The sequence below is a fragment of the Microcoleus sp. FACHB-831 genome, from assembly GCF_014695585.1.
Taxonomy (GTDB): Bacteria; Cyanobacteriota; Cyanobacteriia; order Cyanobacteriales; family FACHB-T130; genus FACHB-831.
Genome location: NZ_JACJON010000079.1, coordinates 115,343 through 163,269, shown reverse-complemented (window position 1 = coordinate 163,269; position 47,927 = coordinate 115,343). Strand labels below are relative to the sequence as shown.

Below are 47,927 nucleotides of genomic sequence, written 5' to 3'. Positions count from 1 at the left end.
GTTGCTGTGGAAGAAATTCTTGCCCAACTTAGCCAAACAGTAATTGCTTCGGTGACGGGATGGGATTTTATTCTGGAAGCTTTATCTGTATCAGGAATTTAGTGAAATGGTATAAGCCACGAAAATTGGCAATGTGGAATTTACTCTCAACTTATCTGTAGTTTTCACATAAGAGCGATCGCTCCCTTACGCACTTTAGCCAAATAGCAAATTAGCCGCCAATAGTTGGCAGCTAATATTAGCGCGATCGCTTTTTACCAAACCTGCACGCTTAACGAGAGATAAAACCGGAATTAGGGGCTGATTTCGCTGCCCAATCTCGGCCAAGTTGAATTGTGACATCCGATGCCACGTTTCCAGTACTTTCAACTCTAACTTCCCCAAATCCTAGAGCGCGATAGATGGCTTTTGCACTATCATCATCTCCTTGTTGAGCCACAATGCGAGTCACCTTCAAAGGTTCGCGCCAGGGTGAGTCAACCGAAACATTTTGGTAGCCAGCGCCAGTGAGTGTCTTAACCAGATCTTTGACAGCTTGCGGGTTTCCCGTACTATCTTGAATAGCCACCCTCATACGGGCTGGATTAACAGGCGTGCGCGTGCTATACCCTTGGTCAAAATACTGAGCCATCAGCCTCTGGATGCCGCGCCGAGAGGGCAACCAATAACTAACATCACGGTGTCCGTCTCCATTAAAATCTCCCGGCAGCACCAACATTTGGGTTTGCGATCGCTCTGTCTTAACACCGAACCCAACCAGCGCCAGCAGCTCTTCCACACTCAAATTGGTATCAATGTGCGACTGAATCACAGAGAGAATATTGGGCATTTTGGCCAAAGTAGTGGGATTCAGCGATTGTTCCATCAGCGCCCTCATAACCAATTGTTGTCGCTGAATTCGACCGATATCCCCTAACTTGTCATGGCGAAAGCGCAACAATTGCAGCGCCTGATCGCCATTTAGATGTTGTTTTCCCTCTTTGAGATCGATGTACAGGTGCTGAGTATCGTCGCGATACTTCATGTCCTTTGGAACGTACACAGTGACACCCCCCAAGGCGTCTATTAGCTTTTCCACGCCTTGGACGTTCACTCTGACATAGCGATCTATCGCAACGCCTTCCACTAGCTCGCTGACCACCTTAGCCGTCTTAGCTGGCCCCCCGGAAATATTCGCTTCATTAATCTTGACAGCGCCTCGCCCATCCACGACAACCCGAGTATCTCGCGGAATAGATAAAACGCTAATCTTCTGCGTCTCTGGATTAAACCGCATCAGCAACATCACATCCGTCAGACCCTCAAACGAGTTAACTAGGGGGTCGTAACTCAGATTTTTGGTTTCAGGCGGGGGATTATCCAGATCTGAAGCAATCACCTTGATTCCCATAACCAAAATATTAACCGGGCGCGTTAATTCTGGCAGCCGTAGACTGCTGCGGGAGATGCTATCGCTATCAAAAACCGCTGCATCCTCCGCACTCAGCTTGTGTTGCAGTAAAGGCGTGCTAGCAAGAGAGACGGCTAAAAGTGCCCCCGCAGTAGCAGACACCATCGCCACCCCGCTCAAACCCAACCAAAGCCAAAGCCAACGGCCATAATGAGTTTTGACAGGCTTTTTCGCAGCCGGGTTAGCAGTTTTTGGCCTCCGAGGGCTAGTTTGGGGATTTTTTCGAGCTGGCACTGGCTTCCTCACACACAAAAAAATGATGGCTATTGCTCAAATCAATTAGTAAACCACATAGAGCATTCACTCATCCTCGCATCTGTTATTAGGCGGATGAGTTTGCAACAAGAACACTCATAGCAGTTTTTCTGACCCTTAGCACCAATATCAGGGAAATTGGCTATTAGCTTTTAGCAACAAGTACAGCGAAGCGTAGTAGCACGAGCAGCAAATAGAGGATGAATGAGCTAGTAGATTTTTAGAATCTACTCGTAGCTCCCATTTTCTAGCCAATGCTCGTTAGCTTACAATAAGCGTCTCCTGGCTACGCGATCGGCCAAACGGCTAATTCCAGGCAGCCGCACTTGCTTGCGTTGCGATAAGCGAACCATCAACCACACACACACCAAAAAATAACTAGAAGTAAGCATACTATTCATAAATAATAGGCGCAGTGTCAATTCCTGTGAAATTTCGGAAATTTGCGCTCCAGCACCTAATAAAACGTATGCAGACACCCAAGCGAGAGCTAGTGTCACAGACAGCCGACTCACAGATTGTTGTTCCCGGTTGCCCTGCCTTCGATACAGCGTCCAGAGTGAGGGGAAAACTCCGACTACTGGGACAAGATAGAAAAACATCTGCAAGCGGTTAATGTCTTTATTTTCTAAGGGGTCTATGTCTTTCATCTTTTAATCGTTTGTTAGTTGTTAGTTGTTAGTTTTATTGCGATCGCTGTTATTGCCATTATCTATTAATCCCCAATAACCCACACTTAACCATTACCGGCTAACCGACAACCGCGAGCAATGACTGCTAAAAATTAATTGCGAACTTGCTAACTGCTACCAATGCCTCTTTGCTGCCAGCAACCCTGAAGCTGCCTGACTATCTAAAGGTTTAGAGAAAAAATATCCCTGTCCCTGTTCGCACTGTAGCGCCCTGAGCCGATTTAGCTGTTGCTCTGTCTCAATCCCCTCTGCCGTAACATCTATCCCCAAATTATGGGCAAGGGTGATGATGGTTTGGACAATTTCTAGGGTCATATCGTCGTTCTTGGCTTCGCCATTAACACTCATACGACTGATAAAAGAGCGATCTATCTTTAAGGTATTAATTGGGAAGTGGTGTAGATAACTTAACGAAGAATAGCCCGTACCAAAGTCATCGATAGACAGTTCAATATTACGCTCTCTGAGCTGCCGAGTTAGTTCGATTGCGGCGGTGACATTTTCCATAATGACACTTTCGGTAATTTCCAGCTTCAAACTGCGTCCATCTAAGCCTGTTTCCTGAAGAATTTGGTCAACCTGCTCAATTAAATTCGGTTGCATGAACTGTTTGCTGGAGAGATTAACGCTAATGGTTAAAAGCTCCTTTTGCGGACAGGTCATCTGCCACGCACGCATTTGGCGACAGGCTTCCCGTAGAACCCACGTTCCTAGAGGGACGATCAGGCCAGTTTCTTCGGCCACAGGGATGAACTCGGCTGGGGGAACTAAACCTCTAACGGGATGATTTAAACGGGCAAGAGCCTCAAAACCTCGTATTTCGCCGCTATGCAAGCACACAATTGGCTGGTAGTGCAGCAATAGTTTTGAGGTCTTAGTTTTGTTTATTGACCCTTGGCTGAGTTTATCTTCGAGCTTTAGCGCCTCAACTCCCAAAGAAGTAGCGAAGAACTCAGGTGCATGGGTAGTTTGTGTTAATTGATCTAATCGGCAATTGAAAATTAATAATTCAGAATTTTCTTGGAGGGTGCGGCGCAGATCGGTTTCCAGTTCCAATCTTGCCACCGCCCTTGCGTGCATTGATTTGTCAAACACTGTGTAGCGATCGGTTCCCATTGCCTTGGCGCGATACATTGCTATTGAACCGTCGCGCAGGACATATCCCGGCCAGTGATAATCAGGGTTGGGGGTGTTTTCTCCATCCTCTAACCCCAAACCGTTTGCGCCCGTAAAGCTCAGGGTAATTCCAATGCTGGCTGTTGTATAGACCTCATGACCGTCGAGGTGGAAGGGTAAGGCTAGTTGTTTGTGGATCTGCTGGGCAACTTCCGTCGCGTCATCTACAGTGTGGATATCCTCAAGCAGAATTGTGAATTCATCTCCTCCCAAGCGGGCTAGGGTATGTTCGGGGCGTAAAGATTGCTTCAGGCGTTGGGCGATCGCGTTCAACAGTCTATCTCCGCTGCTGTGTCCCAAGCTCTCGTTAACCACCTTGAACCGATCTAGATCCAAAAATAAAACGGCAAATCGATAATCATGACGCCGTTTGGTTCGCGCGATCGCCTGCCCTAGTCTGTCCATAAATAAAGCTCGGTTGGGCAGCCCCGTCAAGGTATCGTGAAACGCATCATAAATTAATTGCTCCTCTGCCACTTTCCGATCCGTTATATCGGCTTGCGAACCAGCCATCCGATACGCCCGCTTATTTTCATCCCGAACGGCTAATCCCCGGCTCAACATCCATCGGTAAGTGCCATCAGCATGCCGCATCCGGTGTTCGCTTTCAAAGTGGGGGCTGTTACCTTCCAGATGAGCTGCTATTTCTGCTTTTACCCTGACTAAATCTTCGCTATGTACTCTGTTGAACCATCCATCTGGGGTGTTTAATACTTCGTTCTCTTCGTCTCCGAGCATGGCTTTCCAGCGACAGGAAAAATAAACCTCATTGGTTTTAAGATTCCAATCCCACAACCCATCATTAGCACCGCGAACGGCAAGTTCGTATCGCTCTTGGCTATCTCGCAGCAATGCTTCAGCCTGTTTGCGGCTCGTTATATCTCGCTGCACCGATACCCAATGAGTAAAGCATCCCCTCTGATTTGCAATAGGCACAATATTCATTTCCACCCAGAATTCAGAGCCGTCTTTGCGGTAGTTAATTAACTCAACTTGAACCGATTGCCATTCCTTGAGTGCAGCTCGAATTTTATCTAGTTGCTGGCGATCTGTTTTAGCACCATATAATCGGCGCGGTGTCTGACCGATAATTTCGGCAGCACTGTAGCCTGTCATGCGAGTAAAAGCCTCGTTGACATATACAATATTCGACCCCTGCTGTTGGTCAATCGCTTCTGCTTCGGTAATCAAAATTGCATCGTTGGCGCTGACTACGCACGACTCCATCAAGCGCAGTCGCTCCTGCGTGCTATAAAGCTCGGTGATATCGTTTTGAACGCCTACAAAGTGGGTAATTTGCCCGTGCAAATCACTGACAGGTGAAATATGCAGTTCATTCCAAAACCCGCTGCCGTCTTTGCGATAATTGCGGAGAATGATATGAGATTCTCTTCCTTCTCTAATAGCTGCACGCAATTCGTTTAGTTGTGGCTGGTCTTTACTATCTCCTTGCAAGAAGCGGCAGTTGCAACCGATAACTTCGGCTGCTTTGTAGCCTGTCATTTTCTCAAAACTGGGATTGGCATAAATTAATGGGTTGTCTGGCTGTTGAGCGTCGGTGATGACAATGCCGTTGCTGCTAGCGGCGATCGCTCGTTCTAAAAGGTGCAGGTGGGCTTCTGTTTGCTGGCGCTCGGTGATATCGTACAAGGCGGCTACGGTAGCTGGTTCGCCGTTAAACATTAAAAACCTTAAACACACTGCCATCCACAACGGCTTGCCTTCTGCGTTTCTGACCTTAACCTCATGGTTGAAGAGATAGCCATCTCGTTTCAGTATTTCCAGTATTACTTCCCGATCTTTTGGCTCGTCATAAAAATCCAGTGCCTTGCAACCAATTAATTGTTCTAGCGGCATGCCGAAGGTCGCGCTAATTTGCTCGTTGGCATACAAAATTACGCCATCGCTAACGCGGCTAATTACAAGGGGAACGGGGATGGCTTGCGCGATCGCTCTCCAACGATCTTCGCTCTCTCTTAGTGCTTTCTCTATTTGCTTGCGCTTAGTAATGTCTCTAATAATAATTTGTGTCGCCGATTCCCCCCCGTCTGTAACCCCAATTCCGGCTACTTCTACATTGATGACCTTCCCATCTAGGCGCATCAATTCTTGTTCCATTAACTCGGCTTGGTTCCCTTCCTCCTGAATTTTTCGGTGTCGGTCTTTTATCTTTTCTTGATAGTCGAAAGGGATAAAATCCCAAATTGATTTGCCAATTATTTGTTCTGGGCTATTTGCTCCCAATAATTTGGCTCCAGCGGTGTTGATAAAGACAAATTTTTCTTGTTTGTGAACGGCGATCGCTAATGGAGACAACTCCACCAAGTTTTGGTAGCGGTTTTCACTTTCCAAAAGTGCTGCTTCGAGCGATCGCTGTGCCTCTTTTCCTCGGCGAATTTGTCTTTTTAGTTTTACAATCCTGGCTGCTTTATCTTCCAACAGCTTTGGCCCTTCTGCGCGATCGCTCTTTGAAACTATTTTTGGCTTGCTTAACATACGCCCCCTCCCCGTTTCACCACCCTATCTCAATGAAAGTCCTTACCCGAACAAATCCCAGTGAATTTTCTGTGAAGCTTGTAAAAACTTTCCTGCATTTATCACAAAACGGTTATAAGTCAATGAAACTTTTACTTAAGTTTCTGCCCCAGCCAGCGATACTTTACTGTCTAGAGCGCTATCTTGGGTTTTTTTGGCCATAGACGACGCATAGCAGGGCGCGATCGCCTGGGAAGGCAAAAAATCGCACCCGCTCAAACTGCGTTCCAGATCCTTTGTTCTGGACGCACTGAATATTAAAATTTTCTTAAAAAGAAAATATTTTCTTTTTATATGCTTACTTATAACGGTACATTAATCTATTTATTGTCAAAAATTGTATAATATCTACAAATAAATATACACTCTCCTAAGAGAGTTGATACGGTAAAAACTAGATGTTAAAAAGCTTCATTTTGGTTCTACGATTGACCCAATAAACAGAAGCGTTCCAGTTTGATTATCTCGAATTGCACAGTAAAATGGGCGGTCAACAATCATGCGGAAAGGTTCCTCTGGAATCTGTGCAGATGTTGTCACGATGCCAATAGCAGTAACCGCTGCGGCTTCTGTGCCTTCTTCGTTAACTTCCACAAAAGTTTTGTGCTTGACTTGATTAATGTTAAGCGGGATGCGGCTCATTTGAGTAAAATTGGCGCTTGAGTTAAAAGCAACTCCCATACCCAATGTTTTGAGCGCGTTGGTGAGTTCAATTTCATAATCCATCTTAAAGCGAGGCATTTGAATATAACCCTCTCGCATTTTAAAATTTGTCATCCATTCTTGCCAGTTTTCAGCGTTAAACTCTTGTGATAAATTACCCTTAGTAGAGTTTTGTTTGGGAAGGAAGATATAAAAACTGAGGCGTCCTTTACTGTAAGGAATGCTAATAGCCTGAAAATTATTATTTTCGTAGTATCTGTATTTACCATTTTGGGACATCATGGGTACTTTTGTTGATGTGCCGTCTAACTGGTAGAAGGTCTGGTTTGAGGTTTGACTCTTGTTAAAGGGTGTCTCCCATTTTCCTTTGAAGTAAATGGCGTTAATCAAAAATAAGACTTGATCGGCTTGAATAGTGTCAACAATTTGGTTAATTTTGCCCTGCGTACTTTGCTTAACCCAGTTATTAATAACGGCTGGAGCATTGGGAGAAGTAAAGTCTAAATTTGTTATTTTGGCTTTATAGAATTGACGATTTCTCTGGAGAAATTCCGGCTCGAAAGGAACGCCCTGTTTAGCCCACAAGGAGTTGGCAATGGTTAGCTGGGGACGCGATGAATCGACGCCTTTACCGGAAGCGGGATTTTCTAGGCTTGCTTGGAGTGCGGCATTAGCTTCGTTAATGGCTTGCAAACTCATACCTTGTAGTTCCAAGGTTTTAGCCATTGCTTGTTGGGTTTCGCCATTAGCACCGTTGTAGGTCATTGCAAGAGCGATCGCCACGCTAGAAGGCGATACAAAAACATTCTTGCTACTATCTTGCTTGAGAACTTCAGAAAACAGCTTGAAGCCAAATTTTGTGTTAGCAGCAACCAACTTTTGATTTACAGGAATATTGGAAGCTGCTTGTTGAGGTTTGGTACGCGAAAAGGCAGTATTAGGGGTTTTGATGATACACCATCCAAGCGAACCTAGTAATATAAGAGTTGTAGAAGCGATCGCTGCCGCTCGACTGAAAATTTGCCGATTCATGTTTTGCTGCTTCCCTTGCTCGTGAAGTTCCTTTTTAAGAATGACGGGTTTGGGTAACAAGCGTTCCAGCGGTTACAGTTTTCGCAACACAAAAAGATTAAGGTGGGCAATGCCCACCCTAGATACATTATTTCTTTTAGTTTTTACTTGGCAGGGGCAGTCCACCAAGCAAGGGCATAAGGTTGGACGTCCTCATTCGCCTGCTGACGAAACTGAACGCGAATTTTATAGCGTCCAGTTGTGGGAACCTGTTGAAAGATGTGTTCTACACTATCTACTTCACTTTCACTAGACCAGATGCTCTTGCTGGTGTCGTTGTCTTCTGCTCGCATTAGGTAGATATCGAGGTTATTTAAGCCGCGATCGCGAAAACTTTCTCCTACGTTGAACTGCCCGTTCTTGTTAGTATCTTGCAACTCCACCAGGCGATCCCAAGCTAGCGTAATGGAGACAAAACTTTCTTTTTGTAAGGGTTTATCCAACACATAATCTTGAATGGAGGAAGCCTTTATTGTTCGATAATCCCATGCGGTTGGTGGAACTGGCGCTGCTGGACTCTGCTGACCGGGGCTGAATTGCTGATATGCTCGGAAAACATTAAGCTGCCCCGTACCCATTTGTAAATGCAGTGGGATTTTCCGGTCTTTGTAGGCATCGGATTCTAACCAATCGGTGTTATCTTTTGCCAACATAGTGCGAGTCATTCCCAAGCGCAGACCATCGCCGGAGTCTTTGATTTTTTCGGCTGAGTTGAGCAGCACGGCTTTCATAACTTCGTGGCGGCGAGAATCTGTAGTCCACTGGGGTTGTTTTGTTCGCAACTGGCGATCGCCATACTCTTGAAGCAAAGCCACAGATGCTGTAACTTGAGGAGCCGCAAAACTCGTGCCTGTGACGCGATTTACCTTACCCTCTAAGTCTATTAATTCGACATTACTACCGGGCGCGACGATACTAATGGCGCGACGAGGCCCGACGTTAATTTCGCGGTCGAGGAGGCGCTTGCCAACGCCAACAGGGGCAGCGCTCAAGTTAGCAAAGTCTACTTTGGTAAAAACTCCCTGGCGGCGGGTTGTATAGGCAACGCTGACGCCATTGAAGTTGTCTGTGGGTATGGGAATGCCTCCGCTGCCTTGATTGCCAGCGATCGCATAAAAAACGTCGTGAACCCGCGCCGACCAATCTACACACTGCGTCAGCAAGGCATTGCCATCTAAAACCGCATTAGGTCGAGCGTCTCGATCTAAAGATTCCCCAAAACTAAAGTTAATCGCTCGCACATCGCCGCCGTTTTGCTGCGCCACGTACTGCGTCGCTAAACACTCCTCCGGTTGACCGCTGGTTTTGGGTGAGCCAACCGCAGAAGAGTACAGCCGTGCTTGCGGTGCTACGCCCGGTCTTGCCTTATCAGAGCTAATCATCATCCCCGCCACCATGGTTGCATGGGGATCTAGATTGGCATTGGCTTTGGCTGGAGTATCGCGATAGAACACTCCTGATAGGGATAGCACCTGATGTAGGGATACAGCTTTGTCCAACCCGAAATATCCCGGTCGGCCAATTTCCACCTGACCGATGGCAATCTTACGACCCAGTAAGTTATAGGGGGGTGCTTGTAGCTTGATGGCATCAATTCCTACTTCTGAGAGTGTTGAGGGTTCTTTAGCCAATACGGGACTGGTTAAGCCTGAAATACCCAGCCCCCAAACAATCCATACTAATTTTTTGATAGTCTGCCGTTTTGCCAAGGAAGTTTCTCCAAAAAAAATGTTTAAATTGGGGGATGCCTGGGATCGGAGGCGCTAGGAAATTCTAAATATTTTGTTAAAATGTATACTTCCGAGGAAGCAGAAGAGTATCACTAGCCATGACCAAAAGCCAATCCCAGAAGCCTATTGTTGTTGCTCCATCTATACTATCAGCCGATTTCAGCCGATTGGGGGAAGAAATTCGGGCGGTAGACGAAGCTGGCGCTGATTGGATTCACGTCGATGTAATGGATGGCCGCTTTGTGCCCAACATTACGATTGGCCCGCTGATCGTGCAAGCAATTCGCCCCGTTACTAAAAAGCCTCTGGATGTCCACTTGATGATTGTGGAACCAGAAAAGTATGTGGAAGATTTTGCTAAGGCAGGGGCAGATATTATCTCCGTTCATGCTGAACACAACGCTTCTCCTCACTTGCACCGCACTCTGGGCCAAATTAAGGAATTGGGCAAACAGGCAGGCGTGGTACTCAATCCTTCGACTCCTTTGGAACTAATTGAGTACGTGCTAGAGCTTTGCGACCTAGTGCTAATTATGAGCGTTAACCCAGGCTTCGGGGGTCAGAGTTTTATCCCTGGTGTTCTGCCGAAGATTCGCAAGTTGCGCCAGATGTGCGATGAACGCGGTTTAGATCCTTGGATTGAGGTTGATGGGGGTCTGAAGGGTAACAATAGTTGGCAGGTTTTGGAAGCTGGTGCGAATGCGATTGTGGCTGGTTCTGCGGTGTTCAACGCGCCAGATTATGCAAGTGCGATCGCTGGTGTTCGTAATAGCAAGCGCCCCACACCTGAATTAGCTACTGTTTAACAAGTAAAAATTTAAACAATCCAGAGTCTAAAGTCTCTGGATGGCGCAGGAAGCCTGCCTGAGTTTTCCCTATGGGGAAGCTAAGGCAGGCTTTCAAACTTTTTTGGCGGCGTCAGTTATCCTGATTCTCAAGTGGTTACGAGCGTAAAAAATATAGCTTTTCATGCTAGCAAGAAGGCTATATTTTTTAGCCAAGTAGTCATTGTGAGCCTGGTGGCTTACCATCCTGTTTAAGAGGGTGTGGGAAATGTAAAACGCTAAGAACCTTATTTTGCGGGGATATATGAATAATTATAATTTTTTAGGGTGTAAAATTTTACAAAAGTGAGATAAACCCATCCACATGTGACTTAACAAATGAAAGACTATGCTTGGCGCGATCGCCTGGGTAAATTTTTTCGATTGCACTATTTGTAGTTAATAGTTAGTCATTAGCAGATAAGTTTTCTACGCGCCTAGTATTTTCTAACAGTTTATGCCTGCGTGCAGTATATAAACAAAGCGATTAAAAGGACTTGATATGAATGGAATTGAACAGGTTTTGGAGGAAGATCGCTCAAATCCGGCAAGGTTAGGCGATCGCCGTTACATGACAGTGGGATTGACACTCTGCACAGGAGTTTGCTTGTCTATTTTAGCCTCCGCAATAGTGTGGAATTGGGAAAATAAACAATTGCAAATAGAATTTCAAGAGCGGGCTAACTCCCTTAGTACTGCCTTGCAGCGGAGTGTCAACGAAAATTTGGAAGTTGTGCGATCTATTCAAGCCTTATATACTGCCTCTGACCAGGTTACTCGGAAAGATTTTCAGAAATTTGTTCAACCCAGTTTCTCTCGCTATTCTGCTATCTATGGGCTAACTTGGTTGGAGCGTGTTTCTGCAAAAGATAGACAAGCCTACGAAAAAGCTGTGGAAGCAGAGGGTTTTTCAAATTTTCAAATTTATCAGATAGGTGCTGATGGAAAACCTATAAGAGCCGCACAAGAGCAGGAATATTTCCCAATTATCTATGTAGAGCCATTAGCAGACCGTAGGAAAGTTGTAGGCTTCGATGTAGCTTCCGATCCTCCTCGTAAGCTAGCTTTAGATAAGGGGCGAGATACAAACGCAGCGGTTGCTTCTGGGCGAATCACGTTAGTAAATAACAATCAGCCTGGGTTCCAACTGTTCTTGCCAGTTTACCGCAACGATACTGCTACTAATACATTGCTAAGTCGTCGCGCAAATTTGCAAGGTTTTGTTAGTGGTGCTTTTCAGATTACTGATATTGTTAAGTCTTCTCTAAAAGATCTAAGTTTAGACAAGATTAACTTTTATCTTTACGACAATTCAGCCACTGGCCAAGAAAGCTTTCTAGTTCGTTATGACTCCAGCACGAAACAATTAATAGATGACCCAAGTCGCGAAGATGCACCTTTAGATGATGTAGGGGGAAAATGCCAAGAGCGAACTGCTTGTACCCGCATCTTCAACGTAGCAGATCGTAAGTGGATGCTTTTAATTTTGCCAACGTCAGATTATGGAGGTATTGCCGCCCACCAGGGAGCATTGGCTATCCTCGCCATCGGGTTACTTATGACTGGCAGCATGGTCCTCTATCTGTTTATGTCTGTGGGACGTACAGCCGAAATTCAAAAGCAAGTACAAGAACGCACGAGCGAGCTAAAAGAGCGTACAACTGAACTAGAGATTGCGCTAGAGAGAGAACGTCACCAGCATCAGCGGATACAGTTAGCATTGCGACAAATGGATGAGCTGAGGGCTTCTTCGCGGGCTACGGCGCTTCAAGCCTCTGCCGCCGCTGGGGGAGCTGATGCAGCGTTGAACATGGCTTCAGGGGGAACGAAGGCGGTTGAGCAAACTATCGAAGGCATGACAACGCTGAAGGAGAAGGTGGAGGCGATCGCGCGGGAGATTGTGCTTCTGAAAGGACAAACCCATCAAATTGGCAATATTTCCACCCTCGTGAGCGATTTAGCTAACCAGACTAATATGCTGGCGCTGAATGCAGCAGTTGAAGCTGCCCGTGCGGGTGAGAAAGGTAAAGGTTTTGGCGTCGTAGCAGCAGAAATTCGCAAACTAGCAGATAGAAGTAAAAACTCAGCTGGTCAAATTCGTGTGCTTGTTTCTGATATTCAAATGGCTATAAATTCGACAGCGAAGGCGACGAAGGAAGGAACTATGACTGTAGAGACTGGGATGAAAATCTCGGAAGAGACGGCTGGCGCTTTTAGTGGGGTGAAGGATGCTGTCAATAATGTGGTTTTGAATAATCAGCAGATTTTGTTGACTGCTGAGGAGCAAGCGAATGCCATTCAACAGGTGGTCGATACGATTAACGCTATCAAAACAGATGGCCACTTTACTGGTGTTGGTAGTGACAAATTTTAATAAACAACCCCGCCTAATATTAAGCGGGGTTGTTCGTTAAGCTATTAAGAGCTATTAACAAGAAGCGTTAAGCGTTGTTTCTACGGCGCCCGACGACCGCTCAACCATTTGGCAGCCATAATGCCAAATACAGCGGCGACGACTGGATTGCCTAGAAACTTCATGATCGCGGGTTTGTCAGCTAATACTTCTTGGAAAATGTCGGGATGAGAGTGATAGGCGAAGCCAGCCAATTTGCTAACATCGTCTGCACTCATATGATTGGGATGATGGCTAGACAAGCTCAGTTGTTGTTCCAACTGGCGATCGCTCAGTCCTCTTTCTTTTAAACGCTTGAAGAATTCGCGAGCGACATCATCGCGATCTTGGGGCTGAATCTGCGCGATCGCTTTTTGCAATTCCGGCTCCATTTGGCTTACCGGAATTGTTTCTGGATGTAGAGAACGACCAAACAATTGACGGCGCTCATCTCGCGTGGAGCGCTGGGCAAAATCATCAAAATTTTGGTATTCTGTCGCGGGGTCTGCTGGCACGTCATCGAAAGATTCGACGTTGCCGCTAGCCAAATCGTTCATAATTTGGCGTTTATATTGTTCGCTGCTGCTCATTTTTTTATTTCCTAATTTCAAACAAAAGTTTCAAACAAAAGTGGTGTCAAAATTCTGCTTAAGCACCTTGATATTGAATCTGTTTTGACTGCTCGTCATATTTTGCTGTCAAAATCAGTTTTTTATCCGGCGCGTATACCAAAACTGTTAAATCTTGGCTGGGAAAGTTTTTGTGAAACCCTTGGGCTAAAGATTTAGCCAATGTTTTCACATCGCTTGGTTTAACTTGAGGCGTAATCACAACCCCTAGTTTGTTGTTATCGCGCACGTATGCATCCTGAACTAATCCTTTAGCCGTCTGCATTACCCAAGTGCCAAACTCTTGACCCGATTGGGTGCTACCACGTTCTAACTGTGCGTAGCTATTACCGCTGAGTGCAGGTAGTGAGTTGGGCTTTGTGGCTTGTGCGGTTCCACCACAGGCTGTAGTAATGGTGAGGACTAATACCAGTACTAACGCGGTCAAAATTTTCCGAGTCTGCTGAAATAAACTCAATTTTTCCTCCTCTAAAAAGCACGGTTGGTTGATAGAAGTATGGGGTTTTGGTAAGGGCAAATCTCTATAATTTTTAGGTAACGAGGCCACTTACCTAAACCCCTATTAAAAAGGCTTAAACCTAGTCAATGGCCTTTTTAACCTTATCTTTCACATCTTCGACACCGTGACGAACTGCGGACTCGCCTTGCTTCGCTTTGCCTTCAGCTTGATCTTCTGGATCGCCAGTTACGTTCCCTAAAGCTTCTTGACCTTTACCTTCAAGGTTTTTTGCAGTTGCTTTTGCTTTATCTTCAAGGCTCATTTTCCTTCTTCCTCTTATTAAACAGATTAAAATAAAAGATACGGTTCAATCTTTTCCGTTATCTTCTTCCAACTGTATCCAATTTAGCCGAAATATTTTACAAAGCCGTCTGTCCGGGGATATATTAGACTAAAGCCATTTTTGTTCTTTTTTATATATGCCGAAAGACTGAGTAGAGGGCGTAAAAAGTATTATTGCAGTAGTTAACGATTGTAAGGAAGGCTAAAGTCTAGGCGTTACTATAAGAAAAAGAATGTATCGAGCCGCTTTGCCTCTTCGAGCATTTCCTTGATAGTAACAATTTTAAGACGGGGGTAGTTGCAACGAGAAGCTTGGTGATTGTATATTCCGCAAGCGATCGCTTGTTGGAACATTTCTGAGTTGGGTGTTTTCAAGGTTATGAAGATAGCGATCGCTGCTTGTTCGCGCTTCCTCTTGTCATCCAATTCTTTAATATCATCCGAGTTAAGATCACCTGCCTTAACTTGCAAGATGATCTTCTCTTGTTCTCCGCTTTCTCCTAAAAAGTAGACAATCCCATCTACGCTTTTATTTTTGTCTTTTTTGCGCTCGATGATAGCATGGTTATTTGAATAGGTAAGAATAGCCCATTTTTCAAATTCTTTACCTTGAAGTTTAGAAAGCGCTATCGCTTCTTTCAGATTAATGGGTATGCCGTTAAGATTGACTTGAGGAACTACATTTTTATCAAAAGAATCTTCAAAGCGTTTCAAGCACAGACTGATACTTTGATAAGTGATATCCATACCTATCCAATGGCGTTTTAGGCGTTGAGCAACCACTAGAGTAGTACCGCAACCGCAGTAAGCATCCAACACCAAGTCCCCTTCATTGCTGCTAACTTTAATAATACGTTCTAATAGCGCTTCAGGTTTTTGGGTAGGATAACCTAAGCGTTGTTTATCCCCACGATTTAGAGTTTCAATGTCTGTCCAGTAATCTTCAGCAATTTTGCCTTCGTCCAAGTAGTATTTATAAATTTTTCCTGTTTTTCTCTCAATTTTTTCTTGGTATTCTCTTCCGTCTGTATCTACTCTCAGTTTCATGTGAGACTTAGGTTTTCTGGAAATAGAAGCAGCCTCAATATTAAAAGTGTATTGATTAGTTTTTGTATAATAAAAAATTACATCATGTTTGCTAGCAAACCTCTCCTTAGTTTTTCCTCCCACTGAATAACACCAAATAATTTCATTCTGGAAATATCCACCTTGGGGACAAAAAATAGCATCAAGCACTAATTTAAGATAATGACTGGCGGTAGGATCGCAATGAAGATAAAAACTACCACTAGGCTTTAAGACGCGATGAATTTCCGCTACACGCAGGGTGATGTTTACCAAATAAGCTAGCAAGCTTCCTTTATCCAATACATTTGATAAACCTGCGATGAGTGCAATGCTTTGCGGTGTAAATCTACCTTGATAGTTGCCAATTATTTGGGTAAAACCTTCTTGCGCTTTGTTGTCCCACGTCCATATATCGATAAAAGCTGGTGACTGAAATTTATTTTTGTTGTCAATTTGGTTATATATTTGGTTGTAATTACGACTAGAATTGAAAGGCGGATCGATGTAGCATAAATCTACAAAATTGTTTTCAATATTTTGCCGTAAGTAGTCAAGGTTATCTCCATAGAATAATTGGTTATGCATTTAGTCAACAAAATAATGCAAGTATAATAAATTCAGCCAAAGTAAAGAACCCCAGTTTTTATATAAACCGGGTTTGTAAAGGCACAGATATTGGGTTTCTACCTAATCTAGATAACCAATAAGAGTTGCAATATCGTCACTATTATTTGAGGCAATTGGGCGAATTCCAGAGAAGTTAACTGTCGAGGAAAATTGCAGATTACTTAAGCCAATTGGACGCATCCCTACCAAATTAACTGTTGAGGCAAGTTGGAAATCGCTAGAGGCAATTGGACGGATTCCTGCCATTTTTACGGTATCTGCAACTTGCAAATCGCTGGAGGCAATTGGACGGATTCCTGCTAAGTTGATTGTGTCGCTAATCTCAACGTTCCCAGGTAGAGAAAATGATTGGTCACTTTGAGTTTCGGCGATCGCGCTACTCTGTGGCGATTCTTGAACTGACAAAGTAATAACTTGCGCCGTTTTTTCCGCTTTCACCTTGGCACTTTTTTTGCCGCGTCGGCTAGTTGTGGGGGTATTTCCCATTTCCGCAGTGTTGTTAATGCTCATAATTTAAGTCCTCTGGATTCTTAAGTGACTAAGGCAAATTGCTCCGAAATTTAGATCCCCCCTACACCCTTAAAAAGGGCGGTTAGAGGGTTGTTCTTATTTATCTGAGTTTAACTTTAAAAAACCCTAAATAGGTATAGATATCTTTACTAGGCCAACATAAAAAAACATATATGGGTAAAGATTTGTAAAAAAATAGCTAGGCTGGGGTGCGATCGCCCGCAATAGAAGAAATTTTTCTAGCCGCCAGCCTGCAAGGGGTTGGGAGATCTGGGTTACGTGCGATCGGCTTTGCGATCGGCATCACTTGAGCAAATGGCTACTATTAGAGAGTCGAGGCACTACAAGACACTCCGCAAAACTGTATGACGCCATTTCGTCTCGAAGCACCATTTCAGCCAACAGGCGATCAGCCTGGTGCGATCGCGCAACTTACCGCAGGCTTGCAAGCTGGCGCAAGATATCAAACTCTGCTAGGCGCGACGGGTACGGGTAAGACATTCTCAGTAGCATCAGTTATTGAGAATATTGGCAAACCTACCCTAGTCCTGGCTCACAACAAAACTTTAGCCGCCCAGTTGTGTAATGAATTGCGAGAATTCTTTCCCCACAACGCCGTTGAATACTTCATCAGTTACTACGATTACTATCAACCAGAAGCGTATATTCCCGTCACAGATACCTACATTGAAAAGACTGCCCAAGTCAACGAAGAAATTGATATGTTGCGGCACTCTGCGACGCGATCGCTCTTTGAACGCCGCGATGTAATCGTCGTTGCTTCTATCAGTTGTATCTACGGTTTGGGTATTCCCTCGGAATACCTAAAATCGGCCATTTCCTTAAAAGTAGGAATGGAAATAAATCAGCGACAAATGTTGCGAGAATTAGCCACAGTGCAATATAGCCGCAACGATTTAGAATTAGGACGGGGGCGCTTCCGAGTTAGGGGCGATGTGTTAGAAATTGGCCCCGCCTACGAAGATAGAATTATCCGCATAGAATTTTTTGGCGATGAAATTGATGCCATTCGTTACGTCGATCCTGTAACAGGAGAAATTATTCAGAGCCTTGAAGCTATCAATGTTTATCCAGCTCGCCACTTTGTCACCCCAAAGGATCGTTTACAATCTGCTTGCGATGCAATTGAGGCAGAACTAAACGATCAGATAGCAGAATTTCAGAAACAAGGCAAACTATTAGAAGCTCAACGGATAGAACATCGCACTCGGTACGATTTGGAGATGTTGCGAGAGGTGGGGTACTGCAACGGCGTGGAGAATTATTCGCGCTTTTTGGCTGGACGCCGTGCTGGAGAACCACCAGAATGTTTAATTGATTATTTTCCTAAAGATTGGCTGTTAGTGGTGGATGAATCTCACGTCAGCGTACCGCAGATTAGGGGGATGTTTAACGGCGATCAAGCTAGGAAAAAAGTGTTGATCGAGCATGGATTTCGCTTACCCAGTGCAGCGGATAATCGACCGCTTAAGTCAGACGAATTTTGGGCAAAGGCCAATCAGTGTATATTTGTTTCTGCTACTCCTGGCAACTGGGAAATTGAAGTATCAGAGGGGCGAGTTGTAGAGCAAGTAATTCGACCGACTGGCGTAATAGATCCAGAAATATTTGTCCGTCCAACAGAAGGGCAAGTTGACGATTTATTAGGTGAAATTAAAGACAGAGTAAAGCGTCAAGAGCGGGTGTTGGTAACTACGCTAACGAAGCGTATGGCGGAGGATTTGACGGAGTATCTGCAAGAACGGGCAATTCGGGTACGTTATTTGCACTCGGAAATTCAATCAATTGAACGAATCGAAATTCTCCAAGCTTTGCGAGAAGGTGAGTTTGATGTGCTAATTGGTGTTAACTTGTTGCGGGAGGGTTTAGATTTACCAGAAGTATCGCTTGTGGCGATTTTGGATGCAGATAAGGAAGGGTTTTTGAGGGCAGAGCGATCGCTCATTCAAACTATCGGTAGAGCGGCGCGTCACGTGCGCGGACAAGCTATCTTATATGGTGATAATCTCACAGATAGCATGATCAAAGCGATGGATGAAACCGAGCGGCGGCGCGGTATTCAGCTTGCACATAACAAGATGCATGGGATTACGCCGCAGCAAATTATCAAGAAATCGACTAATTCTATTTTGGCTTTTCTAGATGTGTCGCGGCGGCTTAATTCTCAACAGCTAGAAACGGCTTACGAACAAGCAGACGATCTGTCTCTAGAAGATATGCCAGAGTTGATTAGTCAACTAGAAGCGCAGATGAAAGAAGCGGCGAAAAAGCTGGCGTTTGAAGAAGCGGCGACGTTGCGCGATCGCATTAAACACCTGCGAGATAAGCTGCTAGGTCATTAGCCTGCGACGAAAATTGTCAGGTATGCGTAAATCGCGATCGCCCCAGTCTTTTGACTGGGGTTTTTTATTGGCTGACCTCGCGGGTTCGGCGCGTTGAGCGATCGCTTAACACTTGCGCCTAGTTTGCTGGTATTGAGTTCGGGCGATTTTCGCCCAATGCTATGAAGATACTGTGGATAATACTGGGGCTTCTGCTACCGACCCAATTACTACCGTAGAAATCCGCATGAAATCAACTAGAAGGAATTTTTACGATTTAGTTACACGCTGAGAGTGTCATAGGCTTCTTGTTCACCCCACTCTAGACAACTCTCAAAAGGAAGGTAAGCCATGAGAGTTGACTGTAAGCGAATCATTATTGAGCTTCTTTTACAAACTATAGTCGAGCTAGCCCCAGCCAGCCTTGGCGTTTTGGCGGTTGTTGCCGAATATTTGGTGCAATTAACTCATAATGACAGCACAGGTTCGATTCAAATGGTGGTTCCAGCAAACGAGCAGCAGTTATCAGCGCTTGCTCCTAACAGATTTTTTGCTCCATCCTTAATTTGAACGTATTTGTATGGCGATAAATTTCTAGGGTGTCAGATAATTTAAATTATATTTTTACTTTAAAATCGGGTTAATAAAGCGATCGCTCTCTTAACTTACCCTCAATTTTAGCTAAGTGTAGCGATCGCGCTTTTGGCTATAATTAACCCTTGGCAGCCAGCGATGAAACCAAGGGTTTTAGAGCCATTTATAGTACTATTGCGCGAGCGTCATCTCCACTAATCAAGCAACACCATTCTTCTTAAACCAAGCCTGCAAACGCTTCCAGCCATCCTCAGATTCTTTCTGGCGATAAGTTGGGCGATAGTCGGCATTAAAACCGTGCGGAGTATTCGGATAAAGGATAATTTGCGAACCGCTGCGCCCACCCTTAAGCGCCTTACGCATTTGCTCTACTGTCTCGTTAGGAATTCCGTCATCTTTAGCACCGTAAAGTCCCAAAACGGGTACTTTCAAATTAGCTGCAATATCGATAGGATGCTTGGGAGTTAACTCCGTAGATGGGCTAACTAAGCGCCCGTACCAAGCAACTCCCGCTTTAACTTTGGGGTTGTAAGCTGAATACAGCCAAACTATCCTCCCGCCCCAACAAAAACCTGTAATTGCTAATTTGTCGATGTTACCTTTGCTCGATTTTCCTGCCCATGCAACAGTTGCATCTAAATCGGACATAACTTGGGCATCTGGAACTTTAGAGACAACTTTGGTGATAATTTCTTGAATGTCGGTGAGTTTGGAAACATCGCCTTGACGGGCAAACATTTCAGGCGCGATCGCGCAATAACCCAACTTAGCAAAGCGGCGACAAATATCCTGAATGTGTTCGTGTACGCCAAAAATTTCCTGCACAACCAACACAACCGGGAAATTAGCCCCAGTCGCTGGCATAGCCCTATATGCTGGAATTTCCCCATCTTGAACGGGAATCTTTACTTCACCCGCCACTAAGCCTCTACTATCCGTCTTGATAACAGCAGCAGTAATAGGCTCAACTGCTAAGGCAAACCCCGCCGCCAGCGTCGAGACAACGATAAATTTCCGGCGCGTTAAATCGCCCATAGCTGTTTTCTCTAATAACTCCAGAAATGATTCTAGCCTGTTGCCTATTTCTATGGCTAAAATTTCTATTATTGTCAGCGAACAAGAAAATGAACATTCAGCAAGCTTTTAATGCTGCCGCAGCAGATTATGACAAGCTACGTCGCACCCTGATTCCGTGTTTTGATGACTTTTACAGAACAGCAGTTGAGGTCATACCTAGCGAGCGCAACGCACCCCTAAAGGTTCTGGATTTGGGTGCGGGAACAGGACTTTATTCTGGCATGGTTCAGGCAGTCTTTCCTAATGCAGAATTCACCCTCATCGACTTAGCCACTGAGATGTTGGAGAAAGCGATCGCTCGATTTAGTCACATGGGAAAATACCCTAAAATATTGATTGATGACTACCTTGAAACTGATTTAGAATCTGACTATGACCTAGTTATCTCTGGCTTATCAATTCATCATCTATCTGACCCTGACAAACAACGTCTTTATCAGCGAATTTACCATACCTTGACTCCTGGGGGAATGTTCGTCAATGCCGAGCAAGTCTTGGGTAAAACCCCTCACCTAGAGAAACAGTATCGACAACAATGGCTCGATTCAATTCGTGCCCTTGGTATCTCAGAAGAAGATCTCTCAGCCGCCTTGAAGCGCATGGAATACGATCGCATGGCACCTCTTGGCAGTCAACTCGACTGGCTAGAAGCGGCAGGTTTTCAAGACGTGGATTGTTGGTACAAAAATTTCAGCTTTGCCGTCTTTGGCGGACGCAGACCAATCTAGTTACAAATAACGATAAATTTCCGGCGCGTTAAATCGCCCCTAGCTGTTTTCTCCCATAACTCCAAAATTGATTTTAGCCAATGGGCGTATTCTATAAGCGGTGGTTACTTTAACTAGAGTTTTTGGGCATACTTAGAGCAGATATCGGCACTACCCTTTACCGGGGAAAGTCGGATATACTTAGCGCGATCGCAATACTCAGTTTGTCTTAAATACCATGTCAGTTGATTTTACCGTCGCCATCCCAACCTATAACGGAGAAAGCCGCTTACCTGAAGTTTTGGAGAAACTGCGAAGCCAAATTAATATCTCATTTTTATCCTGGGAAATTATTGTTATAGACAACAATAGTAAAGACAATACTGCAAAACTCATTCAAACCTATCAACAAAATTGGCCTCAAAACTATCCCTTAAAATACTGCTTTGAACCCCAGCAAGGAGCAGCATTTGCCCGACGCCGCGCCTTTGAAGAAGCCAAATCGGAGCTAATTGGTTTTCTTGATGATGATAATATCCCCACACAAAATTGGGTAGAAGCTGCCTATAATTTTGGGAAACAGCACCCCAAAGCAGGCGCTTATGGCAGCCAAATTCACGGTGATTTTGAAGTACCCCCCCCAGAAAACTTTAAAAAAATTATCCCATTTTTAGCTATTACCGAGCGCGGTTCTATTCCCCTACTGTATGAACCTAGCAAAAAATTACTTCCTCCCTCCGCCGGGTTAGTCGTCCGCAAACAAGCCTGGTTAGAAAGCGTTCCCAACCACATGATTTTGACAGGCAGAGCCAATGGCAATATGCTTACAGGTGAAGACTTAGAAATGTTGTCTTACATTCAAGCAGGAGGATGGGAAATTTGGTACAACCCAGCTATGGAAATCGACCACAAAATTCCCCATTGGCGCTTGCAGCAAGAGTACTTAATTCCGTTTATTCGCGGTATTGGACTTAGCCGCCATGTCACGCGCATGGTGAACGTCAAACCCTGGTTCGTACCAATTAAAACGCTTGCTTATATGGCAAACGACTTGCGAAAAATTGTATTTCACTTACTCAAACATGGTTTTAAAGTCAAAACCGACCTGGTGGCGGCTTGTGAGATGCAGTTGTTTATCAGTAGCTTAATTAGTCCTTTTTACCTCTGGAAAAATGGCTATTTTAACCAACTACCTAAAAACAGTTACATCGAACCCTCCTAATACAACACTTATCTACAATAAAATTTTCATACTGAGAAAATATGTCTTTAGATTTTACAGTTGCTATACCAACTTATAACGGTGCAACTCGGTTGCCAAAGCTCTTAGAAAAATTACTACAACAATCTAATATAAAACACCTTAATTGGGAAATTATCATTGTTGATAATAACAGTAAAGACGCTACAGCAAAAATTGTTGAAAGTGAGATCAATAACTGGCAATATTCATATCCCTTAAAGTATTATTTTGAAGCAGAACAAGGAGCCGCCTTTGCACGACAACGGGCTGTAAGGGAAGCCAGAGGAGAATTAATCTTTTTTCTTGATGATGATAATCTGCCCGATACTAATTGGCTTGCTGCGGCTTATATCTTTGGGAAAGAACATCCAAAAGCAGGAGCCTACAGCGGTCAAATTCACGGCGCTTTTGAAGGGGAACCACCAGAAAATTTTGATAAAATAAAACAATTTCTAGCGATTAGAGAACATGGAGATAAACCTCATTTATTTGATGCAGATAGCTTAAGACTTCCCCCTGCTGCTGCTTTAGTTGTTCGCAAACAAGCTTGGTTGGAAAGCGTCCCCAGCCGTCCTTTTCTTACTGGGAAATTGCCTGGAGTAATGGTGCAGGGAGATGATTACGAACCATTACTTTACATCCATAAAGCAGGCTGGGAAATTTGGTATAACCCGGCGATGCATACCTATCATCAAATTCCCCAATGGCGACTAGAACGAGGTTACTTACTTACTCTCGCGAGAGGCTGTGGTTTGGCTACGTGTTCGCTGCGAATGGTGGATGTAAAAAATTCGCAGAAACCAATTATTATTCTCAGAACAATATTAGGGAATCTGCGCCGGGTCGCATTCCACTTCATCAAGTACCGACAGCAACTTAAAACCGATCTAATTGCTGCTTTCGAGATGGAATTTTTTCTGGGAAGTCTGTTTAGCCCCTTTCTATTTTTAAAGACTAGCTTGAATAGAAGAAAATAAGACCCCTGCGGCTAATCATTTTTTAAGCTACAGTTTTTAGGTCATGGCGAAGAAATAATTGTAATATTAGATAGCAAGTCAGCAAATATGCGATCGCTCTCATATTTCCATTTCCGGCTTTCAGCATAGGAAAATGCCAATTTAATATCTAAAAGCGAGCGAATATAGAGAAAAACTTTACAAAGTCTTGATAATTTTGCGCGTTCAACGCTGTCAATATCCGCCATAAATATATTAGATGGATGCTTTTGCTAAAAACATCTAACCGCTATTGTTGATCCACCTATGACTAATGATGTCCCCGTAAAGGTTCCGTTTGTTGACCTCTCGCTGCAACACCAACCGATTCAGCAGTCCATAGAACAGGCAATTCAGTCTGTAGTAGATAGAGGAGATTTTGTTTTAGGGAAGGCTCTAGCTGAATTCGAGGCATCTTTCGCCCATGCCTGCGGTGTAAAATACGGGGTTGGGGTAGCGTCGGGAACGGATGCGATCGCTCTCGGTTTACAGGCTTGTAATATTGGTGTCGGCGATGAAGTAATTCTACCCGCTAATACCTTTGTAGCTACGCTAATAGGCGTTTTAAACGCAGGCGCACTGCCAATTTTAGTCGATTGCGACCCCCAAACAGCCTTAATTGACTTAGTAGCAGCAGCAAAAGCGGTAACGTCAAAAACTAAGGCAATATTGCCAGTACATCTCTACGGACAGATGGTTTCGCCGCCTCAGTTATTAGATTTTGCCGATACCTACAACCTGGTAATCTTTGAAGATGCAGCCCAGGCTCACTTAGCTTTGCGAGAGGGATATCGCGCTGGTTCTATTGGCAAAGCAGCGGCTTTTAGCTTCTACCCCAGCAAAAATTTGGGAGCATTTGGGGATGGAGGAATGGTAATTACCAGCGATGAAAGCGTAGCGCAAAAAATGCGATCGCTCCGCAACTATGGCGCACCCCGCAAATATTACCATACCGAATTAGGCACGAATAGCCGACTCGATACCATACAAGCAGCTATACTCAATGTCAAACTGCCCCATTTGGACTCGTGGAATAAGTCGCGCAACTCGGCGGCTCAGCTCTACGATACATTACTAGAACCATTGCGATCGCGCGGAATTTTTCCCATTCAAAACCACAGCACTAATGGTCATATTTATCATCTCTACGTCATTCGAGTAACCGAAAGCTGTCCGATAAATAGGGAAAACATCCAGGAAAAACTAGCCGTTCAAGGCATACAAACAGGCATCCATTACCCTATTCCCTGTCATCTCCAACCAGCTTTTAATAATTTAGGATATCAAGAAGGTGACTTACCCCATGCTGAAGCTTTGTGCAGAGAAATTTTGTCTTTGCCGATGTATCCTGGCTTGAGCGACACCGAAGTTAAGATGGTGGTAACAGCTATTGAATCAGCGTTGATTAGCCATTAATGATTTTTGTAGAGACGCCCATTTATTGCGTCTCGCAATTTATGAAAATTAACAACTAACAAAGGACAAAATATGCAAATCGATCGGAAAGTTACCAGTACAATTGAGCGCTACTGGCTAGAGGTATCTATTATTGGTTTGCTGGTGGTTCTCTATGCTCCCCTAATCGTCCATTGGTACGATGGTTGGCTAAAAAAAAGCATTAGTATTGAACATGAATATTTCAGTCACGGTTTAATTGGTCTGCCCTTCGCAGCCTACATCATTTGGCTCAACTGGAACGAGTGGTGCAAACTGCCCGATAAAGCGCATCCTGTGGGTGCTGGATTGCTGACTTTGGGGGGAATATTGTATCTCAGCGGCTTGTCTGATTTAGTGAATTTATCCTTTCCCGCTATATTAGCCGGACTTTGCCTGTGGATAAAGGGCGTACCTGGTTTTAAGCTGCAAAGCTTCCCACTATTGCTAATATTTTTAGCGACGCCTACAGCAGTTCCCTACTTGATTGCTCCCTATACGTTGCCCCTACAAAAATTTATTGCTGGAACCGCTGGGTTTATTTTGAATCAACTGGGTCTTAACGTGACGGTTAGAGAAATTTATTTATATGTGGGGGGAAGAATTGTTGAAGTAGCACCTTTTTGTGCGGGACTAAAAATGTTGTTTACCAGCTTATACGTGGCAATGATGCTGCTTTACTGGACTGGTGCTTGGGGTTCGCGCAACAAGGCAATTTTGTTGTTAAGTGGGGCTGTAGTTATCAGCGTCACTGCTAATATTATTCGCAATACTTTGCTCAGCTTTTTTCACGGCACGGGTCAAGATAATTTATTTGCATGGTTGCACGAAGGGTGGGGGGGTGACGTTTATTCGGCCTGTATGTTGGGGCTAATTGTGGTTTTAATGAATGCGATAAACAGATATACCTTAGAAGTTAGCGATTAGTATGAATTTGGAAGTGGCGAATATCAACTAACTATTAATAACTTATGAAAACCGCGAGTGTTTCCAAGTTAATAGAGCGATCGCAATTACCCAAAGTCTTAGTGCTGTGTTTTCTGCTGCTGATGGTAGCGATCGCAGCCGTTCCCTCCTACCTCAGCGGACAGTGGTCTTGGGCACATCCACCAAAAGTTGCCAACCTCAAACAGCTAAAAAATCTCCAGCAGCAGGGGCTAACGATTCCGGGCTGGAAGACTGTAAAACAGGAGCTAGAGATCGTTGGCGGTCATAAGTGGTTAACTCAAGAAATCCAGCGAGAGGACCAAAAGCCCATAACTCTGCGGTTGTTTCCCCAAAAAGATGATAAGGGTCAGCCAGAGGTGGAGTGGATGGACATTAACGGTGTTGAGCAATGGCAAACAGATTCCTATCGCCAGTTGCAGTTTACAGCACCAACTTCACCCATTGCCAAAGTCGAGAGCCAGTTTTTCCGCGCCTGGAATCAGCAGCAAACTTACGCCGTCGTGCAATGGTACGCTTGGTCTGGGGGAGGCCACCCAGCTCCCAGCCAATGGTTTTTCGCAGATCGTTCTGCCCAGAGGGAGGGAAGCCGCGTTCCTTGGGTTGCTGTTAGTCTCAAGATTCCAATTGCACCGCTTGGCACAATTGACGGCGAAATTGAAAAGGCTCGACCTCTAGCAATCTCGCTGGGTGAAACAGTCCAAGCCGCTTTGATGGCACAGGTGTTAAAAACTGATGGAAAGAGTCAATAGTCCGGAGTCCGGAGTCCGGAGTCGGGGAAGCCGTTTAGATTTATGATTGCTAATCCAAAATCCCATTCCCAGGGCAGCAGCCCTGGGAACGAGCATAATCCAAAATTGTGCTGTCGGTTAACAGCTTTCTTGCTGCTGAGTCTCTACACGACTGCCTGCACGTTGCCGATGGCAATGCTATTTTGGATAGTCGGTGATGGAATGTTGCCAAGTGCTGCCAAAAGTCAAACTTTACCTTCTTTAGGACAGTCAGCGCCGCCTGCTCCCCGACGCAGAACGCAGCAAACTCCTAGTCGGAAACCAGCACCTACTTTTAATCGTGCTTATCCCATACCTCCTGTGGGCTACCCAGCGCCGCAGCCCGTTCGCGTACAGCCGTCGCCACAGTTTAACCGCTATCGATTGGGAATAGGAGATGCGATCGCTGTCAATGTTCTACGTTTTCCAGACCTTAGTTTTCAAGCACAGATTAACCAAGAAGGAAATGTTATAACGCCCCTACTGGGTTCCGTTCCCCTCGTAGGATTAACTTTGCAAGAAGCCCAAGAACGAATTCGCTCTGGCTTAAACCGTTATGTAATAGAACCGCAAGTCAGCCTAAGCCTAGTAAACCAGCGTCCAGTTCAAGTAACTGTGACGGGAGAAGTAATTAGACCAGGATATTACACGCTGGGGCCAGGTTCTCAACTCGCTCCGGCTCTGCTTGTGGCTGGGGGCGCGACTACTCAAGCGGACTTGCGTTCGGTTATAGTGAGGCGATCGCTGGTTAATGGATCGATTCTGGAACAAAGAGTTGATTTGTTTACGCCGCTACAAAACGGACAGTCATTACCAGAGTTGCGCTTGCAAGATGGGGATGCCTTAGTCGTACCAAGGCTAGAAGTCGGCACTACCCAAGATTACGACCGCAACTTAGTTTCGCGCTCTAGCGTAGCTCAACCTTCGATTAACATCCGAGTTTTGAGCTACGCTAACGGTGGAATTGGCAACGTCACCTTGGCAAATGGCAGTACATTTGTAGATGTTTTAGCAGCGATCGCACCTTCCCCCGACGCCGCCAACCTGCGAAAAATTGCCCTAATTCGCTTCGATCCAGAACAAGGCAAAGCCGTTACCCAGCAACTAGATGGCAAAGCCGCCCTTCTGGGCAATGTTTCTCAAAACGTTCCCCTGCAAAATAACGATGTTATCGTCGTTGGTCGCAGTCTTGTTAGCAAAGTTACTTATGCGCTTAATGTCTTTACTCAACCTTTCCGGGATGTTCTAGGATTCCTGTTATTTTTCGATTCGTTAAGAGATAGTGCCTCCAATCTGTTTAGCCCTACTAGAAACGACGGCAACTCCACAAATCGCTAAATTAGTAATAGTCAAGTTATGAGCGGAGCCGAGACGCCGCGCCTCCGGTTTTGTTAGCGTAGCCAAGCAGCACGTTTTGAGTTTTGAATTAATATCTCCTAACTTTTACCAATAAATTAAAAACCCGTATTGCAGGAAAGGCCATGACTCCCCCGATTGTCAAGCGTTATCTCATCGCCCTAGATAAACATAAGTTAGTGCCATTAGCTGGCTTGGCGCTGGGTGTAGGCGCAGCGGGTGTCTTTGCTCTACAGCCAGCACCAAAGGCTGTTTACAGAGCTGTAGGAGTACTGAGTTACAACCGTCCTGCTACATCATTTTCTACAACTGGAACCCAGATTCAAGAACAGGGAAAAGAACTAAACGAAGCGATTCTGCGGTCTGAAAATGTAATTAAAGGAGCAGCAGCGCGGGTTAAAAGCAATCCCAAACAGATTGAAAGGAACCTGCGAATTAAGATGCCAGGAGAAAAAGGGCCATCAGTTATTCAAGTTTTCTATAGTGATAACGATCCGCAGCGAGCAGGCGAGACTCTCGAAGCAGTAATGCAGGGAATGGTAGAGCAAAGCCGTTTGATCAACACTGCACGCTTGCGAGCGATTATTCAATCTATTAGCGAACGTTTGCCGCAAGAAAGCCAGCAACTCCGGGAGGTGGAAGGCAAACTAGAGCAGTATGTCCGCACTGAGGGGCCAGCTATTTTGGCGGCTCAGGATGGGACTGTACTGGCTACGATTACTGGCTCTCAACAGCAGCAACGGCAGATTAAGATGACGCTGGGGGGGGTTGAAACCCAGATGCGTAGTTTGCAAAGTAAGTTGGGTTTAACTCCAGATCAGGCTTATACATCTTCTGCTTTGAGTGCTGACCCGATAATTGGGAATTTGCGATCGCAGATTTATCAAGTTGAGACGCAACGGGAACTGCTTAAGATGGATTTGCGCCCCGAACACCCAACTATGATCGATCTTGCCCGAAAGCAAAAGGCTTATGAAGAACAGTTGCGGCAGCGTGCGGCTGAGGTAATTGGCGGCAATGGCATCGCAAAACCGCTAACAAGTCAAATTCGCAAAGATAGCAGCCTCGACCCAGCACGACAGCAGATCGCTAACACGCTCGTTGGCTTGCAAACGCAGAAAGAGACGCTGCAACAGCAACTTGTAGCAACTATCAGGGCGGAGCAGGAAGCGAGGCGCGAATATGCGACGCTTCCCAACAAGCAGATGGAGCAAGTACGGCTGCAACAGCAGGTCGAACTGCAACAAAAACTCTACGGTCAAATGCAGGCGGCGCTAGCCGATGCTAAGGCAGCAGAGGCAGAAACCGTCAGCAGCCTTATTCCCAACGGAGCAACAGTCGAGAGTGATGAGAAGCAGTCGCCGAAAGTGCCGCTAACGGTGGCAATCGGTGGTTTGTTGGGGTTGTTAGCGGGTGGCGGGGCGATTTTCTTGCTTGCTTCTTTAGATGCTATTTGCCACACTGTCGAGGAAATCAGGGCGGCGATGCGGCAACGCGAAGTGCCCCTGCTGGCGGAATTGCCGTATTTGATGATTTTTGATGCGGAATTGGACGAAACGCCAGTTTTGCTAAATCCTGATTCGCCTTATTTGCCGTTTTACGAACGCTTCCGCAGCAATCTGCGTCGGGTTGGTAGCAATCCGGTGAAGGTGGTAGCGATCGCCAGTACGCTCACATCTGAGGGTAAGACGGTGAGTGCTTATAATTTGGCGATCGCTTCTGCGAGGGCAGGTAAACGAACTTTGATAGTAGAAGCAGACTTGCGATCGCCTTCTGCCGCTAAAGTGTTCAACGTTACTCCCTACCCAGACGCCAATCTTGAACCTTTGCGCTACTACCACTTTAAGAATGAGTGCATCCGCTTGGTTCCAGATGTTGAAAATCTCTACATCGTACCCAGCCCCGGCCCCGTGCGCCAAGCAGCAGCTATACTCGAATCTGACGAATTTCGACGGCTGCTTGAGGATGCACGCAGTCGCTTTGATTTGGTGATTTTAGACACTCCCAGCCTAAGTAGCTGCAATGATGCCTTGGTGCTACAGCCATACACTGATGGCATAGTTCTAGTGACTCGACCGGGCTACAGCCAAGAAAATATTCTGGCTGAGGCAATCGATGAGTGGGCGGAAGCAGAGTTGCCCCTCTTGGGAGCAGTTATCAATGGTGTTGATAAGGTTATATCGATACCACGACCCCCTCGACCAAATCTAGTGGAGGCTAAAGCGGCGGAAGAACAACAAGTGGAAACTCCTGAAGAGATGAAAGATAAACCTACGTCAAAGCAGAAGATGAAGCGATAGCCATGCGGAGCTAAAGGGGTTTGATATTCACTTTCAACTCTATTGGTAAAATGAGATATCTCCCCTGCCAGTTCTAAGCGATGCTTATGAGAGGCAGCCCCGGCAAGGTGTTCATTACTTCGCGCTTGGCAGTTGCTTCAGTTCTTTGATCCGCTCCTGAGCATCTTTATAACCATCAAGTTGTCCTTGTTGCTGGTATAGCTGTCCTGCTTTTTCAAAATCCTGTATGGCTGCGCGATCGCTGTCTAGGTTTGAGTAAGCAAGCCCTCGGTTGTAGAAAGCCTCTGCATCAACAGGATTTATCTCGATAGCTTTAGTGTAGTCCTCAATCGCTTTTTGGTAATTCTCTAAGTTATAGTAGGCAAAACCTCGATTAAAGTAAGCCTTGGCGTTTTGTGGTTCGAGGCTCAGAGCTTGGCTAAAGTCCGCGATCGCTCCTTTGTAGTCTTTTTGGTCAAGCTTGTCTACGCCTTGATTGTTCAACTGCTTTGCACTCATCTGCTCTTTGACCACTGTTTGCTGTGTCTGAGGCGAACAGGCAGCAGTTGCAAGTGCAGTGGCGATTACCAGTATGGCGATCGAACTCTGAATGCGGTTCATAAATTTAGAATTATTCTAGATGTGATAAATGCAACTACTATAAAATTAGCGTCCAGCAAAGTCGCTTTTTTGACATACCTTAATTATCTGTACCGATCTTACAAACTGAATGCACGCACCTTTTGCCCCCACGCGGGATAATTGCCCCCATGCCAGAAGCATTGGGAGCGATCGCCACCTTAGCATAAGCAATCTTGTATAGGCGGCAATTTGCCGATTCAACGCGGTGGGCTAATATGGTGTTCGATGTAGTGCGTCTGTTTAGTTAAATTACTGGGGTTTTAAGCTTTGGAGCTGCTAAGTTTTCAGGTGTAGCATACCTAGCTAATCTAACTTCACGCTAGTTGAACAGCACTAAAATCTTTTAGCTTTCTATTTGTGCGATCGCATCTCCGGGTGACACATCAATATAGATGACAGACATAATCTCAGGCAGATACCTATTCATCGTCATAACTTTGCCATAAACTAATTGTTGTATCAGAGCGGTGGTTTTGTCAGTCAGTTAGTATCTTCCAAGGTTTGGGAAACCAGGCAAAACGATCTTCTAACCAAACTAAGCCATCATAAGCCATACCGCTACTTTCTCCAGGTTTGACATATTTCCATGTCAGCCAAATTTTATCGGGTAGCAGGTAGTGAACAATCTGCTGATAACCGCCTGGAAATACCTCTCCCACACCTTCTTGGGATGCGAGTTCTTCAGCTTTAGCTATGGCCACTAAAAGTTGAGTCTGTCCAGGTTGGGCTTGGGGAAAGGGGAACTCTGCCCAAAGCTTCTCATATCCTTCTTGGGCTTTTTCGACAACTTGTGGGGCAAAAATTTGAGCGTAATCTTCAGATCGGGGGCGCAAGGATTCCTGAGCAAGTCTGCGTAGAGATTCCCGCTCGTTTGTTGTTCCAAAAACAGTTAATTGTTCTACCGCCTGTCTTTCAATTTCTGAGTAATCCCTAGATAAATTAACTTTGTTCATTGTTATTATTTCTGCTTAACAAGCCTGTTAACAAGCCATCTTTGACAATTGACTCTGCCAAATAAATTACGCATAGATTGTAGGGTGGGTATTGCCCACCCAGAGTTTAATAAAGGCGGATGGGACTTATCCCATTACTTTCAAATGAATCCGCTCTTAACTCTCACTTTGTTATTTTTACTCATCTTGTTTGCCATAGAAGTTAGAGTTTTGAGAGGCGTAATCATATGTGGTTTTAGCAGACTCACTTGTTCCCGTAGCCAAAACTTTTATGGCTTTTGCGGCTGAATCCGCAAAACCTGCTGCTCCTGCTTTGAACATTCCCTTTAGCCCTTCGCTTGCTCCGTTTGCACCCATTTCTGCCAAAGCGTCTAAGAAGCTGTCGCGCAATTTGTCGCTCTTGAGTGATGTTTCTAACACTTTAATAATCGCATCGTTAGCACCACCCTTGATTGCACCAACCGCAACTCCCTTAAACACGCTTGCAGCAAACTTGTCCCCAAATACCTTGGCAAGGTCATCCAGCTTATCCCCTAACCCTTTAAGGTCCCCTATTCCAGCCAAAGCAGCAGTCACGGTTGCCACCAGAAGATCGATTCCAATATCCTCTGCACCGTAAGCATCACCTTGCATTCCTCGTTTGATTGCTATACCTAGTCCGCCTCCTATGCCTGTTATGGCTGCCACTAACCAAGGACCTGTTAGCCCTAGAACTGTTCCCCCTGAGAGACAAGTTGCCACAATTGCTGTTGTGATATTTATGCCTGTAACAATGGCTTCAGTTACGGAATTCTTTGCTTCTTCATAGTTTTTGACATCCGTCTCCGTGTAGTTATACACTTGCTCAAAATCTTGTTCTGTATGTCCATTTATGAGCGTGCCATCCTTATCTATTATTTGTTGGAGCCGCCAATACTGCTTCTCTAGTTGCAATTGACTGGTTGTAAATCCTAAATCTTGAGCGCCAGTCATAACCAAACGAGAAAACCAGTTAGAGCCTGAACCCATTTCAAATTCATATCTGAGCTGAATCAGTGTCCATTTCTCTTGCATTGTTTCCGGCTTTCCTGTCAGTAAAAGCTTAACTTCATGCCAATCTCGACCGGATAACTCACTTTTTAGTTGGTTATATAAACCTTTGCCTGTTTCCTTTCTATATCTGGTTTTGATATCCTCAATTTCTTGTTTTGTCTTGTCACAGAGGACTTCCTTGATCTGGGCTTCGCTTGTTCCTAGACCATTCATTGCGTCTTCCAGAGCAAAGACTGGATCGAGGTTTCCCTTCTCGCTATACTGCTTTACTTTTGTGAGTTCATTACCCCGGCCAGTATCACTGAACTCGCCCTCAATCATCCTCTGGAAAGCACCTTTACCATATTTCTGGTCATAGGCTGACTTAATCTTGTCACAATCGTCTTTACTCTTGCCCTTAAACTCGTTGTAAATTGCTTCTTCATCCGTTCCGCCTCCGTATGCTGCCTTATAAATTCGGGCAGCGGCTTTTTTAGAATCGTCTTCCTCAAGCAGAGACTCAGCAATTGTCTTTTCTGCACCAGTAAGCCCATTGTCAGAAAATTCAGCATCGATGTCTGCTTCTAATGACTTTCCACCTTTTATTGAATTGTCTTTTTGTAACTGCCCGCCTGTAATAATTTGATATTCTTTTTTAATGGCATCGAGTTCCGCTGCACTTTTGTCTTGCAGATATTTGTAAACTGCTTTTTCATCTGTTCCCATACCTTTCATTGCTTCTTGTAAACGATAAGCAATGGCTTTAGGCTTATTTTTATTTAAAAGTTCTTGAATTACCTTCTTGTCAAATCCCCCAAGACTAGAAAGAACCTTATCAATTATTTTTTTATGGGTTAAATTAAGCCGCTCAATTTCTGTGTCTTCTAGAGACATCAAAATTTCTTCAATTTTTTCTTCATCGTCGTTGATCCATGACAAGGAATTTTCTAAACCTTTTGCAGCCGAGTAGGCTTGGTCAGCACCTAGATAGGCAAAAGCTTCCTTTAAATTTTTCCCTGAAAGTTCATCTTTTAGATCGTACTCTAAGGTTTTTCCATAGTGGTCAAGATATATTTGCTTAATTGCTTGACTTTGTTCTTTAGTTTTTCCTCTTAAAGTTCGCATAATTGTATCTTCATCGGTTCCCCAACCCTCCATCGCTTTATACAGAGCATCGGCAGCTTGGAGCATTTCCTGAGAGCGAACCAAGTTCTTCTGCTCTTCTGTATCGTTCTTGCCCTCAACCTGAGTTACTTTTGCTTTATCAGGTTCTTTTTCTTTAGATAAATAAACTAATGCTTGGTTGAAATCTTCTTCTGAAAGCTCATCCCGTAAATCATAATCCAGGGTTCGACCATACTTCTTGAGATACTCTTGCTCGATCGCAGCTAGCTCGGCTTGAGTTTTATATTTCAAAGTATCCATAATTGCATCTTCATCAGTTCCCAACCCTGCCATTGCTTTACGCAGAGCCTCAGCTGCTTGGGTGATTTTGCCTGGATCTACACCTGCCTCTTTCCGTTGGATGACGATAGCTGATACTGCATTAATATTTGCTGCTGCTGGCGATCGCTGGATCGTATTGTTTTCCAACTTCGGCTGCACTTTACCGCCGCTTTGTTGCACTACATGGGTGAGTTCGTGGGCAATTAATTTCTGCCCATCTGTACTTCCAGGGCTGTATGCTCCTCCCTTGAAAAAGATATCTTTCCCCGTAGCGAAAGCACGGGCGCCAATCGAGCGATTTAGCATATCAGAGTGAGCATCTGTATGCACTTTGACACCGCTGAAGTCAGCCCCAAAAGCCTGCTCCATCGGTTGCTTGATATTGTCTGAAAGGCTCTGTCCGCTACCTCTTGCCTGTTGGATAGACGATTCTAGATTTGGGGTAGCATCTGTTCCACCCTCCCTAGAAGCTCGTTGCACCATTGGCTGCATCTGCAATTTTTCATCATCGTCTTGTTGAGGCATTTCCTCTCGCTGGAGCATGCCTGATTCCGCCTTCATCATCAAGTTGTCTTCTTCTTGTTCGGGGTTCTCCTCGCGCTGGACAGGCTGATTGGATGGCGGTGACGCAACAGGCGGTGCATTAATCTTACTGACTACTTGCTCCGCTACCCGATCCGCCTCCTGCTCGTATTGATCTCCAGGTTGACCTATAGTTAGCTTGGTTTGAATCGGTAAGGGAGATGCTGGGGTACGCGGACCGAAGAAGTTGGGAATTTCCAATAAGTTAGTGCTAGATCTTTGAGCATTTTCCTCTCGCTGGAGCGTGCCTGATTCCGGCTTCATCATCAATTTGTCGTCTTCTTGTTCGGGGTTCTCCTCGCGTTGGACAGTCGGACTGGATGGAGGTGATGCAACCGCTGGTGCATTAATCTTACTGACCACTTGCTCCGCCGTCCGATCCGCCTCTTGTTCGTAACGATCTCCAGGTTCGCCGATAGTCAGCTTGGTCTGAATCGGTGGCGGGGATGCTGGGGTACGCGGACCGAAGAAGTTGGGAATTTCCAACATCTTTGTGCCAGAGGGCTGGTTATTTGAAAATGCTTGAGGCTCTATTTCTTGCTGCGTGGGATTTTGAGGCTGGGCAGCAAAAGGACGTGCCGCAAATTGAGAGGTTTTTGCCTGAATTTGGGGTTGCGAGGACGCGGGTTTCTCTACTCTTTCGTTAGCCATACCAGCCTCAAACTTTAAAAGTACATATCGTCAGACAGATGTCTTTATTATAAATACTCTCTTGGTTAGAAAAAATATTAATGCTAGAAGTAATATAAATTTTTGCAACTACTACCATTCATGTGAAGTTATGTAGTAGAAGTTAAACTCAAAACCTTACAGCTAAAGCTATTCAGACGTGGTAAGGTATTGTGTTATTTTTGTGTAACAAGCGATGCTGTTGGCCAAAGTACTACAAAATTGTAAAAGTCCTACTGTCATCTAAATCTGGCTTCACAGAATATACGCAAATTATGGTGAATTCACCAACAGCGTCACCCGTGGCTTGCGCTATTGCCGATCTAGCTGTGCAGATTTTGAAAAATACGCGATCGCTGCCTTATTGTTATCTAGATTAGAGTAGGCAAGCCCTCGGTTATAAAAAGCTTCCGCATCCCCAGGCTTCATCTGGATCGCTTTAGTGTAGTCCTCAATCGCGTTTTGGTAATTTTCTAAACTAGAGTAAGCGAAACCTCGATTAAAATAAGCCTTAGCATTTTTAGGATCGAGACGCAGCGCTTGGTTAAAATCTGCGATCGCTCCTTTGTAATCCTTTGTCTCAAGCTTGTCTACTCCTCGATTATTAAAATCCTTTGCGCTCATCTGTTCCGCTATAAGTATTGGTGCAGTTTGAGCGCGAGTACTTATCGGCAAGACAACAAACACAGTATAAATTCCAATAACTGCGATAGATGCGAAAGCCCTGTTCATAGCTTTACCTTATTTCTAAAGGTGCAAACCGAACTCTTAAAAATAGAGTTCTCAAAAAATTTTGGTTTTATAACACCTTCAATTTCTTGTCCCGATTTTCCAGAATGGCCGCATGAAATTTTCCCCCACCTCCAAATTGCTCTCTTGGTTGCCTAAGTTGAATCCTCAAATTTGGATTCTTGCCACAGGTCGCTTACTCTCAGAAGTTGGCACTGGCTTTACAATGTTTTACGCGCCAATATTTTTTGTTAATCAGTTACATTTCTCCTCAACCCAGGTAGGCTTTGCCTTGGGAAGTGCTTCTATTTCTGGGGTAGTGGGTCGCATCTTGAGCGGTTCTTTTTCTGATTCGCACTTATGGGGACGCAGACGCACTCTGTTACTTTCATCAGCGATTTGCGCGATCGCATCGCTGGCTTTGGCTGTTACTAATACAATTTCTATGTTAGTTATCGCTAACTTACTAATGGGTTTGGGTATAGGTTTGTATTGGCCTGCAACAGAAGCAGTGGTAGCAGACTTAGCCCAAGGAGAAGAACGAAAAGAGGCTTACGCGCTGACCCGGCTGGCGGACAATCTAGGCTTAGGGCTAGGGATTGTTTTCGGAGGCGTATTGATTGGAACAACGGGTATTTATCGGGCGTTATTTGTAATTGATGCGATTTCGTTTGTCGTGTTTTTTGGAGTTGTGTATGTAAAGGTTACAGAAACTTCTCGCTCAATAGTATGTGAAAAACAGCCAATTAATAGCTGGGCATCAGCACTGCGCGATCGCCGTCTTCTTGTGTTTGTTCTAGTTAATATTATTTTCACTACTTATATGTCTCAACTGCACAGCACCATGCCGCTGTATTTCAGCAAATTTGTTCCAGCCACACCATCCGGAAACGGCTTTTCAGCAACAACAATTAGTGCGCTTTTCAGTTGGCATTTGATCGTATCAATTATCTGTCAATTGCCTGTTGCCCGTACATTAAGACGCTTTAGCCATCCTAATGCTTTAACAGTATCATCCTTGCTGTGGGGAGTAGGATTTATCCTCATCGGTTTTAGCGGTATTGCACCATCTGGGCATTTGTTGTGGGCAATATTAGGGATGGGAGTGTTGGCGATCGCTATTGTTTCCTACACGCCCTCTGCTTCTTCCTTAGTAACAGATTTAGCACCAGAACCCCAGCGGGGAGTTTACTTGTCAATTAACTCACTTTGCTGGGCGGTTGGCTACTTTATTGGCCCTCCCTTGGGCGGGTGGGCGTTAGATCAACCGCGCTTTGTGGTGGATAGTTTCTGGTTGGCTTTGGCTTTGAGCATAGGCGTTACAATTGCAATTTTACAGTACTTAAATCGCCTCTTACATGAATAATTATCACCCTGGCTAAGCAGGGTTGTAATTATCAATATTTCGCTTAAGAAGATACTAAGCTACTTTTAAGGGAAATTTGCAAATTGTGGTTATTGAACTAATAAGACATAACCGTGAAGCGTTAAAACTGGGTAAAATATTTAATGGCAAGAGGAAAACACCCTTGCCATTAAGTTAGTAAATATGCATTTTTACAAAATGACGTTATCGCCTGCGTTCTTGTAATTTGCGATAGACTGCTCTCAAATCTACTTGATGGTGAGCTAAGGCAACAAGGGTGTGATAAAACAAATCAGCAACTTCACCAGCGATCGCATCTGGGTCATCATCTTTGCACGCCATCACTACTTCGGCGGCTTCTTCACCGATTTTCTTCAAAATCTTGTTATCGCCGCCAGCCAAAAGCTTGCAGGTATATGAATCTTCTACTGGATTATCGCGGCGATCGCGAATAACATCAAATACCCCCGATAGCATATCTGCCGGAGGCGGTTGTTTTTCGCCATCTACCTGATGAAAACAACTGCGTTCCCCAGTGTGACAGGCAATATCTCCCACCTGCTCCACACCGACGAGTAGGGCATCACTATCGCAGTCATATCGCAGACTCCGCACGTTCTGAATATGACCCGATGTAGCACCTTTGTGCCAAAATTCGCCCCTAGACCTACTCCAAAACCATGTCTGCCCAGATTCTAAAGTTTTTTGCAGAGACTCGCGATTCATCCAAGCCATCATCAACACCGTACCGTCCAAGTAATCCTGGACTATGGCTGGAACAAGCCCTTGCTCGTTGTAGCGGATTTTATCAACTGGAATTGATTGTTCTAAGGAATTTGGTTCAACGGCTGGCATACCAGTGGCACTAAATAGCTTGTATAAGATACCATTCTTAGGCTGCCAGCTGAACGTAATGATTGATGCGATTAAAGAACTGCTAGGGATGTGCCGATGGTACTGTTGAGACTTGCCGCTTGACTTCTTATGGCACACCAAGCGACAGGGCAGCCCTAGAGGGTTCGGCGTACCAGTCAAGCGCTGAATTAAATGCTGCCCGATATTAAGTCTTGGGCGGATTCAGACAGGCGATCGCAGACGCTTAATAGAAGATCCTAATTTGTTTTGTAGGACATCATTAGCGTTGGCCTGAGTAGGATAATTAACAGCGTAAGGCTGGCGATCGCCCTTGACACCTTCCTAAAGGCAGAAGCTTTATAAGCATATAAGCATCGAACACAGGAGAGAACTTTGATTAGCACCAAGAATTTGAAAACCACCAAATCAGAAGAAATTTTCGCCGCCGCTCAGAAGCTCATGCCAGGAGGCGTCAGTTCCCCAGTGCGAGCCTTCAAATCTGTCGGCGGACAACCCATCGTCTTCGACCGCGTAAAAGGAGCGTATGTCTGGGATGTCGATGGCAACCAATATATCGACTACGTTGGCAGTTGGGGGCCAGCAATCTGCGGTCACGCCCATCCAGAAGTTATCAATGCGCTGCACGAAGCTCTAGAAAAAGGCACCAGCTTTGGCGCACCCTCATATTTAGAAAACGTCCTAGCTGAAATGGTGATTGACGCCGTTCCCAGCATTGAAATGGTGCGCTTTGTTAGTTCTGGAACAGAAGCTTGCATGGCAGTCATCCGCCTGATGCGAGCTTTCACAGGACGCGACAAAATCATCAAATTTTCAGGCTGCTATCACGGTCACGCCGATATGCTCTTGGTTCAGGCGGGTTCCGGCGTCGCCACGCTAGGCTTGCCCGACTCCCCCGGCGTACCCAAAGGAGTCACCGCCAACACTCTAACTGCACCCTACAACGATTTAGAAGCAGTCAAATCTCTATTTGAAGCCAACCCCGGTGAGATTGCTGGCGTAATGTTAGAGCCAGTCGTCGGCAATGCTGGGTTTATACCCCCCGATGGCGGTTTCCTCGAAGGCTTGCGAGTGATTACCCAAGAGCATGGCGCATTGCTAGTGTTTGACGAAGTAATGACAGGCTTCCGCATTGCTTACGGCGGTTGTCAGGAACGCTTTGGCGTCACCCCTGACTTGACGACACTGGGCAAAGTTATCGGCGGCGGTTTGCCAGTAGGCGCTTATGGCGGCAGACGGGAAATTATGTCGATGGTTGCACCCGCGGGACCAATGTATCAAGCTGGAACGCTTTCGGGCAATCCCCTAGCTATGACAGCAGGAATAAAGACGCTGGAATTGCTGCAAAAAGCAGGTACTTACGAGTATCTGGACAAGATTACGAAAAAGCTCAGCAATGGTTTGTTGCAAGTTGCTAAAGAAACTGGCCATGCAGCTTGTGGCGGTCAAATCAGCGGTATGTTTGGTTTGTTCTTCACAGCAGGGCCAGTTCGCAACTACGAAGACGCGAAAAAGTCTGATTCGAGCAAGTTCAGCCGCTTCCATCGCGGTATGTTGGAGCGCGGGATTTATCTTGCGCCTTCTCAGTTTGAAGCTGGGTTTACTTCTCTAGCTCACACCGAGGAAGATATTGACCGCACTTTGGCAGCTGCGCGAGAAGTTATGTCTAGCCTTTGATATCGCTAGGGCTGGCAATGAAGTAGCACGCTGTTAATAGGGTTGGATCGCTTGGGGAGCGATCGCCCTCGAACCATTTAATCGGCAAATGCATGGTACGTTTTTAGATCCGTTGACTTCCCCAGGAACTAAACTCGCGCCATGCATCCGCCAGATCTATACCCCAAACATCTACAAGAATTAGTTACAGGCAGCGGTATTGACCCCGCCTTAGCGCGGCTGAATTTCATCTCCCTTGAAGGAGATGCCCCTTACGAGTATTTGTTTATTTCCGATAGCCTCCCCCGCACTAATACCGGACAGGTTAGCAGTGGGTTGCTGCGTCGCTACGCTCATGTGGTTTCAGGAGGGTGGTGGTGTTCGGGGCTAGATCCGCTGAATAATTGGGGTTGGATGGAGTGGGGGTGCTATAAGCCAAACCATCCCAGGCAAGACAAAGACGGCAAGCAGATCAAGTACGAACATCCCCCCAGCACGCCTACAAGACTTTTTTGCCTGAGAGTTCCTCTCCATGTCTGGCAGCAAACGGCATTGCGCTACAGCGTGCCGATGCCAGAAAACATTGCGATCGCAGAAGATGGGGAAGCTGTTGGTTTTTGGCAGTGGGTGGTTGAACAAAAAATCCCTCTAATTATTTGCGAGGGAGCCAAGAAAGCAGCAGCTTTATTAAGCGTGGGATATGCAGCGATCGCTCTACCAGGAATTACTAGCGGCTACCGCGTAACTAGGGACTATTATGGCAAGGTTATCAGCCGACAGTTAATCCCAGATTTGGCAGCATTCGCGCAGCTAGAGGCTAAATTTTATATTTGCTTCGACTACGAAACTCAGCCAAAAACGATCGAGGCAGTTAATAACGCGATCGCGCAACTCGGTCAACTTTTAGAAGAAAAAGGTTGCCCAGTCAAAGTCATCAGACTTCCCGGCTTAGAAAAAGGTGTTGATGAATTTATCGTCGCTCAAGGTGCTGCTGCCTTCCATAGCGTCTACGAAACTAGCGCGGACTTAGAAAAAGATATTGCTAAAACCAAACCCCACACGGCACTAACCTACCCTCCTGCACGCATTCTCAACCGCCGCTACCTGGGAAAAATTCCTTTTCCGACATCTGGATTAATTGGCGTCAAGTCTGCTAAAGGAACTGGCAAAACTACAGCACTTTTAGAGTTAGTTAAAGAAGCTAAAAAAAGAGGTAAGCCTGTCTTGTTGCTGACGCATAGAATTCAGCTTGGACGGTTTTTGTGCGACAAAATTGGGGTGGACTGGATTAATAACAGACAAATAATTAATAGGAAAGTATCCAGCCAATTGCCTATTAGTAATTATCGTTCGCTGGGACTGTGCGTTGATTCAATTTGGAAGCTTAATCCTGAAGATTGGCAAGGTGCGATCGTTATTTTGGATGAAGTTGAGCAGTCCTTGTGGCATCTACTCAACAGCAGCACTTGTAAAGACAAGCGGGTGAAGATTTTGAGAGTTTTTCAGCAACTCATTTCTACCGTTTTGCAAACAGGAGGTATGGCGATCGCGCAAGATGCTGATTTATCAGATATTTCTTTAGATTACCTAAAGGGACTGGCTGGAATTCCCATCGATCCTTGGGTTGTAGTTAATGAGTGGAAACCGGAGATTGGTTGGGATATTACTTTCCACGATTCCTCAAACCCGACGCCGCTAATTCATCAGCTAGAACAAGATTTGATGGCAGGATTAAAATGCTATGTTACTACCGATAGCCGCTCGGGACGTTATAGTTCAGAGACTATAAATTCTTACATTAAACAGCGCCTCCAGCAATTCCAAAAACAATATCCCAAAACCCTACTTGTCAGCAGCCAGACAACAAGCACTCTCGATCATCAGGCAGCCAATTTTATTCAAGAGATCAACCATAAAGCGAAGGACTATGATGCAGTTTTTGTGACTCCTAGCCTTGGTACGGGAGTCAGTATTGATGTAGAACATTTCGATCGCGTTTACGGTATTTTTCAGGGAGTAATTCCGGATGCAGAAGCACGGCAAGCATTAGCTAGGGTACGTGCTGCTGTTCCACGAATTGTATGGTGTGCCAAGCGTGGGATTGGATTAATTGGCAGCGGCAGCACGAATTATCGCGTTTTATCTCATTGGTATCAAGAAAATCAGAAGGAAAATTTAGCTTTAATGAGTCCAATGCATACAGTTGATGTGGATTTGCCTTTAGTTTATGACCTTATCCACTTAAAAAGTTGGGCTAAATTAGGAGCTAGGGTAAACGCATCGCTTACTCTATATCGTCAATCAATGTTAGAAGGACTAAAGGCTGAAGGACATCAGGTGAATGCCGTTAGCGACGCTCCTCCAAGCGATCGCCTAACAATTTGCCGTCAGGCATTCTTAGCAACGGCTCCCGAACAGAGGGAAATTAGAATAAAGCTGGTGCGAGAAATTGTACAAATTCAAAATCAATTTGAAGAACAGAATAAAAAAACTAAACGCATAAGCAATCAAATTCTTAAAATTCGCAAGCAGATTGAGTTACAGGCAGCCTGGAATGTTGCCAATTCTGCCAATATTGATTCGCGACAATATCAAAAATTATTAGTTAAGCGATCGCTAACAGATGAAGAACGCAACAAAGTGAATAAATATATTCTCCAACAGCGTTATGGCGTAGAAGTAACTGCACAATTAAAGCAGCGCGATGACCGAGGATATTATTCCCAGCTTTTAACTCATTACTATTTGACACATGAAAGCGAGTATTTCAGCCTCAGAGATAAACAAGAATGGAACCAACAGTTGGAGAGGGGAGAAGGTAAAGTTTTTTTACCCGACGTAAAAACTTACACTCTCAAGGTTGAAGCACTAAGAGCCTTGGGAATGGTAGAGTTTCTCGATCAAAACCGAAAGTTTCAGGAAACTGACTTAGACTTAATTGAACTTAAAGCAAATGCCCTGCGGTGCAGCAAGCATATTAAGAGAGCTATTGGTATAAATATTCCCCCGGAAACAGACGAAACTCCCATTACTGCGATTAAAATTCTCAGCCAACTTCTAAATATTATGGGATTAAAATTAAAGCGGATTAAACAAACAAGTTGCGGCGATAAAAAATCTTCCTTATCTTGTTTGCTTTTAAGAAAAATAGAAAGTGGCGAAAGTAAAAGTAAAATTTATCAAATCGCTACCGAAAATTTCAATGATGGCAGGCAGGAAATTTTTGAATTTTGGCAGCAGCAAGATGCACGAAGTTGCCAAGTTGTTTCTCCAGTAGATTATATATCCCTAAAACTAGGAAGTATAAATCACAAGAATGAATTAATAGAAGTTTAAGCAACAATATCGTACTCTAATATGGAGAGATACCCTGTCATATTTATCAGGAGAATGGGGAAAAAAGGTGACAGAGATAACATTGGCAGGGCACTATCAAATCGTCAGACACTTGGGCGGCGGCGGCTTTGGTCAAACTTTTCTGGCTAAAGACAGCCATTTACCTGGCAGCCCCTTGTGTGTAGTCAAGCAACTTAAGCCTAGAGTAAGCGATCGCGCAGTGCTGGCAACTGCAAAACGCTTATTTGACCGAGAGGCGGAGACCTTATATAGATTGGGCGAACATAACCAAATTCCTCGATTGTTGGCTCACTTTGAGCAAGAGCAAGAGTTTTATTTAGTTCAAGAGTTTATTGAGGGTCAGCCTTTCGATGGAGAACTTGCTCAGAGTAATCAATTGAGCGAAGATCAAGCGATCGCGCTTTTGCAGGACATATTGCACGTATTGGCCTTTGTCCATCAACAAAATGTCATCCACCGCGATATAAAACCAGCCAATTTAATTAGACGCAGTAGAGATAACAAGATAGTCCTAATTGATTTTGGTGCAGTCAAAGAAGTTAGTAACAAAGCAGCAAATGTACTCCGACAATCGACTGTGACGGTTTCTATAGGTTCACCTGGCTATATGCCAAGCGAACAACAATCGGGCAATCCTCAGTTCAGCAGCGATATTTATGCAGTCGGAATAGTTTGCATTCAAGCTTTGACAGGCTTACGCCCTAGAGAAATACCGCGAGAGGCACAAACGGGCGAGTATAGTTGTACTTTGTTGAGCGATCGCGCCTCTATCAATGCTGCTTTAGCCGCAATCTTAGAAAAGATGGTACGCTACGATTATCGTCAGCGCTACCAAAACGCCACAGAAGCTCTGCAAGCAATTCAGCAACTAATAAGCCGAACTACACACAGCAGTTCTCAGGCAACAACTATTCTTCACGCAGCGCCAAATCCTAGTAATTGGAGTTTAGACGAGCCGCAAGGTCAAGTAAGTCTGGATTCTCCCTTTTACATCGAGCGCCCGCCCATAGAAGCTGACTGCTACGAAGCGATCTTTAAACCAGGATCGCTAATCAGAATAAAAGCTCCTCGTCAGATGGGCAAAACTTCGTTGATGTCGCGAATTCTAAATCATGCAGCCCAGCAAGGGCATGAGAAAGTCTTGCTAAACTTTCAGTCAGCGGATGCAGAATTCCTCACTAACCTGGAGCAATTTTTGCAGTGGTTTTGTGCCAGCATTACTTACGAATTGAATCTAGAGGATAAGCTAGAAACATATTGGAAAGGGGTTTTGGGTAGCAAGAATAAGTGTACAAACTATTTTCAAAGATACTTATTATCGCAAATTACCAGCCCGCTTGCCTTGGGTTTAGATGAAGTAGATCAAGTTTTCCAACATCCAGAAATTGCTACTGATTTTTTTGGACTTTTGCGCTCTTGGCACGAGCGGGCAAAGAATGAGCCAATTTGGAAAAAGCTCAAATTAATAATTGTGCATTCTAAAGAAGTTTACATTCCTTTGAACATCAATCAGTCTCCTTTCAATGTAGGCTTACCAATTGAATTGCCAGAACTAAACCAGCAACAGGTACAGGATTTAATAAAACGGCACGGTTTAGATTTGCCTAGCGAACAGCTAGAACAATTAATGGCGATGCTAGGGGGACATCCTTATTTGGTGCGGGTGGCTCTTTATGAAATTGCACGCAAGAGGATGACACTGGAACAATTGCTACAAGTGGCTCCTATGGAAGAAGGGCCGTATTACGATTATTTACGCCGTCACTTGCTAAATCTGGAAAATGATACAAGCTTGATTGTAGCTATTAAGCAAATAGTTGCAGCAAACCAACCTGTGCGGATAGAGACAGGCTTGGCATTTAAACTACGCAGTATGGGATTGGTGAAATTTCAGGGAAATGATGTAATGCCCTTGTGTAATTTGTATAGGCAATATTTCCGCGATCGCCTTGCCTGATTTTAATTTTAGATCGCATGGATAATCACAAATCATAAATTTTACGATGGAAAACACAGCCTACCATTATCAAGTAGGGGGAAGTCTCCCGGCTGATGCGCCAACTTATGTCAAGCGGAAAGCCGACATCGATCTTTATGAAGGCTTGAAAGCAGGTGAATTTTGTTATGTACTCAACTCCCGGCAAATGGGAAAATCCAGCTTGCGGATACAGACAATGCAGCGACTGCAAGCAGAAGGCATTGCTTGTGCTGCAATTGATATTACCGCAATTGGCACTTCTGATATTACCCCTGAGCAGTGGTATGCAGGAGTGATTGATAGCATCATTAGCAGCCTAAATTTATATGGAGAATTTGATTTAGAAAGCTGGTGGTATGAACATAAAACGATATCTTCTGTCCAGCGATTTAGCAAGTTCATTGAAGAAATTTTGCTAAATACGGTTAGCCAAAATATTATTATTTTTGTTGATGAAATTGACAGCGTTCTTAGCTTAAATTTCAATATTGATGATTTTTTTGCGGTTATCCGTGACTGCTATAACCGCCGTGCTGATAACCCTGAGTACCGACGAATTACATTTGTGTTAATTGGGGTAGCCACTCCCTCAGATTTAATAAAAGACAAGCGACGCACGCCGTTTAATATTGGAAAAGCGATCGCGCTAACTGGCTTTCAACTCGAAGAAGCCCAACCCTTAGCAGAAGGATTGGCCATTAATGTAGACAATCCGCATGAAGTTTTGAAGGAGGTGTTAGCTTGGACCGGCGGACAGCCTTTTCTTACCCAAAAACTGTGCAAAATTATACTTGAAAAAGCTGGAAAAAATCCTCAATCACAAATCCGAAATCAAAAATCAAAAATTGCTGATTGGGTTGAGGAATTAGTGCGATCGCGCATTATCGAAAACTGGGAAACAAATGATGAACCAGAGCATTTGAAGACAATACGCGATCGCCTTTTGAGTAATGAACAACGCGCAGGTAGGTTGTTGGGAATATATCAGCAAATTTTACAAAAATCAGCCATACAAAGTGAAGAAAGATCCGATCAGATGGAATTGCGGCTTACAGGATTAGTCGTAAAACACAAAAGGGAAATAATAGTTTACAACCGCATTTATGCCTCTGTGTTTAATCAAAACTGGGTTGAAAAGGCATTGGCAGATTTGCGACCATACGCCGAGACTTTGCAAACTTGGGTTGATTCCGGCTGTCAGGATGAGTCGCGCTTATTGCGGGGACAAGCATTGCGGGATGCTCAGACATGGAAAGCTGGTAAAAGTTTGAGCGATCGCGATTATCAATTCTTAGACGCCAGCTTTGAATTGGAAAAACGCCAAGTGCAACTGACGTTGGAGGCAGAAAAAGCGGCGAGTCTGATATTGGCTGAGGCGAATCAGACATTGACAGAGGCGAATCAAACATTAGCTCAAGCACAGCGCAAAGCCAAACGGAGAATTCGTATTGGTTCGTTTGTACTGGCGATCGCCATAGTTGCAGCAGCAACAATAGGACTGCTGGCACAGACTACAGTGAGGGAGGCCAAACAAAAGTTAAAAGAAACAGAAGTAGTGCTAAAAACTACTTCTTCAAACACACTGTTGATTTCAGATAGAGGGTTTGAGGCGCTACTCGAAGCATTAAGAGCGGCAAAACATCTGCAAGAATCAGAAAAATTACTTGGGACAAAACCCGATTTGCGGATGCGGGTGGTGGGTGCATTGGAGCAAGCAGTTTATGGAGCGAGTGAGCGCAATAGTCTGGAAAAGCATAGTGCTAGTGTTTATAGCTTCACTTTCAGCCCCAATGGCAAGACTGTCGCCTCTGGTAGCAATGATGGCACAATTAAACTCTGGAGCCTCGACGGTAGGGAAGTGCAAACTTTCACTGGTCATAAAGAAGGGGTCACTAGCGTCAGTTTCAGCCCCGATGGCAAGACCATCGCTAGTGCTAGTGCTGGTGCTGACAAGACAATAAAACTCTGGAGTCTCGACGGTAGGGAAATCCAAACTTTCACTGGTCATAAAGAAGCGGTCACAAGTGTCGATTTCAGCCCCGATGGCAAGACCATCGCTAGTGCTAGTTGGGACGGTACTATCAAACTCTGGAGTGTAGGCGGTAGGGAAATCCAAACTTTCACTGTTCATAAAGATGTTCGTAAAGATAGGGTCACTAGCGTCAGTTTCAGCCCTGACGGCAAGACCATTGCCAGTGCTAGTTGGGACGGCAAAATCAGGCTCTGGAGTCTCGACGGTAGGAAGCTGCAAACTTTCACTGGTCATACAGATATAGTCAACAGGGTTAGTTTCAGCCCCGATGGCAAGACAATTGCCACTGCTAGCGAAGATAAGACTATTAAACTCTGGAGCCTCGACGGGAGGAAACTGCAAACTTTCGCTGGTCATACAGAAGGGGTCAACAGCGTTAGTTTCAGCCCCGACGGCAAGACCCTCGTCAGTGCTAGTGCTGACAAGATAAAACTCTGGAGTCTCGACGGTAGGGAAGTGCAAACTTTCACTGGTCATAACACTGAGGT

General features: G+C 44.9%; 33 protein-coding genes (1 of these 33 cut by a window edge). 17 read left to right on the top strand and 16 right to left on the bottom strand.

Going from position 1 to position 47,927, the window contains the following annotated elements:
• Positions 1 to 271: 271 nt before the first annotated feature.
• From H6F77_RS26010 to H6F77_RS25965, 5 genes are all read right to left on the bottom strand, one after another.
• Positions 272 to 1,684 carry an LCP family protein gene (locus H6F77_RS26010; protein WP_309228924.1) on the bottom strand — a complete coding sequence of 471 codons (1,413 nt, stop codon included), beginning with the start codon at positions 1,682 to 1,684 and terminating at the stop codon, positions 272 to 274.
• Between the two features lie 287 nt (positions 1,685 to 1,971).
• A complete protein-coding gene (locus H6F77_RS26005) occupies positions 1,972 to 2,355 on the bottom strand; it encodes a hypothetical protein (RefSeq protein WP_190491811.1) in 384 nt (127 codons plus the stop codon).
• 156 nt (positions 2,356 to 2,511) lie between these two features.
• The gene (locus H6F77_RS27520) at positions 2,512 to 6,069 is read right to left on the bottom strand and encodes a sensor domain-containing protein (protein ID WP_199321554.1); all 3,558 of its coding nucleotides are present in this window, start codon (positions 6,067 to 6,069) and stop codon (positions 2,512 to 2,514) included.
• Positions 6,070 to 6,519: 450 nt separating this feature from the next.
• Positions 6,520 to 7,803, bottom strand: a complete 1,284-nt coding sequence (locus H6F77_RS25970; protein WP_190491824.1) for a serpin family protein — start codon at positions 7,801 to 7,803, stop codon at positions 6,520 to 6,522.
• A 143-nt stretch (positions 7,804 to 7,946) separates the two neighbouring features.
• Positions 7,947 to 9,551: a S8 family serine peptidase gene (locus H6F77_RS25965; RefSeq protein WP_190491810.1), complete on the bottom strand. Its 1,605-nt coding sequence runs from the start codon at positions 9,549 to 9,551 to the stop codon at positions 7,947 to 7,949.
• Positions 9,552 to 9,670: 119 nt separating this feature from the next.
• Here H6F77_RS25965 and rpe point away from each other — a divergent pair, with 119 nt between their 5' ends.
• Positions 9,671 to 10,378 carry a ribulose-phosphate 3-epimerase gene (rpe, locus tag H6F77_RS25960; protein ID WP_190491809.1) on the top strand — a complete coding sequence of 236 codons (708 nt, stop codon included), beginning with the start codon at positions 9,671 to 9,673 and terminating at the stop codon, positions 10,376 to 10,378.
• Positions 10,379 to 10,898: 520 nt separating this feature from the next.
• Positions 10,899 to 12,770: a CHASE domain-containing protein gene (locus tag H6F77_RS25955; RefSeq protein ID WP_190491808.1), complete on the top strand. Its 1,872-nt coding sequence runs from the start codon at positions 10,899 to 10,901 to the stop codon at positions 12,768 to 12,770.
• 80 nt (positions 12,771 to 12,850) lie between these two features.
• Here the strand turns inward: H6F77_RS25955 and H6F77_RS25950 are convergent, their stop codons facing one another.
• From H6F77_RS25950 to H6F77_RS25930, 5 genes are all read right to left on the bottom strand, one after another.
• A complete protein-coding gene (locus H6F77_RS25950) occupies positions 12,851 to 13,378 on the bottom strand; it encodes a hypothetical protein (RefSeq protein WP_190491807.1) in 528 nt (175 codons plus the stop codon).
• Between the two features lie 58 nt (positions 13,379 to 13,436).
• A complete protein-coding gene (locus tag H6F77_RS25945) occupies positions 13,437 to 13,874 on the bottom strand; it encodes a hypothetical protein (RefSeq protein WP_190491806.1) in 438 nt (145 codons plus the stop codon).
• 121 nt (positions 13,875 to 13,995) lie between these two features.
• Positions 13,996 to 14,178 carry a CsbD family protein gene (locus H6F77_RS25940; protein ID WP_190491805.1) on the bottom strand — a complete coding sequence of 61 codons (183 nt, stop codon included), beginning with the start codon at positions 14,176 to 14,178 and terminating at the stop codon, positions 13,996 to 13,998.
• A 239-nt stretch (positions 14,179 to 14,417) separates the two neighbouring features.
• A complete protein-coding gene (locus tag H6F77_RS25935; RefSeq protein ID WP_190491804.1) occupies positions 14,418 to 15,851 on the bottom strand; it encodes a DNA-methyltransferase in 1,434 nt (477 codons plus the stop codon).
• A 102-nt stretch (positions 15,852 to 15,953) separates the two neighbouring features.
• On the bottom strand, positions 15,954 to 16,403 hold the full coding sequence (locus H6F77_RS25930) for a hypothetical protein (protein WP_190491803.1): 450 nt from the start codon (positions 16,401 to 16,403) through the stop codon (positions 15,954 to 15,956).
• Between the two features lie 365 nt (positions 16,404 to 16,768).
• On the opposite strand from H6F77_RS25930, the gene uvrB reads away from it, so the two are divergent.
• Both uvrB and H6F77_RS25920 read left to right on the top strand, forming a co-directional pair.
• Entirely contained in the window at positions 16,769 to 18,766 is a 1,998-nt protein-coding gene (uvrB, locus tag H6F77_RS25925) for an excinuclease ABC subunit UvrB (protein WP_190491802.1), read from the top strand.
• A 330-nt stretch (positions 18,767 to 19,096) separates the two neighbouring features.
• A complete protein-coding gene (locus tag H6F77_RS25920) occupies positions 19,097 to 19,315 on the top strand; it encodes a hypothetical protein (RefSeq protein ID WP_190491801.1) in 219 nt (72 codons plus the stop codon).
• A gap of 222 nt (positions 19,316 to 19,537) precedes the next feature.
• Here H6F77_RS25920 and H6F77_RS25915 read toward each other — a convergent pair whose 3' ends face one another.
• A complete protein-coding gene (locus tag H6F77_RS25915; RefSeq protein WP_190491800.1) occupies positions 19,538 to 20,374 on the bottom strand; it encodes a dienelactone hydrolase family protein in 837 nt (278 codons plus the stop codon).
• Between the two features lie 89 nt (positions 20,375 to 20,463).
• On the opposite strand from H6F77_RS25915, the gene H6F77_RS25910 reads away from it, so the two are divergent.
• From H6F77_RS25910 to H6F77_RS25875, 8 genes are all read left to right on the top strand, one after another.
• Complete coding sequence (locus H6F77_RS25910) at positions 20,464 to 21,144, top strand: class I SAM-dependent methyltransferase (RefSeq protein WP_190491799.1); 681 nt, start codon at positions 20,464 to 20,466, stop codon at positions 21,142 to 21,144.
• Between the two features lie 217 nt (positions 21,145 to 21,361).
• Positions 21,362 to 22,345, top strand: a complete 984-nt coding sequence (hpsE, locus tag H6F77_RS25905; RefSeq protein ID WP_190491798.1) for a hormogonium polysaccharide biosynthesis glycosyltransferase HpsE — start codon at positions 21,362 to 21,364, stop codon at positions 22,343 to 22,345.
• Positions 22,346 to 22,386: 41 nt separating this feature from the next.
• Positions 22,387 to 23,343, top strand: a complete 957-nt coding sequence (gene hpsE / locus H6F77_RS25900) for a hormogonium polysaccharide biosynthesis glycosyltransferase HpsE (RefSeq protein WP_190491797.1) — start codon at positions 22,387 to 22,389, stop codon at positions 23,341 to 23,343.
• Between the two features lie 285 nt (positions 23,344 to 23,628).
• Positions 23,629 to 24,777 (top strand): DegT/DnrJ/EryC1/StrS family aminotransferase, encoded by a 1,149-nt coding sequence (locus H6F77_RS25895; protein ID WP_190491796.1) that lies wholly within the window; start codon positions 23,629 to 23,631, stop codon positions 24,775 to 24,777.
• Positions 24,778 to 24,849: 72 nt separating this feature from the next.
• Positions 24,850 to 25,722 (top strand): cyanoexosortase B, encoded by an 873-nt coding sequence (gene crtB / locus H6F77_RS25890; protein ID WP_190491795.1) that lies wholly within the window; start codon positions 24,850 to 24,852, stop codon positions 25,720 to 25,722.
• A gap of 44 nt (positions 25,723 to 25,766) precedes the next feature.
• On the top strand, positions 25,767 to 26,492 hold the full coding sequence (locus tag H6F77_RS25885) for a cyanoexosortase B system-associated protein (protein ID WP_190491794.1): 726 nt from the start codon (positions 25,767 to 25,769) through the stop codon (positions 26,490 to 26,492).
• A 42-nt stretch (positions 26,493 to 26,534) separates the two neighbouring features.
• A complete protein-coding gene (locus H6F77_RS25880) occupies positions 26,535 to 27,848 on the top strand; it encodes a polysaccharide biosynthesis/export family protein (protein WP_199321553.1) in 1,314 nt (437 codons plus the stop codon).
• A 143-nt stretch (positions 27,849 to 27,991) separates the two neighbouring features.
• Complete coding sequence (locus tag H6F77_RS25875) at positions 27,992 to 30,166, top strand: GumC family protein (RefSeq protein WP_190491793.1); 2,175 nt, start codon at positions 27,992 to 27,994, stop codon at positions 30,164 to 30,166.
• 114 nt (positions 30,167 to 30,280) lie between these two features.
• Here H6F77_RS25875 and H6F77_RS25870 read toward each other — a convergent pair whose 3' ends face one another.
• From H6F77_RS25870 to H6F77_RS25855, 4 genes are all read right to left on the bottom strand, one after another.
• Positions 30,281 to 30,766, bottom strand: a complete 486-nt coding sequence (locus H6F77_RS25870) for a tetratricopeptide repeat protein (protein ID WP_190491792.1) — start codon at positions 30,764 to 30,766, stop codon at positions 30,281 to 30,283.
• A gap of 497 nt (positions 30,767 to 31,263) precedes the next feature.
• Positions 31,264 to 31,740 carry a hypothetical protein gene (locus H6F77_RS25865; protein WP_190491791.1) on the bottom strand — a complete coding sequence of 159 codons (477 nt, stop codon included), beginning with the start codon at positions 31,738 to 31,740 and terminating at the stop codon, positions 31,264 to 31,266.
• Between the two features lie 177 nt (positions 31,741 to 31,917).
• Positions 31,918 to 35,430 (bottom strand): eCIS core domain-containing protein, encoded by a 3,513-nt coding sequence (locus H6F77_RS25860; RefSeq protein ID WP_190491790.1) that lies wholly within the window; start codon positions 35,428 to 35,430, stop codon positions 31,918 to 31,920.
• A 330-nt stretch (positions 35,431 to 35,760) separates the two neighbouring features.
• The gene (locus H6F77_RS25855) at positions 35,761 to 36,180 is read right to left on the bottom strand and encodes a tetratricopeptide repeat protein (RefSeq protein ID WP_190491789.1); all 420 of its coding nucleotides are present in this window, start codon (positions 36,178 to 36,180) and stop codon (positions 35,761 to 35,763) included.
• 112 nt (positions 36,181 to 36,292) lie between these two features.
• On the opposite strand from H6F77_RS25855, the gene H6F77_RS25850 reads away from it, so the two are divergent.
• Positions 36,293 to 37,543 carry an MFS transporter gene (locus tag H6F77_RS25850; RefSeq protein WP_190491788.1) on the top strand — a complete coding sequence of 417 codons (1,251 nt, stop codon included), beginning with the start codon at positions 36,293 to 36,295 and terminating at the stop codon, positions 37,541 to 37,543.
• 204 nt (positions 37,544 to 37,747) lie between these two features.
• On the opposite strand, the gene hisIE is transcribed toward H6F77_RS25850, so the two are convergent.
• A complete protein-coding gene (gene hisIE / locus H6F77_RS25845) occupies positions 37,748 to 38,398 on the bottom strand; it encodes a bifunctional phosphoribosyl-AMP cyclohydrolase/phosphoribosyl-ATP diphosphatase HisIE (protein ID WP_190491787.1) in 651 nt (216 codons plus the stop codon).
• A gap of 393 nt (positions 38,399 to 38,791) precedes the next feature.
• Between hisIE and hemL the strand changes: the two genes are divergently transcribed.
• The 4 genes from hemL to H6F77_RS25825 all read left to right on the top strand — a co-directional run.
• Positions 38,792 to 40,093: a glutamate-1-semialdehyde 2,1-aminomutase gene (gene hemL, locus H6F77_RS25840; protein ID WP_190491786.1), complete on the top strand. Its 1,302-nt coding sequence runs from the start codon at positions 38,792 to 38,794 to the stop codon at positions 40,091 to 40,093.
• A gap of 141 nt (positions 40,094 to 40,234) precedes the next feature.
• Positions 40,235 to 43,408, top strand: a complete 3,174-nt coding sequence (locus tag H6F77_RS25835; RefSeq protein ID WP_190491785.1) for a plasmid replication protein, CyRepA1 family — start codon at positions 40,235 to 40,237, stop codon at positions 43,406 to 43,408.
• A 67-nt stretch (positions 43,409 to 43,475) separates the two neighbouring features.
• Positions 43,476 to 45,386, top strand: coding sequence for an AAA-like domain-containing protein (locus H6F77_RS25830; protein WP_309228923.1), 1,911 nt, complete (start codon positions 43,476 to 43,478; stop codon positions 45,384 to 45,386).
• Positions 45,387 to 45,432: 46 nt separating this feature from the next.
• Positions 45,433 to 47,927, top strand: the 5' portion of a protein-coding gene (locus H6F77_RS25825; protein ID WP_190491784.1) for an AAA-like domain-containing protein. Its footprint extends 1,105 nt past the window's final position; 2,495 of the gene's 3,600 nt are visible here — the first part of the coding sequence; it begins with the start codon at positions 45,433 to 45,435; its stop codon lies off the right edge, out of view.

Bases quoted from the DNA above. Each gene is read 5' to 3' on its own strand.
- H6F77_RS26005 (WP_190491811.1), bottom strand. From the start codon at position 2,355: ATGAAAGACATAGACCCCTTAGAAAATAAAGACATTAACCGCTTGCAG.
- H6F77_RS27520 (WP_199321554.1), bottom strand. From the start codon at position 6,069: ATGTTAAGCAAGCCAAAAATAGTTTCAAAGAGCGATCGCGCAGAAGGG.
- H6F77_RS25970 (WP_190491824.1), bottom strand. From the start codon at position 7,803: ATGAATCGGCAAATTTTCAGTCGAGCGGCAGCGATCGCTTCTACAACT.
- rpe (WP_190491809.1), top strand. From the start codon at position 9,671: ATGACCAAAAGCCAATCCCAGAAGCCTATTGTTGTTGCTCCATCTATA.
- H6F77_RS25955 (WP_190491808.1), top strand. From the start codon at position 10,899: ATGAATGGAATTGAACAGGTTTTGGAGGAAGATCGCTCAAATCCGGCA.
- H6F77_RS25950 (WP_190491807.1), bottom strand. From the start codon at position 13,378: ATGAGCAGCAGCGAACAATATAAACGCCAAATTATGAACGATTTGGCT.
- H6F77_RS25940 (WP_190491805.1), bottom strand. From the start codon at position 14,178: ATGAGCCTTGAAGATAAAGCAAAAGCAACTGCAAAAAACCTTGAAGGT.
- H6F77_RS25935 (WP_190491804.1), bottom strand. From the start codon at position 15,851: ATGCATAACCAATTATTCTATGGAGATAACCTTGACTACTTACGGCAA.
- H6F77_RS25930 (WP_190491803.1), bottom strand. From the start codon at position 16,403: ATGAGCATTAACAACACTGCGGAAATGGGAAATACCCCCACAACTAGC.
- uvrB (WP_190491802.1), top strand. From the start codon at position 16,769: ATGACGCCATTTCGTCTCGAAGCACCATTTCAGCCAACAGGCGATCAG.
- H6F77_RS25920 (WP_190491801.1), top strand. From the start codon at position 19,097: ATGAGAGTTGACTGTAAGCGAATCATTATTGAGCTTCTTTTACAAACT.
- H6F77_RS25915 (WP_190491800.1), bottom strand. From the start codon at position 20,374: ATGGGCGATTTAACGCGCCGGAAATTTATCGTTGTCTCGACGCTGGCG.
- H6F77_RS25910 (WP_190491799.1), top strand. From the start codon at position 20,464: ATGAACATTCAGCAAGCTTTTAATGCTGCCGCAGCAGATTATGACAAG.
- hpsE (WP_190491798.1), top strand. From the start codon at position 21,362: ATGTCAGTTGATTTTACCGTCGCCATCCCAACCTATAACGGAGAAAGC.
- hpsE (WP_190491797.1), top strand. From the start codon at position 22,387: ATGTCTTTAGATTTTACAGTTGCTATACCAACTTATAACGGTGCAACT.
- H6F77_RS25895 (WP_190491796.1), top strand. From the start codon at position 23,629: ATGACTAATGATGTCCCCGTAAAGGTTCCGTTTGTTGACCTCTCGCTG.
- crtB (WP_190491795.1), top strand. From the start codon at position 24,850: ATGCAAATCGATCGGAAAGTTACCAGTACAATTGAGCGCTACTGGCTA.
- H6F77_RS25885 (WP_190491794.1), top strand. From the start codon at position 25,767: ATGAAAACCGCGAGTGTTTCCAAGTTAATAGAGCGATCGCAATTACCC.
- H6F77_RS25880 (WP_199321553.1), top strand. From the start codon at position 26,535: ATGATTGCTAATCCAAAATCCCATTCCCAGGGCAGCAGCCCTGGGAAC.
- H6F77_RS25875 (WP_190491793.1), top strand. From the start codon at position 27,992: ATGACTCCCCCGATTGTCAAGCGTTATCTCATCGCCCTAGATAAACAT.
- H6F77_RS25870 (WP_190491792.1), bottom strand. From the start codon at position 30,766: ATGAACCGCATTCAGAGTTCGATCGCCATACTGGTAATCGCCACTGCA.
- H6F77_RS25865 (WP_190491791.1), bottom strand. From the start codon at position 31,740: ATGAACAAAGTTAATTTATCTAGGGATTACTCAGAAATTGAAAGACAG.
- H6F77_RS25860 (WP_190491790.1), bottom strand. From the start codon at position 35,430: ATGGCTAACGAAAGAGTAGAGAAACCCGCGTCCTCGCAACCCCAAATT.
- H6F77_RS25855 (WP_190491789.1), bottom strand. From the start codon at position 36,180: ATGAACAGGGCTTTCGCATCTATCGCAGTTATTGGAATTTATACTGTG.
- H6F77_RS25850 (WP_190491788.1), top strand. From the start codon at position 36,293: ATGAAATTTTCCCCCACCTCCAAATTGCTCTCTTGGTTGCCTAAGTTG.
- hisIE (WP_190491787.1), bottom strand. From the start codon at position 38,398: ATGCCAGCCGTTGAACCAAATTCCTTAGAACAATCAATTCCAGTTGAT.
- H6F77_RS25835 (WP_190491785.1), top strand. From the start codon at position 40,235: ATGCATCCGCCAGATCTATACCCCAAACATCTACAAGAATTAGTTACA.